Annotated in this window: 37 protein-coding genes and 1 pseudogene (1 of these 38 running past the window's edge); 29 read left to right on the top strand and 9 right to left on the bottom strand. The window is 55.2% G+C overall.

The genetic code is table 11. The features are described from left to right. On the top strand, positions 1 to 350 hold a 350-nt coding region (locus PV433_RS16020), incomplete at its 5' end, for an LCP family protein (RefSeq protein WP_442951531.1). Between the two features lie 107 nt (positions 351 to 457). Then, complete coding sequence (locus PV433_RS16015) at positions 458 to 910, top strand: pyridoxamine 5'-phosphate oxidase family protein (protein WP_190926104.1); 453 nt, start codon at positions 458 to 460, stop codon at positions 908 to 910. 57 nt (positions 911 to 967) lie between these two features. On the opposite strand, the gene PV433_RS16010 is transcribed toward PV433_RS16015, so the two are convergent. After that, positions 968 to 1513, bottom strand: coding sequence for a YhcN/YlaJ family sporulation lipoprotein (locus tag PV433_RS16010; RefSeq protein ID WP_332073073.1), 546 nt, complete (start codon positions 1511 to 1513; stop codon positions 968 to 970). A gap of 105 nt (positions 1514 to 1618) precedes the next feature. On the opposite strand from PV433_RS16010, the gene PV433_RS16005 reads away from it, so the two are divergent. The 10 genes and pseudogenes from PV433_RS16005 (at position 1619) to PV433_RS15960 (ending at position 15033) form a co-directional block, all read left to right on the top strand. Further along, the gene (locus PV433_RS16005; protein ID WP_190926108.1) at positions 1619 to 2950 is read left to right on the top strand and encodes a PhoH family protein; all 1332 of its coding nucleotides are present in this window, start codon (positions 1619 to 1621) and stop codon (positions 2948 to 2950) included. Positions 2951 to 3215: 265 nt separating this feature from the next. Beyond that, entirely contained in the window at positions 3216 to 4484 is a 1269-nt protein-coding gene (locus PV433_RS16000; protein WP_332073071.1) for an S-layer homology domain-containing protein, read from the top strand. 412 nt (positions 4485 to 4896) lie between these two features. After that, positions 4897 to 6915 (top strand): hypothetical protein, encoded by a 2019-nt coding sequence (locus tag PV433_RS15995; protein ID WP_332073070.1) that lies wholly within the window; start codon positions 4897 to 4899, stop codon positions 6913 to 6915. Further along, on the top strand, positions 6912 to 7142 hold the full coding sequence (locus tag PV433_RS15990; RefSeq protein ID WP_332073069.1) for a helix-turn-helix domain-containing protein: 231 nt from the start codon (positions 6912 to 6914) through the stop codon (positions 7140 to 7142). Before PV433_RS15995 ends, PV433_RS15990 begins: the two co-directional genes overlap by 4 nt. Positions 7143 to 7412: 270 nt before the next feature. Further along, a complete protein-coding gene (locus PV433_RS15985; protein ID WP_332073068.1) occupies positions 7413 to 8867 on the top strand; it encodes an ABC transporter substrate-binding protein in 1455 nt (484 codons plus the stop codon). A 44-nt stretch (positions 8868 to 8911) separates the two neighbouring features. Then, positions 8912 to 9805, top strand: a complete 894-nt coding sequence (locus PV433_RS15980) for a carbohydrate ABC transporter permease (protein WP_332073067.1) — start codon at positions 8912 to 8914, stop codon at positions 9803 to 9805. Between the two features lie 19 nt (positions 9806 to 9824). Further along, entirely contained in the window at positions 9825 to 10661 is an 837-nt protein-coding gene (locus PV433_RS15975; RefSeq protein WP_332073066.1) for a carbohydrate ABC transporter permease, read from the top strand. A 167-nt stretch (positions 10662 to 10828) separates the two neighbouring features. Next, positions 10829 to 11653, top strand: coding sequence for a hypothetical protein (locus PV433_RS15970; RefSeq protein WP_332073065.1), 825 nt, complete (start codon positions 10829 to 10831; stop codon positions 11651 to 11653). Positions 11654 to 11665: 12 nt separating this feature from the next. Beyond that, positions 11666 to 12928 (top strand): annotated as a pseudogene (locus tag PV433_RS15965) (DUF4838 domain-containing protein); the annotation flags it as partial. Positions 12929 to 12942: 14 nt separating this feature from the next. Next, positions 12943 to 15033 carry an alpha-L-rhamnosidase-related protein gene (locus PV433_RS15960; RefSeq protein WP_332073064.1) on the top strand — a complete coding sequence of 697 codons (2091 nt, stop codon included), beginning with the start codon at positions 12943 to 12945 and terminating at the stop codon, positions 15031 to 15033. A 57-nt stretch (positions 15034 to 15090) separates the two neighbouring features. Here PV433_RS15960 and PV433_RS15955 read toward each other — a convergent pair whose 3' ends face one another. Together PV433_RS15955 and PV433_RS15950 are read right to left on the bottom strand one after the other, a co-directional pair. Beyond that, entirely contained in the window at positions 15091 to 16665 is a 1575-nt protein-coding gene (locus PV433_RS15955; RefSeq protein WP_332073063.1) for an extracellular solute-binding protein, read from the bottom strand. Positions 16666 to 16873: 208 nt separating this feature from the next. Then, positions 16874 to 18172: an alpha-glucosidase/alpha-galactosidase gene (locus PV433_RS15950; protein ID WP_332073062.1), complete on the bottom strand. Its 1299-nt coding sequence runs from the start codon at positions 18170 to 18172 to the stop codon at positions 16874 to 16876. Between the two features lie 382 nt (positions 18173 to 18554). Here PV433_RS15950 and PV433_RS15945 point away from each other — a divergent pair, with 382 nt between their 5' ends. Then, the gene (locus PV433_RS15945; RefSeq protein ID WP_332073061.1) at positions 18555 to 19424 is read left to right on the top strand and encodes an AraC family transcriptional regulator; all 870 of its coding nucleotides are present in this window, start codon (positions 18555 to 18557) and stop codon (positions 19422 to 19424) included. Positions 19425 to 19507: 83 nt separating this feature from the next. On the opposite strand, the gene PV433_RS15940 is transcribed toward PV433_RS15945, so the two are convergent. Beyond that, entirely contained in the window at positions 19508 to 19996 is a 489-nt protein-coding gene (locus tag PV433_RS15940) for a hypothetical protein (protein ID WP_332073060.1), read from the bottom strand. A gap of 208 nt (positions 19997 to 20204) precedes the next feature. Here PV433_RS15940 and PV433_RS15935 point away from each other — a divergent pair, with 208 nt between their 5' ends. After that, positions 20205 to 21536 carry an extracellular solute-binding protein gene (locus tag PV433_RS15935; protein WP_332073059.1) on the top strand — a complete coding sequence of 444 codons (1332 nt, stop codon included), beginning with the start codon at positions 20205 to 20207 and terminating at the stop codon, positions 21534 to 21536. Between the two features lie 9 nt (positions 21537 to 21545). Here PV433_RS15935 and PV433_RS15930 read toward each other — a convergent pair whose 3' ends face one another. Both PV433_RS15930 and PV433_RS15925 read right to left on the bottom strand, forming a co-directional pair. Further along, positions 21546 to 22625 (bottom strand): coiled-coil domain-containing protein, encoded by a 1080-nt coding sequence (locus PV433_RS15930; RefSeq protein ID WP_332073058.1) that lies wholly within the window; start codon positions 22623 to 22625, stop codon positions 21546 to 21548. Positions 22626 to 23026: 401 nt separating this feature from the next. After that, positions 23027 to 23755 (bottom strand): hypothetical protein, encoded by a 729-nt coding sequence (locus PV433_RS15925; RefSeq protein WP_332073057.1) that lies wholly within the window; start codon positions 23753 to 23755, stop codon positions 23027 to 23029. Positions 23756 to 23874: 119 nt separating this feature from the next. Between PV433_RS15925 and PV433_RS15920 the strand changes: the two genes are divergently transcribed. Continuing rightward, on the top strand, positions 23875 to 24996 hold the full coding sequence (locus PV433_RS15920; protein ID WP_332073056.1) for a class I SAM-dependent methyltransferase: 1122 nt from the start codon (positions 23875 to 23877) through the stop codon (positions 24994 to 24996). Positions 24997 to 25065: 69 nt separating this feature from the next. Here the strand turns inward: PV433_RS15920 and PV433_RS15915 are convergent, their stop codons facing one another. Next, positions 25066 to 25296, bottom strand: coding sequence for a DUF2626 domain-containing protein (locus PV433_RS15915; protein WP_190926498.1), 231 nt, complete (start codon positions 25294 to 25296; stop codon positions 25066 to 25068). Between the two features lie 272 nt (positions 25297 to 25568). Between PV433_RS15915 and PV433_RS15910 the strand changes: the two genes are divergently transcribed. From PV433_RS15910 to PV433_RS15865, 10 genes are all read left to right on the top strand, one after another. Beyond that, complete coding sequence (locus PV433_RS15910) at positions 25569 to 26219, top strand: RsfA family transcriptional regulator (protein ID WP_332073055.1); 651 nt, start codon at positions 25569 to 25571, stop codon at positions 26217 to 26219. 232 nt (positions 26220 to 26451) lie between these two features. Further along, positions 26452 to 27396: a ketopantoate reductase family protein gene (locus PV433_RS15905; protein WP_332073054.1), complete on the top strand. Its 945-nt coding sequence runs from the start codon at positions 26452 to 26454 to the stop codon at positions 27394 to 27396. A 102-nt stretch (positions 27397 to 27498) separates the two neighbouring features. Next, positions 27499 to 27894, top strand: a complete 396-nt coding sequence (locus PV433_RS15900; RefSeq protein ID WP_332073053.1) for a DUF3397 domain-containing protein — start codon at positions 27499 to 27501, stop codon at positions 27892 to 27894. Positions 27895 to 28226: 332 nt separating this feature from the next. Continuing rightward, positions 28227 to 29888 carry a peptide ABC transporter substrate-binding protein gene (locus PV433_RS15895; protein ID WP_332073052.1) on the top strand — a complete coding sequence of 554 codons (1662 nt, stop codon included), beginning with the start codon at positions 28227 to 28229 and terminating at the stop codon, positions 29886 to 29888. 204 nt (positions 29889 to 30092) lie between these two features. Further along, the gene (locus tag PV433_RS15890) at positions 30093 to 31028 is read left to right on the top strand and encodes an ABC transporter permease (RefSeq protein WP_190926128.1); all 936 of its coding nucleotides are present in this window, start codon (positions 30093 to 30095) and stop codon (positions 31026 to 31028) included. A gap of 23 nt (positions 31029 to 31051) precedes the next feature. Beyond that, complete coding sequence (locus PV433_RS15885) at positions 31052 to 31972, top strand: ABC transporter permease (protein ID WP_442951533.1); 921 nt, start codon at positions 31052 to 31054, stop codon at positions 31970 to 31972. A 43-nt stretch (positions 31973 to 32015) separates the two neighbouring features. Continuing rightward, positions 32016 to 33008 carry an ABC transporter ATP-binding protein gene (locus PV433_RS15880; RefSeq protein WP_332073050.1) on the top strand — a complete coding sequence of 331 codons (993 nt, stop codon included), beginning with the start codon at positions 32016 to 32018 and terminating at the stop codon, positions 33006 to 33008. Then, positions 33005 to 33961: an ABC transporter ATP-binding protein gene (locus PV433_RS15875; protein WP_332073049.1), complete on the top strand. Its 957-nt coding sequence runs from the start codon at positions 33005 to 33007 to the stop codon at positions 33959 to 33961. Before PV433_RS15880 ends, PV433_RS15875 begins: the two co-directional genes overlap by 4 nt. A 235-nt stretch (positions 33962 to 34196) precedes the next feature. Continuing rightward, positions 34197 to 35831, top strand: a complete 1635-nt coding sequence (bshC, locus tag PV433_RS15870) for a bacillithiol biosynthesis cysteine-adding enzyme BshC (RefSeq protein WP_332073048.1) — start codon at positions 34197 to 34199, stop codon at positions 35829 to 35831. Positions 35832 to 35880: 49 nt separating this feature from the next. Then, a complete protein-coding gene (locus tag PV433_RS15865) occupies positions 35881 to 37149 on the top strand; it encodes an adenosylhomocysteinase (protein WP_332073047.1) in 1269 nt (422 codons plus the stop codon). Positions 37150 to 37430: 281 nt separating this feature from the next. Here PV433_RS15865 and PV433_RS15860 read toward each other — a convergent pair whose 3' ends face one another. Beyond that, the gene (locus tag PV433_RS15860; protein WP_332073046.1) at positions 37431 to 37760 is read right to left on the bottom strand and encodes a hypothetical protein; all 330 of its coding nucleotides are present in this window, start codon (positions 37758 to 37760) and stop codon (positions 37431 to 37433) included. A 19-nt stretch (positions 37761 to 37779) separates the two neighbouring features. After that, a complete protein-coding gene (locus tag PV433_RS15855; RefSeq protein WP_332073045.1) occupies positions 37780 to 37998 on the bottom strand; it encodes a hypothetical protein in 219 nt (72 codons plus the stop codon). Between the two features lie 359 nt (positions 37999 to 38357). Here PV433_RS15855 and PV433_RS15850 point away from each other — a divergent pair, with 359 nt between their 5' ends. The 4 genes from PV433_RS15850 to PV433_RS15835 all read left to right on the top strand — a co-directional run. After that, the gene (locus PV433_RS15850; protein ID WP_332073044.1) at positions 38358 to 39491 is read left to right on the top strand and encodes a DUF4349 domain-containing protein; all 1134 of its coding nucleotides are present in this window, start codon (positions 38358 to 38360) and stop codon (positions 39489 to 39491) included. 147 nt (positions 39492 to 39638) lie between these two features. Next, complete coding sequence (gene mraZ, locus PV433_RS15845) at positions 39639 to 40076, top strand: division/cell wall cluster transcriptional repressor MraZ (RefSeq protein ID WP_332073043.1); 438 nt, start codon at positions 39639 to 39641, stop codon at positions 40074 to 40076. A gap of 80 nt (positions 40077 to 40156) precedes the next feature. Next, entirely contained in the window at positions 40157 to 41116 is a 960-nt protein-coding gene (rsmH, locus tag PV433_RS15840) for a 16S rRNA (cytosine(1402)-N(4))-methyltransferase RsmH (RefSeq protein WP_332073042.1), read from the top strand. A gap of 48 nt (positions 41117 to 41164) precedes the next feature. Then, on the top strand, positions 41165 to 41232 hold the beginning of the coding sequence (locus PV433_RS15835; RefSeq protein ID WP_332073041.1) for a septum formation initiator family protein. 322 nt of this gene lie beyond the right edge of the window; the window shows 68 of its 390 coding nt (coding positions 1-68); the start codon lies at positions 41165 to 41167; the stop codon falls past the right edge of the window.

The following is a 41232-nucleotide window of genomic DNA, read 5'->3' as shown; positions in this document are numbered from 1 at the left end:
AAACGCTCGATTTCGTCCGCTACCGGAAAGGCAACTGCCAAAATGCCGCCGATTCGAACGATATCGAGCGCAACGAACGCCAGCAGCAGGTGATCGGGGAAATGGTCGGCAAGCTGAAATCGCTGGAAGGACTGCTGAAGCTCGGTCCGGTCATCGAAGCGGGAGGGAAAAACGTCGATACGGACATCCCTTCCTCGCAAATCAAAAGCTTTATCCGGACATATATGGGAATCGACCGCGATAAAATAAACTATGTTCATCTGGAAGGCGAATGGCATAGTCCGTATATTACAATCGGGCAAACCGAGCTGAAATCCGCTCAGACCGCCTTGCAGGAACAGCTCAAATAAGTTTGCTTTGCAGGATCTATACAGACGGGCGGACCCAATCGGCTATGGCTGACTGTCCGCTCGTTATGGTATACTGGAAGCAAGCTGCACATCAGGAGGATGAATGAATGGCGGAAACGATTACGGCTTTGACGGAGCAACAACTATCGGAGCTGCAGCAAGAAAGGCTCGTTATGCTTTCCACCATCGATGCGGAAACGGGTGCGCCAAGCCTTAGCGCCATTTCCTGGGTTAGACCGATGAGTCCGACGGTGGTCCGCTTCGCAATCGATCAGCGCTCTCGACTTGTGGCGAATATGAAAGCGAATCCGCTCGTAACGCTGACTTTTTTCGGCGGCGGAACGCTGAATGCGCTGTATGGGAAAGCGGCGTTCGTAACGGATGCGCTCGAAGGCGTGCCGTTCAAGCTGACTTGTATCGACGTGCAATTGGAGGCGGTCCGGGATGCGATGTTTTACGGCTCCCGTATTACTGTCGAGCCCGAATACGAGAAAACGTATGACAAACGTGCGGCAGAGAAGCTGGACGGACAAGTTTTTGCTGCCATCCAAAAAGCCTAGTTCCAAGGGAACCAGGCTTTTTGCGTCTTCATCGAAGCTTGTCCTTTAAGATGGCGCCTACAGCTGCTTATCCATCTGCTGACCGTCGTCTGTACGGGCCGGAGGATTCCCTTGTGGCGTTATATCTTTCGGAATTTGCGGCACGATCCGGCCGATCATATCGGCCAGTTCTTCGGCGAAGCCGGCTATCGGGCGCCCTTGCCGGATATCCTCGCGGATTTCCGCGATGCGTCCCGCCATATCGAGATCGGCCGTAACGAAGGCGTGTACGCCGTAAGGATCTTTGCGGAGCGCTTCGGCGACCGAATATTTGATCACATCGACGCGGCTCCGGTCGAGCTGGGGATCAACGTTGATGCCGACAATAGCCGTATTGCCGAGAATGACGCAGCGTGCGCTGTGGACTTGCGGAATATCCGAAGCCAGCTTCTCGAGCCTTTGCGTCACTTCCTGCTTATTATGGATTTCCGGTTTCGCCGGAACCGATTGCTGAACTTTAACTCCATTTTGCCCATCCGGCGCAGGCGAAGCCTGATTTTGCGGATGGCGGGCACAGCCGGAGAGCACAGCTATCGCCAAAACGAGGACAACGACATATCTCATATAAATCGCTCCTATTCTAATCCTGAATTGCCATGGTTAGTTTGTCCGATTCGACTGTGATTATGTACAGGCGACAGCCATACGCCAAGCGGGAGGGGACGTACGATGAAAAAAGTATATGTGTTGGATACGAATGTCCTGTTGCAGGATCCGAATGCCGTCTTCGCCTTCGAGGACAACGAAGTGATCATTCCTGCGGTCGTTCTGGAGGAAATCGATTCCAAAAAACGAAACGCGGACGAATTGGGTCGCAACGCGAGAACGGTATCGAGACTGCTTGACGCCTTGCGTACGAAAGGGCGTTTGCACGACGGCGTAGAACTGGAGAACGGCGGCAGCCTCAAGGTGGAGCTGAATCATAAAAGCTTTCAAAAACTACAGGATGTGTTCGGGGAAATTACGAACGACAACCGGATTCTCGCGGTCGCTCTGAACTATTATTTGGAGGAGCAGCAGCTGGAGCAGCCGAGACCCGTCATTCTGGTCAGTAAAGATACGCTCGTAAGGATCAAGGCGGACGTGCTGGGGCTCTCCGCCGAAGATTATTTGACCGACCGGGTCGTCACTTCAAATGAATTGTATCCCGGCTATTTAACGATGCACGTGCATCCGGGAGTTATAGACAACTTCTACAATGCGCGCTACTTGCCCGTTACCGACCTGAATACCAATTATACGTTTCAGCCGCATGAGTTCGTCATTTTGAAAGATGAGCTGGGCACTTCCAAGTCGGCGCTGCTGAAGGCGAGCGCAGACGGCAAACGGCTTGATCCACTGTATTTGAGCAACGAGCCGATCTGGGGCATCGGGGCGCGGAACGTCCAGCAGCGGATGGCGCTCGAGCTGCTTCTAAACGACGAGATTCCGCTCGTTACGCTGACCGGCAAGGCGGGGACGGGCAAGACGCTGCTGGCGCTGGCGGCCGGACTGATGAAGATCGAGGACGAACGCAAGTACAAGAAGCTGCTGATTGCGCGACCGGTCGTGCCAATGGGGAAGGATATCGGGTATTTGCCCGGCGAGAAGGACGAGAAGCTGCGCCCGTGGATGCAGCCTGTATACGACAACCTGGAGTTTCTGTTTAATACAAAAAAGCCGGGAGATATCGAGAAAATATTGGCCGGGATGGGCAGCATTCAGGTCGAGGCGCTTACGTACATTCGCGGTCGATCGATCCCGGGACAATTCATCATTATCGACGAAGCGCAGAACTTATCCAAGCATGAAGTGAAAACGATCGTATCCCGCGTCGGGGAAGGAAGCAAAATCGTGCTGATGGGCGATCCGGGACAGATCGACCACCCGTATCTGGATGCTTACAGCAACGGGCTGACGTATGTGGTCGAGCGATTCAAAAACCAGTCGATCAGCGGCCATATCAATCTCGAGCGGGGCGAGAGGTCTCAACTGGCTCAATTGGCGGCGGATTTGCTTTAGCCCGCCTTACAACCGAAAGCGGCGGGGTTCCGGTAACGGCGCCTCGCTGCTTTTCATAAGAGGATTAGGCTCTACCAGTTGTAATTTGTTGGAAAATGTCGAAAATAGTCGAAATGATTCAAGAGAAGGAGGTGAGTCGTTCGGGCTAGTCCGGTTCGTTCTTCCCTCCCTTGTCGATTTAGGTCGTTTGCCTGTTTTCAACTCCTTCGGTTTCCCGATATGATTGTTTATTGGAGCGTACATAACAACCGGGGGAGTATTGTACATGAGACGAACGAGAACGTTACTGCTAGCGCTTGCCCTAACGACCGGCTTGTGCCAACTGGCCGAAGGAGTCCGGGTCGTGGCGGCATCTTCGATCGAGACGCCGGGCCGATTTACGGATACGGCCGGACATTGGGCGGAACCGACGATCAACCGGCTTGTAGCCGAGGGGATTCTGGACGGATATCCGGATGGTACGTTTCGGCCGAACGAGCCGGTCTCGGCAGATCAATTTTTGAAAATCTTGCTGTTATCGTTTACAGACCGTCATCAAAACGGGGAGCGCAGCTGGAAAGAATCGTTTATTCAGTCGCTAAGTGCGGCTAATCGGAACATCCTGCGCCAGGATTACCGCGACTTTTCGTTTGCGCCAAGCACTGTCGGATATTGGGCCAAGCCTTACATCGATCTGGCGGGAGATCTTCATCTGATGAACCTGAGCGTATTTCCCGACTTCAAGCAGAAGCTGAACCGGGAGCAAGTGGCGGAACTGCTCTATTATACGCTGAAAGAGACCGAGTATTTGGAGGACGCGGACTACAGCCGCAAGCTGTCCAACGGCATCGGCGATCTCCGAAGCGCCAACGAGCGGCAGCAGAAGTTCATCGCCGAATCGTTCGCCAAAGGCATTATGGAAGGGTACCCGAATGGGTATTTCGGCGTAGGCGTAACGGTAACGCGGGCGGAGTCGCTCACGATCGTCGAGCGGCTGATCGACAAGAGCAAGCGGATCGAGCCGTCCGCGTCCCACACCGGCTTGCATACGCTCGTCGTGCCGACGAAGGACGGAAGCTATAAGCGGATCGTGTTCCCGAATGAAGCGATGAAGCGGGCGTATGGCGTGATGGAGGAAGCCGGCAAGCTTCGGGGAACGAACTACGACCTCGAAGAAACGACGCTCCGGCTGTTCAAGGACGCGGAAGCGAAGTCAAAGGCGTTGTCGCCGAACAAAAATCCGGGCGATGTCTGGGACGAGGCGTCCTTATGGGTAGAGCCCAAGTACGATACATACGGCATTACGATTCGTCTGCAGGAAGGGGTGCTGGCCCGCAACCTCGAGCCGATTAAACGGTTCGTCAACGAAGTTTTCGGCTACGACGCCGCCAAGTTCGACAGCTGGTTCGACGCCATGTACGCTCAGAAAGAAAGCGGCGGCGCCTTCGAGACACAAAGCGTCGCGATCGGTGCTTATACGATCGAAGCTTCTTCCCCGGACAACGTGTCGCTCGTCTTCTCGATTGTGCCGCAAGCTACGAAAGTCCAGAAGTAAGATTTGCCGCACATACGCAGGAATCATCTCGCGGGCGGGCAATACCGGTGTCGGCTGCAAAGATTAGGCCGGCCAAACAAGCAAACGGCGGTTCCCTGAAGCAGGGGGGCCGCCGTTTCTTTTTTCTCAACAACCGTCCTTTATTCTCGAAATCAAACGTTGGGACAACCTTTCTTCCGATGACGGATGGCAGGCTCTGTTGTACAATGGGCCTATGGCTAGCGAAGACCTATAAAGCCGGACAATCCGCCGTGTTTCGCGATCTGCGCAGCAACCGGGGGAGTTGGCGGAAGCTATTGTATATCCGGTGCTAAAATTGATTATTTACGGATGAGCTCCGATCCTGTACATGTTAAAGCAGGATGTTCCGCTTAGCGGCTAACTCAACAATTGAATGACTCCGGAGGGTCTTATGCGGAAAAACTGGTTTAACCGGCTGCTGCTGTCCTATTTGCCCGTCTTGTTCGTCGTCAGCCTGAGCCTGCTGCTTATGACTTATCTAACGCTGAACGAAATGGCCAAACGATCGGCCGTCCGCGCGAACGAACTGCTCTCGCAAAGCATCAAGCAAAAAATCGACGATGTGCTGACGAATATAGACGAGGCGATGTTCAAGGAAATTTTAGGGAATGACAAGTTGAAAGCGTTTTTTCAGGGCGATCGCACGGGGGATAACCGGTATGACGATTACCAGACGGTATCGGCGTTAAGAAGCATGATGGAAAACAACCGGTTCATCGATTCGGTCTATTTGTACCGGGTAACGGGCCGATCGGTGCTCACTCCGACCACGTATACCGGAATCGATCAGTTCGGCGACAAGGAGTTCGTGGGGAGGCAGCTGACCAGCTTGAAGCCTTACCGGTGGGTCGGGACGCGAATGTACCGGGAACAGCCGAATAGCAAGCCGGTTTCGGTCGTCAGCCTCGTGAAAATTACGAACCTTGGCGATAAAAGCATGATGATCGTCAACGTCAGGACGGACCGCCTAAGCGAGCTGATTCGTCAAATGTCGGATTCGAATTTGAGTTTCGTCGAGCTGGTCAACGAGCAAGGGGCTCTGATCGCTTCGAAGGAGACGCAGGGAGACGTTCCCGATTCGAACGGCCGGCTGCGGAGCGGCGGCAAGCCGCTGTCTTCCGTTCAGTCGTCCTATACGGGATGGACGGTACGCAGCGGGATGTACCGGGCCAGCATCGTAGATTGGGTATCTTCCCTCTTCTACGTCTGGATGGCGTTCGGCTTCCTTGTCATCGTTCTCGGCATCGTCTGGCTGGTCTATGTGACTAGACGCAACTACAAGCCGATTCGCAGCATTGCCGCACGGATCGAGGAATACGCCAAGCTGAAGCAGCAAAGTTTGAACCGGGAAGAGAAGGCGGACGAGTTCAAATATATCGAGACGGCCATCGAAGACTTGCTCGACCGGTCGAGCCTGCTGCAGGAGGAAAACAAGGAAAATATGGCCTACCGCAAGCGGCATGTCTTTCTGACGATGCTCGAAGGCGGGGCATCCGCTTCCGCTCAAGGGGAGCCGTGGAAGAGCGAATTGGACAAGCTCGGACAAAACAGCCCGCTTCGCGGACTCGTTGTCGTGCTGATCGAAATGGACCGGTACGCCGAGTTTGCCGGCCGATACGGCAGGCGGGATCAATTTCTGCTTAAGCATGTGCTGAGCACCGGGCATCAAGAGCTTGCAGAAGGCGAGCCTGTCGAGGTCTGGTCGGAGTGGGTCGCCCGGCATCGTCTGGCGGTCATGTACATGCTGGACGACGGCGCGGCCGACTGGGAGCCGGTACAGGTTTGCGAGCGGCTGCGCGCCTGGGTCGAGCAGCATTTGCCCTTTACGGTGACGATCGGGATCGGCTCCTTCCAGACGGAGAGCGAGCTTGCGGCGGAATCGTACCGGCACGCGATGGATACGCTGAACTACAAGTCGTCGCTCGGAACGAACCGCCTGATTGGTCCGGCGGATCTGAATTCGATGCCGCAAGGGGAAATGTTCAAGCAGTTCCACCCGATCAGAGCGGTCTGCCAGCTGTTCCGTTCCGGCGATCCGGAATGGGAGAAGCTCTTTGACGATCTGCACGTCTTGGTACGAGGCCAGCTGTTTGCGCACGACGAGCTGGTCAGTCTGGTTACTTATTTGATCCACCATCTCCATAAAGAGGTAATGGAGCTGCCCGCCGAGCTGCAGGTGTTGTGGAACGGCTTCCACGACCGGCTGCTGAAGATCGCGGAACAGAAAGAAAACGTAGACGAAATGTTTGCCGAATTGCGCCGGGTATTGTCCGAAGCTTCGGAGCAAATGCGGGATGTGCGGGAGCACCGCCATCACCACCAATTGATGCATGAAGTGAAGCGGTACATCGGCGAACATACGCCAATCCCGACTTGTCGCTGGCTCATCTCAGCGAAGCATTCGGCGTGAACGCCAGTTATTTGAGCCGGTTGTTCAAGGAGCAATTCGGGGAGAAGTTTAACGACTTCGTCACGCAGGTGCGCGTGGAGAAGGCGGTCGAGCTGCTGAAGGGGACGGAGGAGACGGTCAACGAGATTGCGGCCGCTGTCGGCTACACGCATACGCTGACCTTTATCCGGGTGTTCAAAAAGGTGATGGGCAATACGCCGGGCAATTACCGCAAGGATATGGCCTAGGGAGCGACGCCCAGGCTCCGCCGCGGGTAACGCAGCGCCAAACGAATATCGGATATCGCGTAAAAAATCGTCTACAGACGACAGAGGCCTTGAACCGGCCGTTCCGTGCCTGCGGGCATAAACGGTCGGTTCAGGCTTTTTGCCATGCATCGCCAAAAAAAGAATTGTATATGCCGTGATAAAATCGTCGATATTCAGAAGGCTGCCGCCCATGGTACTTTACTTAGCGAGACGGCAGCTTGCCGCAGACATAACGAGGAGGGTTTAAAGTTGACATTCAGATTGAAATCGATTGCAGCAGTATCCGCCTGCCTGATCCTTTCCTTAACGGCTCTCGGATGCTCGAAGGAAGGCGGGAAAAGCCCCGCGCCGTCCGCAAATCCCGCAGGCAGCTCGGCCGCAGACGTGTATCCGGAGAACGGGCTGCCGAAGGACGAAAAGGTGAATTTAAAGATCGGGTTCCACGAAGCGGGCATGGGCCGGGAATGGTTCGACTTTGCGATGGACAGCTTCAAGAAGAAGTTTCCCAACGTAAGCTTCGAGGTCGTATATTCGCCAAAAATCGCGGACATCATCGGAACGAAAATATCCGCGAACAACGATAACGACATGTTCGATCTGTTCTCGCCCGTGCTCCCCGGAGGGAATGCAGCGCAAATCCCGCTGGTCGAGAGCGGAAAGGTAGAGTCGCAGGAGGATCTCTGGGACTACAAAGTGTACGACGGAAAAGGCAAAACGGTCAAGGAACTGGCCATTGCGGGCGAGTTTGAAGGAACGGCGAGAATACTCGGCAAAACGTATTTGCTGCCCACGGCGGGAACGACGACGGGTCTGTTCTTCAATAAAAAGCTGTTCGAGAAAAACGGCTGGAACCAAAACCCGAAAACATGGGACGAGTTTTTGAAGCTGGGAGAGACGATCAAAGCGGCCGGCATCATCCCGATCACGAGCCCGGGGATGTATCCGGATTATCTCCAATACGCATTCGGCCCGTGGAAGCTGTTCGAGCTGGCGGATATGAAAGGGAAGCTGAAAACGTTTGAGGATGATTTCCGTAATTTCCGTAACGAGTACACGAGTCCGGAAAGCTTGGAGCGCTGGAACCGGGTCTATGAGCTCGGTAAAAAAGGATTTTTCCCGGAGGGCATGGCCGCATTAAACCATACGCAATCCCAAATGCAGGTGCTGCAAGGCAAAGCGGCGATGGTTTCCACTGGCGCCTGGGTTCAGAACGAGATGAAGGATTCCACGCCAACGGATTTCAAATGGGGCTTTATGGCGGTGCCGATGGGCGACAAGCCGGACAGTGTGAAATATATCCGCGGCTCCTTCAGTAACGGCATGTTCATCTGGTCGGCCAAGCCGGAGCTGAACAAGAAGTGGGCGAAACAATTTATCGTATGGATGTGGAATCTGGACGTGCAGACGGTAATCGCGGATAAAGGCGGACAGTTGTCGGTGCGCAGCGATTTCGCCGACGACCCGGCCCGGGCCGACAAAATTCAGGATTCTTCGAAGGCAGTGGCCGAGTACATCAAAAACAACAAGGTGGTTATGGAGAGCGCCTTCCGCGACGTTACGCTGACCGATCCGGCTTACGCCCAGTCCGTCAAAGTAATCTCCGAAGCGGCGAGCCAGATCGCGACCGGCAAGCAAGATCCGCTTCCGAAGCTGCAAGAGGCGCAGCAATTAATCGATAAAGCGATAGCTGCGCAGAAAAAATGACGAACCCTTCGACGAACCAAGCCCTCCCGGCGCAGAAGGGGTGGATGCAGAAGTCTCGAAACCAGAAGCGGATTTTCCTGGCTCTTGCGATTACACCGGCATTCGGCGGTTATCTGCTGTTTACGTTATACCCGAATCTGATGTCCGTGTACTACTCCTTTCTGAACTGGAACGGCATTAACGAGCCTCAATTCGTCGGGCTGCAAAATTACATCACCCTGTTCCAGGACAAATACGTCTGGCGGGCGCTTGGTCATAACCTGATCTATATGATTTTCGTTCCGACGCTTGTCATTTTGATTTCTTTGCTGCTGGCCTATTTGCTGACGAACAAAAGCTACAAGGGAACCCCGGTTTATAAGGTGATCTTCTTTTTCCCGAACGTGCTGTCGAGCGTCGTAGTCGCGCTGTTGTGGGCGTTCGTCTACGACGGCAGCTTCGGCCTGCTCAACTCGTTGCTGCGCCTGGCCGGGATCGACATCGGGGAGTTTTACTGGCTCGGCGATACCAAAACGGCGCTGTGGGCGATTATTCCCCCGTACGTATGGGCGGGAGTGGGCTTTTATGTCGTCATTTTCATGAATGCGATGATCACGATACCGAAATCGTTGTACGAGTCGGCGATTCTGGACGGAGCCAAGCCGATGACCCGGCTGTTTCAAATTACGATTCCGCTCATCATGCCGATTATCCGGGTAGGCGCGCTGTTCCTCGTCCTCGGTTCCCTGAAAGGCTTCGAGCATGTGCTGATTTTGACCAACGGGGGGCCGGCGGGCTCCACGGACGTAATCGGTCTGTATATGTTCAATCTGGCGTTCGGCTCCGAGTACCATAACTACGGGTACGCCTCCGCGGTGGGCATGTTCCTGTTCGTCGTGCTCGTCCTTGCCAAGCTGCTGACGGACAAATATATGGCGAATCGGTCGGTGGAGTATTGATGGAAAGGATGAAACGCTTGTGACGGAAAAACGTTCGATCGTTGATGTTTTTTGGTGGCTGGTGCTGGCGCTTTTCGCTTTGGCGGTTCTTTTCCCGCTCGTGTGGATCGTGTATCAGTCGTTCAAGACGAACCGGGAGTTTTTCCAAGACGTCTGGATGCTGCCGGAGCAGTTGAAGTGGATCAATTACAAAAACGCCTGGGTGAAATACAATATCGGCTCCGCGCTGCTGAACACCTTGTATTACGTCGGAGCCAGTCTGATCATCGGCACGTTCCTGACTACCGTGAATGCGTATGCGCTCACGCGGCTGGAATTTAAGGGCCGGAAGCTGATATGGGGCACGATCATGCTTTCCTTGTTCCTGCCGGGGATCAATGCCCTGATTCCGCAGTATGTGCTGATGCGGGATCTGCATTTAACGAACAGCATAACGGGACTGATTATCCTGGACAGCTTCGGGGAGAGCGTCTTCTTCCTGCTGCTGCTCGGCGGGTTCATGCAGTCGCTGCCGAAGGAGCTGGAGGAGAGCGCCTTTATGGACGGGGCTTCCCTGTTCCAGGTGTTTATGCGGATTATCGTGCCGCTCTCGGCGCCGGGTATTGTCACTGTGGCGATCTTTAAGTTTCTTAGCTTGTACAACAATTTTCTGGGACCGTTCATCTATCTCAGCGATCAGACCAAGTACACGATCGGCGTCAATATGTATCAGGCCAATCAGATGATGCAGTATACCTCGGATTGGGTTACGATGTTCGCCGGCGTCATGATCGCGATGGTGCCGTCCGTGTTTATGTTCATGTTTTTCCAGAGATGGATTATGGAAGGCGCCACGCTCGGTGCGGTCAAAGGCTAAGAGCGGCCGATTTACGGCCTCGGATCGACTGGAAGCGGCTCGGGTCCGAGAGGCAGTTAGGACGATCACGATCATGCTGTAATAGGCAATCGTCTGCATAGACGATGCCTGCGGGGAGCAAAGCTGCTAACGCTCCCCGCATCCTTATATTCAAGGAGGAACCGGTCATGAGGCTTGCAGGCAAAGGGAAGTTAACAAAGTTCTGTGCCGTACTGCTGATGGTCAGTTTACTGATTTCCGTTGGACTCCCTACAATTGAAACCGCTTACGGACAAGCGGTGTCTCCGGGTAGCGGGCCGCCGGGCGGCAAAAGCGAGAATAAGAAGCCGTCGAAACCGCCGAAACCGCCAAAGCCGCCACAGCCGCCACAGCCACTGGGCATGGAGACGAACCCTCCGCTGGACATTGTCCTGAACGGTCAGGCGCAGGCCGCGATTATCCTGCCTGCGGATGCGGACTCTCGTCTCCGCGCCTCCGCCGATACGCTGAGGACTTACATATTGAAATCGACCGGGGCGGTTTTACCTGTATGGGATGAAGATGAAGTTCCGGCCGGTAACGGCCAGCTTCAGGACCCCGTATGGATTCATGTCGGCGCGAGCGGCTTGTATCCGGACCCTCATCTGGACGGCCTGCTGGAGGGTGTGGATGGGGACGGGTTCGTTATTCATGTTCATGGCAACCGAATCGTCATCGCGGGAGCGACATCCTGGGGGACGCAATTCGGCGTTTACGATTTTTTGGAACGGTATATCGGCGTGCGCTGGCTGATGCCGGGACCGGACGGCGAAGACGTGCCGCAGCATCTTAATATCTCGATTCTGCAGCAAGATGTGATCGAGGAACCCGTCTTTATGTCGCGGGCGATCAGTCCGCTGATGGGAGCGGCGTTGCCCGTGCAGGCCGAATGGGCGAAGCGGAACCGGCTGCATGGCCGGATCGAGTTTCATCACAATGTGCATTCGCTCTTCCCGCCGCAGAAATACGGCTAGAGCCATCCCGAGTTTTATCCGGTACGAAACGGAACGCCCTATATTCCGCCCGTTGGGACTACCACGTATTGGCAACCTTGTTATTCCGAACCGGCTACCGTCCAAGCCGCGGTTTACGGAATTATCGAGTATTTTACGAACCATCCGGATGCGGACTCGTTCTCGCTGGGGGTTAACGACGGCCGCAGCTATTGCGAGACGGAACCGGATCATCCGAATTACCCGGGACAGCTCAATTCGGCCGGTCTTCCGGATATGTCCGATATTTACTACGGGTGGGTCAATGCCGTTGTGGAAGACGTCCTGGCCGTATTTCCGGACAAATGGTTCGGTCTGCTCGCGTACGATAATGTCATGGACCCGCCGTCCTTTCCGTTGAATCCTCGCGTGATTCCGTTTATTACGCAGGACCGCATGAGCTGGATCGATCCCGCCGTCGAAAGTGTAGCGAAGCAAAAGCTGGAGGAGTGGGGCGAGACGGCGGGCAGCGTCGGGTGGTACGACTACATCTATGGCAACCCGTACCTGGTTCCGCGCATGTACACGAATCAGATGGCCGACAACTACGTTTATGCTGCGAATGAGGGCGTTCAGGCGCATTACGCCGAGTTGTACCCGAACTGGGGAGAAGGCCCGAAGCCGTGGATCGCGGCCAAGCTGCAATGGAATCCGAACCAGAATGTCGAGGCCCTGCTGGATGAATGGTACGTCCGTGCCGTTGGGGAAGACGATGTTGAGTCTACGACCCAGCTTTACTTGGACGATGTGACCTTTTTCCAAAGCAACGAAAATTTCATTAACGCGCTGTCGTTTTGGAAGGTTTACGATTATATAACAGCCAATCAGACGGGCAGCGGTACGATGCGGACCAAGCTGGAGATTGTGGCTCAAAAGGACGAAGCGTCGGACAGCCGCGAGCTGGCGCGACTTCTCCTGAACATGCTGGACGGCTCGCAGCCGGTGAATCCCGATCCGTCGTTCGCGCTGGGGGCTGGATCGGGACCTGGATCGACGGTGACGTATTGGTCGCAGTTCGGTTCCATGCAGCGTGTTACGGATAATACGTATATTCGTTCGGGCAGCGCCAGCATTGTTCTGGCTGGACCGGCCGCACAGAGAATCACGGCCCAATATTTTACGTTCCAACCCGGTCCTGCGGCTGTAAGAGCCTACTATAAGCTCCCGGCAGGAACGACTTCGGCGGGCACGATTCAGCTTTGGAGAGCACGACCCCAATCTATCTGGACGATGCGGCAATTTATCAGTAACGGATGAGGGAGATTTTCATTATGACATACGAACAAAGTCAAGCAACCTGGATCTGGTATCCCGGCGATTTCGAAATATGGCTTCACCGCGAGGTGTCCATCCGTCGGGAAGAGAGGGGAAGTGTCTATCCTCCGTTTTATCGGCTCGATTCGCCCTACGGCTCGGTCAAGTTTCGCTGTCTTTATACGATATCGCAGGAAGAGGAAGTGACGATCACGGCGCAGGGCCGGTACAATGTCATGATCGACGGACGGATGGTTCCGTCCGATACCGGCAAGCTGCTCCTGCCCGCGGGGATGCATACGTTCATCGTGTCTGTTGTTCACGAGGCCGGTCTCCCGGCCTTGTTCGTGGAAGGAGCCACGATCGCGAGCAACCGCAGCTGGAGCGTCACGCACGGCAACTGGAACTGGACGACGCCCGGAGCGTGGAATTTCCGCACGGCGGAGGAGCGGCCTTCGTTATACCGGCTGCCAACGACGCGGGAAGAGCCTGCCGAAGTGAAGCGGAATGCGGACGGCTCGCTGCTGGTCGATTTCGGGAAGGAAACGTTCGGCTACATGCAGCTTCATGGACTGGTGGGAGAAGGGACCGTCTCGCTATACTACGGGGAATCGCTGGAGGAAGCGTGCTCCGAGACGTTATGCGAAACATTCGACCGGATTGCGGTCGAAGCCGGAGATTTGCCCGACTATACGCACGACAAATCCAAAGCGTTCCGTTATGTGAACGTCGTTCCCGGGCCTGGCGTTAAGGTTGGCGATGTCTCGATGCTGTATGAATACTTGCCCGTCGAATACCGCGGCCAATTCCGCTGCTCGAACGAACGGATCAACCGGATCTATGAGGTGGCCGCCTACACGATGCATCTGACGACGCGGGAGTTATTTCTGGACGGCATCAAGCGGGACCGCTGGGTATGGTCGGGGGATGCCTCGCAAAGCTATCTGATCAATTATTACCTGTTCTTCGACGAGGCCGTCAATCGCCGGACGATGATTGCGCTGCGCGGCAAAGATCCGGTCGAGGCGCATCTCAATACGATCCTCGATTATTCGTTCTACTGGATCATCAGCCTGCATGACCATTACTGGTACACCGGGGACGTGGAGTTCGTCCGGTTTCTCTACCCGAAAATGCTGAGCCTGCTCGATTTTTGCCGCGACCGGACGAACCGCAGCGGTATGGTGGAAGGTTTGCCGGGAGATTGGGTGTTCGTCGACTGGGCGGAGATTAGCAAGGAGGGCGAGCTGAGCTTCCAGCAGGTGCTGTTTTGCCGCAGTCTGGAAGTGGCGGCCGGTTTTGCCCGACTGTTCGGAGACGAGGAGCTCGCCGAGCGGCTGGGTGCAGAGGCTGCGGTCCTGCGGGGCCAGCTGTTCGATGTATTCTGGGATGAAGAGCGGGGAGGACTGCTGCACCATCGGGTCGACGGGCAGGTTCGGCCGGTTATGACCCGGTATGCCAACATGTTCGCGCTGCTGCTCGGCATGCTGGACGAAGGGCAGCAGCGGACAGTGGCACAGCAGGTGCTGAAAAACGACCGCGTCCCCCCGATCACTACGCCCTACATGCGCTTTTACGAGCTGGCCGCACTTTGCGAGATCGGCGAGCAGACGCATGTGTTGACCGAAATGGAGCGTTATTGGGGCGGCATGCTGGATTTGGGCGCAACCAGCTTCTGGGAAGTATACGATCCGCAGGTGAAAGGGATCGCGCAGTATGCGATGTCCGGGCGGCCGTTTGCCAAAAGCTTGTGTCATGCCTGGGGAGCGGGGCCGGTTTTCCTGCTCGGGAAATATTACATGGGCGTCCAGCCGCTGGAAGCCGGGTATGCGCGGTTTGTCATCGAGCCGCGTCTGGGCGGGCTGGACTGGTTCGAAGGGGTGGTGCCGGCTCACCGGGACAACATCCGCGTCTATATGGATGCAATGACTCTTACCATCCGAACCGGCGGCAGTCCGGGCCTCCTCCGGTTGACGAGCCGAAGCGAGCCTTCCTGTCCGGACGCACTGTTCCGGCACCTCGGCGAGAACCGCTACGAGCTGCCGCTGGAGAAGCCCGATACGAAATATGTCATCGCGTACGTTAATGCGGAGAGTCTTACCCGTTAATAAACAACCCGACTCCGGTATAAAAGCCGGAGTCGGGTCTTTTGGCGCGCCGGCGGCTTAGCGATTTTTGCGGGCGGCGCGAATTTTCTCTTCATACTGCTGGAAGATGCTTTCTCCCTCATAGGAGCTCATCAATTCCCCGCGATATTCGGGCCAGCGCTTCCCGGATTTGTCCTGGAACAGCATTTTCAATTGGAGCTCGTTTTGGCGCGCGCGCATTTTTTCCACATTAATGCCCAGCGGAGGGGTTAAGGTCGTCCCCAGCCCTTCATATACCGGGATAGTAGTGATCGTCCGGATCACGGTCCGGTCCCGAGCGGTGATGCGCGGGTCCTCGATCGCAAGTCCGAGGATTTCCGGCGTATTCGGCGTAAAGAAGCTCCAGATGTTCAGGAGATCCTGAATGGCATTATCTTCATTGCGCAGCATGCCGGGTAACAGCGTAATGGTGTTTCCATCCCGTTTGTAATGCTGATCCCGAATCCCGTAGTGCGTAAGCAGGAAGCCTTCCTCGCCGGCCAGCCAGTCCAGGATTTGGGCGGTAACTTTGAGCTTCTCCTGATTCAGGCCTGCGGCGTTATTGGAGAAGACGAACGGATAACCCGGAGCCGCCGCCGTGCGGAGCGGCTGACTGCCGAACGGATTAAACGGCACCCAATCGGCGTTCGGGTCAATCGCGCGGCTCCGCGTCTGCAGGCTCTCCGGATTGGAATCGAGGGCGAATTCCAGCCTATCGCCGAGGACGATTCCCGCCTTGCCTTGCACGGCTTTGTCCACATGCTGATTGTCCTTGTACAGAAACCAGTCGGGGTCGACCAGGCCTGCGTCCTGGATCTTCAGAATATCTTCGACGACTTGCCCGACCCGCAAATCCGTCTGCATGTCGATCAGCTTGTCGTTCTCGAAATATGCCGGAAAGAGGAGCCCGTTCTTGACGTATTCCGGCCAATCCAAGGAAATGCCCGTTCCGGCGCCGGCCGTCGTGAACCCGTACGTATCGTTGACCCCGTTCCCGTCCGGATCTTTATAGGTAAACGCGTGAAGAACGTTGACATATTGATCATAGGTTTGCGGAACGTCCAAGCCGAGGCGCGACAACCAGTCGCGGCGGATGTAATAGGCGCGGTACGTTTTTTTGTCATACGGAATCGGGGCCCTCGCAAATTTGTTATGCACCTGATATTCGCGAAGTTCCTGCTCGTTCATCCAGTATTTGAAATAGTTCGGCATCGTCGCCGGCGTCACGAAATAAGTCATGTCCGCCAGCACATTGTCCAGCGTATATTTGGCTCCGCCGTCCGGACTGATATTCAGCCACATATCGGGAGGATTGTTGGCGGCCAGCAGAGAAGCCAAGGTCGCATTGTATTCGTCGCCCGGGGGCATGGCCGTTACGGTAAGATCGATGTTGAATTTGGCTTCGATCGCTTGCCGGATAAAATCGTCTTCGGGCGGAGGCAGGTGTGAACCTGGAGCGCCGCTTATAAAAAAGTGCAGAGACAGCTTCTCCTCCGGGTTGTCCGCGCCCGATACCGGGCGGCCGGTATCGGCCATTCCCGGCTTTAGCCAGACCAGGATTCCGAGCAGGACGAGAAGCGCCAATCCCGCGATCCCCCATTTGGCAGCTTTCACTTGGTTTTCTCCCCTTCTTGCATCACGTTTCTTCCTCTAATACTACTTGTTCAAGCCAAGTAAATAAAGAGTTTCTTCAGAGGAGAGCCGCTTCGGGGAAGGGGGAGCGGCCGGGCTGAATCCGGGCGTGGAGGCTGGTCGGCGGGATGCCCCAAAAAAAGGCCGCCCACCGGGAAGGAACCCGGGAGACAGCCTAATCTGTCAACGCTTATTTAAATTTCGGCAGCCAGTCGCCGTGAGCTTCAATCATCGCGTCACACATCGCGACGATATCGTCGATCGACAATTCCGCGGAAGTGTGCGGGTCCAGCAGCGCCGCATGGTAAATATGCTCTTTTTTCAGCGTACGGGCCGCTTCGATCGTCAGCAGCTGGGTGTTGATGTTGGTCCGGTTGAGCGCCGCCAGCTGCGGAGGCAGATCGCCCACATACGTAGGCGTGATGCCGTTGCGGTCGACGAGACAGGTAACCTCGACGCAAGCTTCCTTCGGCAGGTTGGTGATCAGACCGGTGTTCATTACGTTGCCGCCGATGCGGAACGGGTTGTTCGTCTCCATCGCTTCCATCATATACGAAGCGTATTCGTGGGAACGCGTATGCTCGATGTTTTTGTTATTGACGAGTTCTTCGCGCATCGTCTTCCAGCGTTCGATCTGACGGACGCAGCGGCGCGGATATTCGTCGAGCGGGATGTTGAATCGTTCGATCAGCTCCGGATAGTTGCGCTTGATGAAGTACGGATGATATTCCGCGTTATGCTCGGAAGATTCGGTGACATAATAGCCGAACCGGAACATCAGTTCGTAGCGAACCATATCGCCGTGTTTTTCCTTTTGTTTCTCGGCGGCGCGACGTTTGATCTCCGGATACAGATCGACGCCGTCCTTCGTTACTTCCAGCAGCCATGCCATATGGTTGATGCCGGCGATTTTCGCCTGCACGCCTTCCATATCGATTCCGAGCGGCTTGAACAGATGAGGAATGCATGCTTGGACGCTGTGGCACAAACCTACCGTTTTGACGCCGCCGTCCGTATTCATCACGTTCGTCAGAACGGCCATCGGGTTCGTATAGTTGAAGAACCAGGCGTCGGGGCATACTTCGCGAATATCTTTAGCGAAATCCAGCATCACCGGGATCGTGCGCAGATTGCGGAAAATACCGCCTATTCCGAGCGTGTCGGCGATCGTTTGCCGGAGACCGAACTTCTTCGGAATTTCGAAGTCGGTAATCGTGCAAGGGTCGTAACCTCCGACCTGAATCGCATTAACGACATAGGTGGCGCCGCGCAAAGCTTCCCGGCGGTCGGCGTACGAGATGATGCGGCACGTGCTGCCGGACGTCGTCTTCAAGTTGTTCAGCATGTTCTCCGAATCTTTCAACCGCACCGGGTCGATATCGTGAAGCGCGATCTCAAAATCTTGCAGAGCGGGAGTCTTCATGACGTCGCCCAGTACGTTTTTGGCGAATACGCTGCTGCCTGCTCCGATGAAAGTAATTTTCGGCATTTTGCAATTCCTCCTTGTTTGTTCTATAAGTGCGAGTTCAAAAAGTCCGGTTTTCAGCACCGAGAAGATGGGATGAAGCTAGGAAATGAGGAGCGGAGCGTAGTGAAGCTACGTGAGCACCGGAAGTTCCGGCTGAATGCCATATTCGATGCCGAGCAGGCTTCCTGATCTGCTTCGTGATCAAAAGCGGACTTTTTGAACAACCTCTATAAGCAACTATAAAGTCAGGAGGTCAAAAAAAATATGGAGAAAAGCGTGTTGCTTATGGAACAATGCGGCTTCCTTCGAACGTGCCCCGGCAGCCTCTTGATTTGTGGCGGCGCTTCGTTTTCAATAGAAGAGAGGTTCACCGATTCAGAAAACGAACAAGGAGCGCACGGCCATGAACATGGAGGAACGTCATTCGACGTCAGTGAATCCCCTGCCGGGCAAAGGCGAATTGACCGTCCTTTTCGGCGGAAGAGAGCGGACGGCGCCTGCCCATAATGTCGGTCCGCAGGTGCGCGATTATTTCCTCGTCCACCATGTGATGTCGGGAAAAGGCACGTTTCAATGCATGGGGCGCACATACGAGCTCGGGGAAGGAGACAGCTTCTTCATTTTCCCCGGCGAGCTCATCCGGTACACGGCCGACGACGCCGATCCGTGGACGTACCGGTGGGTCGGCTTTCGCGGCAATATCGCCGAGGAGCTGCTGAATGCGGCGGATATCTCCCAGCATCGTCCGGTAGCACGACCTTCGCGCCATCGGCGGGTTGCGGTGCTGTTTCATCAGATCGAGCGGTCGCTGGAGCTGGCGGACCCCGGCGTCGACCTGCGAAGCGGCGGTCTGCTGCGGATGCTGCTGGCCGAGTACAGGAAGGACGAGGCGTACCGGTCCGAAGGTGCGGACGGGAAGAGGACGCCGATCGAGCAGCAGGTCGAGCGCACGATCCGCTGGCTGACCGTGCAATATGCCGAGCCGATCTCGATCGAGAAAATGTCGCAGTCGCTCGGATACAACCGGACGCATTTGTCCAAAATGTTCAAGCAGTACACCGGGATGACCCCGATGCATTTTCTGCTGAAAATTCGCATGGAGCGTGCGAAGCTGCTGCTTCGCGAGAAGCTGACGGTGGAGCAGGTGGCGGCATCGGTCGGCTTTACCGACCCGCTTTATTTCTCCAAGCAGTTCAAGAAATGGTTCGACCGGTCTCCGACGGAATACCGGCAGGAAGCGGACGGAAAGTCTTTTTACGATTGCAAGGACTGATCGGGCCGAAGACGCGCCAAAAAAAGCGGGGGAACGTAGTGCTCCTCCGCTTTCCGGCTGCAAGGGCCGAATCGCCGTGCCGGTTACTCCCGGACGAATTGCAAGCGGCAGCCGTACGCCTTGGCGATGCCGTGCATCAGTTCGTTAAGCGATCGGTCGACTGCATAATGCGCGCTTCCTTCATAAGGAAAACGGGCGATCAGATGCTCCTCCATCTGCGCCACCGCCTGAGCGGTCTCGGCAAGTCCGTCCGATTCGGCAAAACGGTATACGGCGCACAGATGCCCGTACAAATAGCAGCCCCCGGACAGCGATACGAAGCCGTAATCCTCAAAGAGCGGAGTCACCTCGGCCTTCTCCGGCAGCTTCAGCAGCTCGAAGGGCTCGTACTCGAATTCGTATTCCTCAATCAGCTCCGTCAATAACGCGCACTCCCGCTGCTCATCCACAATCAGCAGTTCCTTATCCCGGTCCGACAATCGTACGTGATTCGCCAATGCTTGGACGAACCCGGCGTATTCGTCCGGCTTTGTGTCTTTGGGAAGCTGGACTTCCACACCGTATTTCCGCATCGTATCCCCCCTCCGTCTGAATCTGGCTTTTTCCCATTGTAGCAATCCGCCATTTCCGTGTCGAATGCGAGGAAGAAATTGTATCGTTTTTTTGAAACGCATGAAAAAGAGTTCACGAAAGCGCTTTTTTGATATAGTATAGATAAAAATAAGGCTTTTGAACTAGCAACCTTTTCGCTGTCTGCATATCCGAAGGAGGGATGTCCTCTTGTTCCGCCATAAAAAGTGGCTGCTGCTCGGCTCCGCGGTATGTTTCGCCGTCGTACTCGTCTCCGTGCTGTTCGGCGGATCGGTCGACCGGTCCAAACCGAGCGCAGGGGAAGGCAATCCGGTCGATCATACGCCCCCGTCGGCGAGCGATGCGGAGAAACAGCTGAAAGTCGCCGTCTCCATGCCGCCTAAAGAGTTCCAGCTGCTGCAGCAGCTGAAGGAGCAGTATCAAAAAGCGCATCCCGGCATCGTGATCCAGTTGGAGAACGTGCCGGACGATACGGTTTACGCCAAACTGAAAAAAGCGGCACAGCTCGGGGAAGCGCCCGACGTTATGCTGCTTGATAATAGCTGGGTGAGCGAATTCGCCGCTCTCGGTTATTTGCTGCCCGTCGATTCGATGCTTGCCCAGGATTTGCAGTCCCAGCAAATGGAACAGGCGCTGGCGCAAGTGAAATGGAACGGATACGTATGGGGGGTTCCCAAAGATTTGGATGCCCCCGTATTGGTTTATCATACGAAAAGACTGGCTGATGCGGGAACGGAGAAGCCTCCGGCAACGTCCGAGGAGCTCGTGTCGCTCCACAAGCAGCTGCATAAACCGGAGGAAGGCAAGTACGGAATCTACATTCCCGCGTCCGACGGACATCTGTTTGCGACGATGGTGCGCATTCTGGGCGGCGGCAAAACCGCTTCCAAGCAATACCCGGTGAAGCTGAACGACCCGGCTGTGCTGAAATCGCTGGAAGCTTTTCTGCTGACGGCGCCGGACGGGGCTAAAGAAGACGCGAAAGCGCTATTAAAATCGTTTCCTTACGAAAGCGCGACGTGGAAACCGTGGGAGCTGCTCGCGCAGGGCAAGATCGCCGGTTATTTGACCACCTTCTCCGACTGGAAGCAAAACGGTTCTCCGGCCGTTCAGACGATGGCGAAAATCCCGCTTCCCAAAGGGGAGGAGACGTGGCTGACGCCTTGGCTATCCGGCAGAAGCTTCGCGATTTCCGCCCGGTCTGAGGCTGCCAAGGAGTCGTTCGAGCTGATCCGTGACTGGATCTCCCAGCCGTCCGCGCTTCATTTCTGGCGAACCGCCGGTGTGCTGCCGGCGCAGCGTAACGCCTATATGACGGGAATCCGGGATGACGTGGGCTTTTCGAACATCGCCGCCCTTATCGACAATAATGAACCGACGCCGGCTTTCCCGCAGCGGGTGAAGCAGTTGACGGCGCTTGAAACCCAGCTGGAGCTGCTATGGAGGGGCGAGCAGCCGCTCCGGACGTTCGCGGAGCGGACCGAAGCCGAATGGGAGACGATCCGTCCCGCTTCCAAGTAAAGCTTACGTTCAGAGGCTGAGCTTCAAAGAAATCGTCATTTCGCCGGTTTTGATCGTTACGTCGGTCGCTTGAATAAACGGGGCGATCTTGCCCGGATAAAAAGCGAGATCGAATTGCCGCTCCAGCGACTTTGCGGTAGATTCGGGCATCGCGTACCCGTTGAACGATAAGCTGTCAATGAAAAAACGAATGGCGTTTACAGGTTTATTTTCGGCTACATACCGTCCTTTGAGCGAGATCTTGATGTCGTCGGCCGTACCTCCGGCTGCGATCGCCTCGTCTTCGAACAGAAACGAAAAACCGTGCAGCGCCTTGCTCTTCGCCTGCATAAACCGGTTTAACTCGCCGTCGCCGATGACGATAGTTGGGTTCAGTCCTTTCATCGAGACCATTTTGCCGTTTTGTCCGATCAGCTCCGGCAGCTTCGTCATCACTTCGGCCAAGGCGGCGAAATACGAGCGGAACAAAGGAAGCCCGCGTTGTTCCCACTGCAAGCGGATATCGGCCAGTTCGGTTTCGAGCCGCGATTTGTCGGGGTGGCCTGCCAGCAGACGGTCAACTTCCTGTTGCGCTTCCGTCCGCTTCGCCTTTTCCGCTTCGTAGGCGTTCCTCGTATCGGCAAGCAATCGGCGGCCCTCTTCCAGCTCGGCTGCGGCTTGTCTGTAAGCGGTGTACTGCTCCTGGTAGTCGGAGATGAACTTGCGGTCGCGGGAGAGGATGAACTGCAGCTGCTCCCAGACGTACAATGCGTCCCGGAGCGAACTTGCGCGGAGCACGGTCAGCCAGATCGAATGCCGCTCTCCTGTATAATAAGACCGGATGACCGATCCGGTCTGATTTTTTTTCTCTTCCAGCCTCCGGCTTGTCTGTTCGGCCAGCCGGCCGGTCACTTCAAGCGTTTCGATCAGCTTGTGTTCCTCGTCCGTCAGCCTTTCGATCTCACGGTCCAGCTCGTACACGGTTAATCCTTTCCCGAGCAGCAGGCTGTCGGCACTGACGCTTGGCTCGGCCAGCGCGAAGCCGTTCCCGCAGAAAAGCAGCGAGCAGGCCAGTCCGATCGCCGCCATCCGGCGAACTATATTCGGCATCGGTTGTCCCCCCTGTCCTATCCGTACTAAATGTATCGGAGGGAGCGGCGTTTTATGCTTCCCGATTTGATGAACATGGAAGTTGTTCCGCTTCGCGTGACAGCGGGCGTAAGGAAACGGCAAATCCCCATACCGGAAGGGTACAGGGACTTGGGCTGGGGTGCGCTGCGCTGCGCATAATCGGAAGCTCACTTCCTGGGAAGCAGCTTCAATAGATCTTCAAACGGCTTTACGGCTGCCGGGACGTCTTGTTCAAAAGGAATAGGCTTGTTTATGTCCGACAAGCTGTAATCGAGCTTGAACCGGTACGTTCCCGGGGCAGGCGCCGAGGCCGCCGGCAAGCCGTTCAGATCAAGGGATATACGTTCGAGAAACGATTCCGGATTGACCCGAAGCCGGATCTAGCCCGGCGCTTGAAGCTGCAATCCGGCAAGCTGTTGCGGATTGCCCCAACTGCCTCCCGTGATCGCTTGCAGCTGTCCGGTCCATCCGGCTAGGCCAGCCCCCATCTGTTTCGACAATTCGGCAGCATTGGCTTCCGTGATCCCGATCGAATACTGCTTGCCCGCCCCCGGGTCATCGAGCTTATCTTCCTTAAACCACTTCGGCTCGACTCCGGACAGAAGCGAATCCAGCATACGGGTCATCGCGTCCCGGGTGCGGACCAGAGCATCAGGCTGCAACGCGCCGGGAGAGGAATTGCCTGCGGGCTTTGTCAGATCAAACGAGTAATACTCGTCCTTCTTGTTCAAAAGTGGAATCTGGGCGTACATTTTGTTATCCTTGATAAGAAACGGAATTTGAAATGAATTCCCCGACCGGGTTGTCATCTGTACATTCGTCTCCAGGCGCACCGGGCTGTAGCTGGCGATGCCGGACCATTCCAATTGCGCGCCGTTGACGGCACCGGCCAGCGCTGCGGTAAGCGGATTGGAAGCGCTGCTGGAAGCGGCTCCCGGGGTGTCCCAGCCGAACGACCCGCTGCCGCTGAATCGGAATTGCTGAATCTCGCTTTGCTTGCGGATCGCTTGCTGCACCGCTTCTTTTTCCTTGACTCCGTCCGAGCAGCCGGAGAACAGCAGGGCGGCAGCCGCCAATACGACCGGGAGGAACGGCAGCTTTTTGTTCATCGATGTCTCCTCCTTTGCGGGTTTTCCCTAGTTTATCGCTCTCATTATACTTGGATATCGGGCGATTGTCTGTACGCAACAAGTGCCATTTACAGAAGCAGGAAGGAGGAAAGCATACTGTGACGGACTTAACCGGACCGTATCCGTTGATCCCGATCATCCGTTCGAGAATCGGCGAAAGTCCCCGTTCGGCCCTATCGTTTCGCGATTATATGGAGCTGTGCTTGTACCACGATCCTCTCGGCTATTACAGCAGCGATACGGTCAAAGTGGGCAAGGATGGAGATTTCTACACCAGCTCCTCGATCGGAACGATTATGGGCGAAGTGCTGGGCATGTTTATCATCAAGCAAGCGCAGCGGTACGATGCGGATACGCCACTGACGATCGTCGAATGGGGAGGCGGTACCGGCCGGCTGGCCGGACATATCCTCGATACGGTCGCACAGCGCAGTACATCTTTGTATGACCGGCTGACGTATGCGATGGTAGAGAGCAGCCCTTTCCATAGGCGGCTGCAGACCGAGCAATTGAGTCATCACGTGGCGGTGCAACACGTAACGCCAGGACAATCGTACGAGATGCTGGAGAACGGTCCGGCGATCGTGTTGTCGAACGAGCTGCTCGACGCGTTCCCGGTACACCGGATCGAGCGCAAGGACGGGAGCCTGTACGAATGGTTCGTCGGCTGGAGCGAAGAGTCCGGCAAGTTCGAGACGCGGCTGTTTCCGCTGGCTGCCGGCAGCCGCGCGGCTTCCTATATCGAGCGGGAATCGGTGCCGGTCCGCGAGCGTCAGATCGTCGACGTGAATCCGGAGGCGGCCGATTGGGTGAAACGCATCGTATCGGAACTGCGGGAAGGCATGCTGGTTACGATCGATTACGGCGATGTCGCCGCGGAGCTGTACAGCGCTCACCGCATGCAGGGAACGTTTCTATGCTACAGGAAACATCAGGCGTTCGATGATCCGTATGCGTATCCGGGCGAGCAGGATATGACTTCTCATGTAGACTTTACGGCTTGTATCCGGGCGGGTATTGAAGCAGGGGCGGGCGAATGGTCGCTAAGGACGCAAAAGCAGTTTCTGATCGACGAAGGGGTGCTGGAGCTGCTTGTAGCTCATAACGGTCAAGACCCGTTCGGGCCTGAGGCGAGACGGAATCGTGCGGTTCGCCAGCTGCTCGTCAGCGATTCGATGAGCGAGTTATTTAAAGTTTTGGTGCAAACGAAAAAAAGGTGATCCCCCGGTTATGTACGTAAGACGCCGGAAGCTCACCTTTTTTTGTTGGCTTAATCGCGAAGCGGGGGATTAAAGCTCCATCTCGAAAAACGACCAGTACGTGAACCCTAAGAAGGAGAGAACCATGTATCCCCAGAAAATCATAATGTACGTACGTTCGGACAAATTCATATACCCCAAAACGACAAAAGCGGCGGTTTGGAAAAAGAACAGCAGCGCCATCTCCTTCATGTCGCCGGCCAGTGCCATCAGACCGATCGCGAGCGTCCAAAAGCCGAGCACTCTGAACATGCGAGCCACCATTACTCCCCCTCTCTGTTGAACGATCGATAAACGCAAAATCCTATTGTCCATTATACCTGCAACCTTTTCGACTTGTAAACCGGAGAACGTGACGAATTAGCAAACTTTTTATCGCGTTGGTCCTAGCATAACCGGTTGTCCGAAAAAACATGTATGAGCGCCACAAAAAATGGTAATACCAAATAGTATCAAATAGATTCTATGAACTCTAGTTTGGGCATAGAAATAAGTTAGTGGCGATATTAGTTTGTGTTGGGAGGTTTTCGTTGATGACTGTAGTCAGACAAGACGCATGGAGCGAGGAAGACGATCTAATATTGGCCGAGGTGACGCTTCGCCATATCCGCGAAGGCAGTACGCAGCTTGCGGCCTTTGAAGAAGTAGGGGAAAAGATAGGTAGAACGGCGGCTGCCTGCGGGTTTCGGTGGAACAGCTGCGTACGCAAAAAATACGATGCGGCGATCTCGATCGCAAAGGCTCAACGGCAGAAGCGGAACCAGTTCCGGAAGCAAGCCGGAATAGGCTCGGCCGTAACATCCGTAGCTACGCTGGATACGGCGGATATCGGTTCGTCCAGACACGAGCCGGTGACGGAGGAGTCCATCTCGATCGATGCGGTCATTCGTTTCCTGCGCCAGTGGAAAGGAACGTATCAGGAGATGAGCAGACAGATCCGCAATCTGGAAAAAGAACTGAAGGAAAAAGACGAAGAGCTGGACGATCTGCGCCGCGACAAGGAACAGCTAGGGAAAGAAATCAGCAATGTGCAGACCGATTATCGCGTCGTGAATGACGATTACAAGGCGCTCATTCAAATTATGGACCGTGCCCGCAAGCTCGCTTTTCTCGTAGAAGAGGAAGAGGAGCAGAAGACGCGGTTTAAGATGGATGCGAACGGAAACCTGGAACGGATCGATTGACGTTTGCAGCCGCGATGCCGGGAAACGAAGCGCATGCGGACCATATAAGGAAGATCGAGCTATAAGCCTGCAGCGGTTTAACCCGCCGCGGGCTTTTTCGATTTAGGAGACAGTATATCGTGGAAGTGGCTCCAACCCCGGTAAACGCCAGCGTCAAAGACGCCGGTAGGCGTTTATCCTTGTTTCCTTCCGAAAATATGGTATAGTAGCGGAAAAAGGCCGGGGGACGGATATGAGAATTGCATGCGTAGGCGCGGGATCGATAGGAATGCTGGTAGCTTCCGGACTGGCTGCCGCGGGGACGGATACGACGCTAATCACCCGTACCGGAGAACAGGCGGAGCTGCTGAACGAAACGGGTATTCAATTGCTGGACGGCGGAGGGGAGAGGGGTGTCGCTATTCGCGCACATTCCTATGAAAATAAGACCGCACCGCTGCTGGACGGCGCAGAGAAACCTTACGATTGGGTGTTCCTGACGGTGAAGCAGAAGCATATTACGGAGCCGCTGCTGGACACTTTGCATCATTTGCTGGGGGAGCAAGGGAAGCTGGTATGTTTTCAGAACGGAATCGGTCATGTCGAGAAACTGGAAGAGCGGTTTCCGCTGGCGCGCATTTATTTGGCGGTGACGACGGAAGGCGCGAAGAAGCTGTCTCCTAACCGGGTCGCGCACACCGGACAAGGATGGACGACGATCGGACATGCAGGTACGGATATTGGGGGAAAAGAGCAAAATTTGCTTGAAAAAACGATGAATGAGGCAGGATTTCGTACGTTCCTGTCGAACCAAATGATAGAGATTGTATGGAATAAGCTGCTTATTAACGCGGTCATCAACCCGCTGACTGCGCTGCTTCGTCTTCGCAACGGAGAGCTTCCGGCGTCCGGGGAGAGGCGCCGACTTATGCGCGATCTACTGGATGAGGGGCTGGCAGCCGCCAACGCTTCAGGCATCCGCACGCGCGACGACGTATGGGAGCAGCTGCTTGACGTATGCGCCAAGACGGCCGGCAACCATTCCTCCATGCTGCAGGACGTCTCCGAGGGGCGAATCACCGAGATCGATTGGATTAACGGAGCCATGCTGGAAGCAGGCGCGCGGCACGGGGTGCCGATGCCTCATCATGAAACCGTATACCGTCTCATAAAAGCTGCGGAACCGGCAAATACATAATGCCGGCTTGCTGCCGACAGCTTGAACAACGATGCTTCTATAGCGCCGATAACACGTTACACGTACGTTTCGGAAAAAGATCATGATTCCGGGTGGTGCAGGTTGGACGGATTATTGAACGTACTCATACATATTTACGCATTTACCGCCGCAGTGCCGTTTTTATGGTTTTTCATCCTGTGGATCGGAGTATATCTTTGGCGCAGGGACACCAAAAAAGCGACGAAGCTGGCGATGGACGTTACAACTTTGCTGCTCATCGGTTCGGTTCACGCGATGTTTTTGCAAATTTTTCATTCCGGCTTCGGCTTTTTTCTAATTTTACTTTTCTTTTTAATCGGCTACGGGCTTGTCGGCAATTTCCAGTATCGGATGAAAGGCAAGCTGGACCATGTGAAAATCGTCCGGCTGTTATGGAGGCTCGGCTTCCTTTGCCTTAGTGTCGTTTATTTGTTGTTTTTGGTCGTCGGTCTTATCAAATCGATCGTATCCGTTTAACCCGTGCCGCAGCGTCAGCCGCAGTTAGCCGCTTCTTGCAATCCGCGTGATTGCAGAAGCGGCTTTTTTGCGCTTCCTTACATATTTTAGCCGTTGCGGGGGAACTTAAAAAAGAGTAAAGATGTCCCGCTTTAACGCTGAAAAGCTTGCTCTGTTTAACGCTTCAACGATTTTCGCCATTTGTGCAGTAAAGAAAGAAGCGGTGTCAAGATCAATATATTGCACGTTTTCGTTCAATATAATGCGTGGTTTTTTGACTCCGAGGGAAGTATATTATTTCGTGTATGACAAAAGGTGGAGAAAAAAAGTTTCATGAACAGGGAGGAACATTTGTGAAGATTAAGGGGTTCAACAAATCTGTAATCGTTTTCACGAGTATCGTTCTGCTTGCGGGAACAGCGCTGGTCGGCTGCACGAAAAAGTCCGAAACGGGCGCAGACGGTGCGGCTGCCGAGCAGAAGTTTCGGATGCTGATCGCTTCCGAGCCGCCTTCACTCGATCCGGGGCTGGCCCAGGACAACAACTCCTCGACGGTGCTTCGTCCGATCTACGACGCCTTGACCCGTATGGACGAAAAAGGCGAAGTAAAACCGGCCGCGGCGGAGAAATGGGATGTCTCGGAAGACGGATTGAAATACACGTTCCACCTTCGCAAAGACGCCAAATGGTCCAACGGGGACCCGGTTAAGGCGAGCGATTTCGAGTTCGCCTGGAAGCGCGTGCTTGATCCGGGGATGACGCCTCCGGCTCCATATGCGTACCAGCTGTACTACATCAAAAATGCGGAAGAATACAACACAAAGAAAATTACGGACGCCTCCCAAATCGGAGTGAAGGCGAAGGACGACTTTACGCTTGAAGTCGAACTGAAATCGCCGACGCCGTATTTCCTCAGCCTGGTTGCCTTCTACACTTACATTCCGCTTAACGAAAAAGCGGTGAAAGCGAATCCGAAATTCGCGGCCGAGGCGGCAACGATGGTCACGAACGGACCGTTCCTGCTGAAGGAATGGAAGCATAACGATTCGTTGACACTTGTCAAAAACGACCAGTATCATTCGGCCAAAGACGTTAAGCTGACCGAAGTAAACATGAAAATTATGAACGACCCGGGCACGATGCTGAACATGTACAACACGAACCAGATCGACTGGGCCGGCCGTCCAACCAACGAATTCCCGGTTGATCAGCTTCCGATGCTGAAGAAGGACCCGAAGATCAACCTGCAAATTAAAGGGATCGCATCGACGTATTATTACGAGTTCAACACGAAAGCGGAGCCGTTCGACAATGCAAACATCCGGAAAGCGTTCGCCATGTCGATCGACCGCAAGGCGATTGTAGAGAAAATTACGCAGGGCGACCAGCAGCCGGCCTACGGTCTTGTACCGCAAGGCATTCGCGGCGAAAGTAAGACGTTCCGCGAAGAAGTGAAGGACGATTACTTCAAGGAAGATATTGCCGAAGCGAAGAAGCTGCTTGAGCAAGGGATGAAAGAAAAAGGCTATTCGAAGCTTCCGGCAGTTACGCTGATCTATAACAAAAGCGAAGCGCACAAAAAGATTGCGGAAGCAGTCGTCGATATGTGGCGTCAAAACCTTGGCATCGACGTCAAGCTGGAAGTGCAGGAGTTCGGCGTCTATATCAAAAACCGTCAAAACGGCAACTTCCAAATTGCGCGTGCAGGCTGGGGAGCGGACTACAACGATCCGATGACCTACATCGATCTGATGATGACCGGCGGCGGCAACAACAATTCGAAATATTCGAACGCGGATTACGACAAGCTGATCAAAGATGCTTACGGCACGTCCGATCAAGCGAAACGTATGAAGGCGATGGCGCAAGCCGAGAAAATAATGATCAACGACATGCCGATTATGCCGATTTATTACTACACCGGAATTTGGGCTCAAAAAGATTACGTGAAAAACGTGTTCGTCGATTACAAAGGCGACGTCAACTTCATCTACGGCTCTATCGAGAAGAAATAATCGGGTCACCATACGGGTTGAAGTTCCATTCGGGGTATATAGGGCGTCTTATATATCCCGATTTTTTTGTGCAGGCATGGAAAATGCTGCAGTTGGACAGAATGAGACGTTATTGTTTACAATAATCAAAGAGTTATGTTAACTATTTCGCTATTCACCGAAGCTGGCTGACATGCTTCGTATTTTGTTCGGGAGGTGCGCGATTTGGTTCGCTACTTGCTGCGAAAGCTGGTTTTTGTAGTCATCTCCTTGTTCGTACTGGCTTCGGTCACGTTTTTTTTGATGAAGGCGATACCGGGTGATCCCTTTACGTCGGAGAAAGCAGTACCGCCTGAAATCAAGGCGAACTTGATGGCCCATTACGGCTTGGACAAGCCCTTATATGTCCAATATGCCGCATACATTAAAAATGTCGCTTCGTTCGATCTGGGCATGTCGATGAAATGGCAGGGCCGTTCGGTCAACCAAATTATCGAAGGCGCGTTCGGATATTCGCTTCGCCTTGGCCTGCTGGCTGTCGTAACCTCGGTTACGATCGGCGTCCTTCTGGGGACCGTCGCGGCGCTTAGACACCGCAAGCTGCTCGATAACGTCGCCATGATCGTTGCGGTTCTCGGGGTGGCCGTACCGAGCTTCGTTATGGCTACGCTGCTTCAATACTTATTTGGGGTGAAGCTCCCGCTGTTTAATGTCGCCGGATTAAACGAGCCGCTGGATTATGTGCTGCCCACGCTCGCTTTATCGTTTATGCCGATCGCCTTTATCGCCAGGTTGACGCGTTCCAGCATGCTGGAGGTGCTGCAGTCCGATTTCATCAAAACAGCTAAGGCCAAAGGTCTTTCAGGATCGGTTATTACCGTCCGGCACGCTTTGCGCAACGCCATTCTGCCTGTTGTCACCTATTTGGGACCGCTTGCAACGAGCGTTATTACCGGATCGGTCGTCATCGAGAAAATTTTCGGGATTCCCGGCTTAGGCAAATATTTCGTCGAAAGCGTGGAAAACCGCGACTATACGCTTATCATGGGCCTGACTTTGTTTTACGGAACGCTGCTGATGAGCGCCCGCTTCTTTACGGACGTGGCCTACGGTCTCGTAGACCCGCGCATTAAATTGACCGGTGGAAAGGAGAAGGCATGATGAAGGAACATTCGGTCCCAGGCATGCCGGAGACGGTGACGCCGGATCAATTCGAGAAACTGGATCACGAGAGCAGGCAAGGGGAAAAGATCGTCCGTGAAAGCTTGTCCTCCTGGAGAGACGCATGGCTGAGACTGCGGGCGAACAAGCTCGCGATGACGGGGCTCGTCATCTTGATCGTTCTTGCGTTTATGGCCGCTTTCGGCCAGATGATGACGCCTTACGACTATTATACGAACGATCTGAACAATACGAATCAGCCTCCGTCGGCCGAGCATTGGTTCGGTACGGACGATCTCGGACGCGACATGTTCGCGCGGACGTGGATGGGCGCTTCGATCTCGCTGCGCGTCGGGTTGTTCGCCGCTGTGATCGACTTGCTGATCGGTGTTATTTACGGTGGAATTATGGGCTACTTCGGCGGCCGTATCGACGAAGCGATGAACCGTTTCTCGGAAGTGATGGATTCGATTCCTTACCTGCTTATTGTCATTATGTTCGTCGTCGTGTTTGAACCGAGCATGTACACCATTATACTCGCACTGGTCATTACCGGATGGATCAAGATGGCCTGGATCGTCAGGGGGCAGGTCATGCTGCTGAAAAACCACGAGTATGCGCTCGCCTCGCGTTCGCTCGGAGCCGGCTTCTCGCGGATTTTGTTCCGTCATCTGATCCCGAACGCTTCCGGTCCGATTATCGTGACGCTGACGCTGACCGTGCCTCAGGCGATTTTCGCCGAAGCGTTTCTGAGCTTCCTCGGCCTTGGCGTTAACTCCCCGGCGGCTTCCTGGGGGACGATGATTTCCGACGCGCTTTCGTCCTGGATGTATATGCCTTGGAGATTGTTCTTCCCGGCCGTGCTGATCAGCTTGACGATGTTTGCCTTTAACGTATTCGGAGACGGCTTGCGCGACGCATTCGATCCGAAGATGAAAAAATAACCGGCTTATCGATTTTTGAACCAATGGAAGGGAGGAATGCCTGATGGAACCGATCTTGGACGTACAAGATTTGCGAGTGTCGTTCCGCGTTCGCGGCGGAGAAGTTCAAGCGGTGCGCGGCGTCAGCTTTCAGGTCGGCAAAGGGGAAGCGGTGGCGATCGTAGGCGAGTCCGGCTGCGGCAAAAGCGTTACCGCTCAAACGATCATGCGGCTCATCCCGTCGCCCCCCAGCATCATCAAAGGCGGCGAGGTCCGTTTCCTGGGCCAGGATCTGCTGAAAAAGTCGGAGAAAGAGATGCAGCGCATTCGCGGCAAAGATATCGGCATGATCTTCCAGGACCCGATGACCTCGCTCAACCCGACGATGACGATCGGCAGGCAAATCGCCGAAGGGCTTATCAAGCACCAGAATATGAGTGCGAAGGCGGCGGACAGCCGTGCGGTGGAGATGCTGAAGCTCGTCGGCATCCCGAATCCGGAATCGCGCATCAAGCAATATCCGCACGAATTCTCCGGCGGGATGCGTCAACGGGCGATGATCGCGATCGCGCTCGCCTGCAATCCGGCGCTACTGATCGCCGACGAACCGACTACTGCCCTTGATGTTACGATCCAGGCGCAAATCTTGCGGCTGATGAAAGATTTGCAGAAAAACTTGGGGACGTCCATCATCCTGATTACTCACGATCTGGGTGTGGTCGCCGATATGTGCGATAAAGTGATTGTCATGTACGCAGGTAAAGTGGTGGAAGCCGGCACGAAGTGGGAAATATTCAAAAACCCGCAGCACCCCTATACGAAAGGACTGCTTCGTTCGGTGCCCCGGCTGGATCAGCGGAAAGACGAGCCGCTCATTCCGATATTCGGCACGCCTCCCGATCTGATCAAACCTCCGGCCGGCTGCGGCTTCTGCGCCCGCTGCGACGACGCGATGCGCATTTGCGCCGAGCGCGATCCGGGGACGACTACGATCAGCGACAGCCATCAGGTCCGATGCTGGCTGACGCATCCGCTTGCCAAGGAGGTGGCGCAATGAGCCAGCCCTTAGTGGAAATCCGCAATTTGAAAAAATATTTCAATATCGGTAAAGGCCAGACGCTGAAGGCGGTCAACGACATCAGCTTTAACATTAAGCAGGGCGAGACGCTGGGCGTCGTAGGCGAGTCGGGCTGCGGCAAGTCTACGGCGGGACGTACGATCTTAAGATTGTACGAGCCGACCGAGGGCTCCGTACAGTTTAACGGGACGGATATCTACTCCTTGTCCGGCTCCAAGATGAAGGCGCTGCGCCGGGAGATGCAGATGATTTTCCAGGACCCGTACGCCTCGCTTAACCCGAGGATGACGATTACCGATATTATCGGGGAAGCGCTGGACATTCACAAGCTGAGCGGCAGCAAGGCGGAGCGTAAAAAACGCGTAGAGGACCTGCTCGACCTGGTCGGGCTGAATCCGGACCATGCGACGCGGTATCCGCACGAGTTTTCCGGCGGACAACGCCAGCGGATCGGGATTGCCCGGGCGCTTGCCGTTGATCCGAAGTTTATTATATGCGACGAGCCGATATCCGCTCTGGACGTGTCGATTCAGGCGCAGGTCGTGAATTTGCTGCAGGAGCTTCAGCGCAAGATGGGGCTGACTTACCTGTTCATCGCGCATGACTTGTCGATGGTCAAGCATATTAGCGACCGGGTGGCAGTCATGTACCTGGGCAAAGTCGTAGAGATCGCGCCAAGCGAAGAGCTGTACGCCCATCCGACTCATCCGTATACGAAGGCGCTGCTGTCCGCGATCCCGATTCCCGATCCGGAAATCGAAGCGACGCGGGAGCGGATCGTGCTTACCGGCGACTTGCCGAGCCCGGTGAATCCGCCGAGCGGCTGCAAGTTCCGGACCCGCTGTCCGCTCGCTACCGAGAAGTGCGCAAGCGTGGAGCCGGAGCTGGTGGAAGCCCGTCCGGGCCATTTTACGGCTTGCCATTATGCTTGAGTATTAACCGTCGTGTATTAAGCCGAATCGATTGCGAGCATCCGGTAACGGCCTTTAGGCGCGCTGCCGGGTGCTTTTCGGCGTGAGCGCGCTTTTGCTTCGTTTGTCTGCGAACGGCGTTACCGAAACGGTTTCGGGGACGTATCTTTTTTTGACGAATCGGGTTCGGACGTGTACAATCGAAGTAGTTTTGCCGCGAAAAATGCATGACATCTTACGATGAGGGGTTGCCGCTATGAAAATGGAACGTTACCGATGGGCGCCCGGACAACCGATTACGCGGGATTACATACATGATTTCGCATCTGTAGCTTCTCTGTACGAGTTTAACCCTTGGGAGGAATCCGGAGAACGGGAACGGGTTGCCTGGCTGGACAGGGAAGACAGACCGGAGGCGGATCGGGAGGAGCTCGTTCGGACGCTGCTCGCTTATAATAAGAAGATCGGGAACGCGGCTGCGGCGCTCGATCGGATCGAATCGCTGCGGGACCGCGCGACGCTCGTCGTGGCTGGCGGCCAGCAGGCGGGGCTGTTCACGGGGCCGCTGCTCGTGCTCTATAAAGCGATCACGATTTTGACGGAAGCCCGCAGAGCGTCCGCGAGACTCGGAAGGGAAGTCGTGCCGGTCTTCTGGATCGCCGGAGAGGATCACGACGTAGACGAGGTTAACCATACCTACGTGCTCTCCGATACGCTCGCCGTACATAAGATCAAGCTGAATGCGGAAGCGGGCGTCAAAACTTCGGTCAGCAGGTGGAACGTGCCGAAGGAAGCCTGGGACGATGCCCTTGCGCAGCTCGAACAAACGCTGATGAATACCGAGTTCAAGCCGGTGCTGATGGATAAGCTCCGGGCGATCCTCGCGGATTCGGACAGCTTGACCGACCAATTCGCCCGGACGCTCGCCTGGCTGTTCGGGGAGCACGGTCTTGTCTTCGTCGATTCCGACGACCCTTCGCTCAGACGGTTGGAATCCGGATTGTTCCGTTCGATCGCCGCAAGGCAAGCCGAACTGAGCGAGGCCGTGATGCAAGCGAAGCACCGTCTTGAATCGGCAGGGTACAAAGCTCAAGTCGAGCTTCACCCCGATCAGGCGCACTTGTTCGTTTACGACGAATCGGGAGAGCGGATCTTGCTGTACCGCCGGGACGGATTGTTCGTGGACCGGAAGGGGACGCTTTCGTTCACCCCGCAGGAGCTGGAGCGGCTGGCCGAGATGGAGCCTCACAGGCTCAGCAACAACGTCGTGACGAGACCGCTGATGCAGGACTATTTGTTTCCCGTCTTGTCTACGGTGCTCGGCCCTTCCGAGATCGCGTACTGGGGCTTGCTCCGCGAAGCGTTCCGGCTGTTCGGCTTAAGGATGCCGGCGCTCGTCCCGAGACTGGAGTTTACGCTGCTCGAAGGGACGATCCAGAAGCAGATGGGCAAGTTCGGACTCGAATTCGACGATGTCGTACGACGTCTGGACGACAAGATGAACGGCTGGCTGGCGGCCCAGGGCTCGCTTGAGGTGGAGAAGCTGTTCGCGGATGCGAAGGCGAAGTTCGGCGATCTGTACGGCCCGGTTGTGGATACGGTGGCCGGACTGAATCCGGGGCTGAAGAAGCTTGCGGAGACGAATCGGAGCAAGATCGTCGAGCAGATCGAATTTCTCGAAGCGAAGGCGGCGGACGCGTTCCGCTCCCAGCACGAGACGTCCTTGCGTCACTGGGAACGGATTCGCCAATCGGTACTGCCGCTGGGCAAGCCGCAGGAGAGAGTGTATAATGTGTTTCAGTACTGGGTGAAATACGGCGGCGGCTGGCTGCAGCAGTTGGCAGAACAACCGCTATCCAGCGACGGCGATCACCGGATTGTATACTTTTAAGCGGATAGAGCCAAAGAATCAACCTACATTCAAGGAGGCCATTATTAGAATGAGCACAAAGGCGCAACAAAACTCGATTATTACCGATCTGTCCCTGGCTAAGGACGGTCACCTGAAAATTGACTGGGTACAAGCTCATATGCCGGTATTGAACCGGATCCGCGAACGTTTTGAGCAAGAACAGCCGTTCAAAGGCTTGAAAGTGGCAATCTCGCTCCACCTGGAAGCGAAAACCGCTTATCTCGCCAAAGTGGTGCAAGCCGGCGGCGCTGAAGTAACGATCACGGGAAGCAATCCGCTGTCCACCCAGGACGACGTGTGCGCGGCTCTCGTCGAAGACGGCATTACGGTATTCGCTAAGTACAATCCTTCCCCGGAAGAGTACAAGCAGCTGCTCATTCATACCCTGGAAACGAAACCGGACCTGATCATCGACGACGGCGGCGATCTCGTAACGATTCTGCACTCGGAGCGTCAAGATCTGCTCGCGCAAGTTCGCGGCGGCGCGGAAGAAACGACGACCGGGATTCTCCGACTGAAAGCGATGGAGAAAGAAGGCCAATTGAAATTCCCGATGGTGGCGGTTAACGACGCCTTCTGTAAATATTTGTTCGACAACCGTTACGGTACGGGCCAATCGGTTTGGGACGGCATCAACCGGACGACAAACCTGGTGGTAGCGGGCAAAACGGTCGTAGTCGTCGGATACGGCTGGTGCGGCAAAGGCGTAGCGATGCGCGCCAAAGGTCTCGGAGCCAACGTTATCGTTACCGAAATCGACGCGATCAAAGCGGTGGAAGCGTACATGGACGGCTTCGCCGTTATGCCGATGGTTGAAGCGGCCAAGGTTGGCGACTTCTTCGTAACGGTTACGGGCAACCGCGACGTCATCCGCGGCGAGCATTACGAAGTGATGAAGGACGGCGCGATCCTGTCCAACGCAGGCCACTTCGACGTAGAGGTGAACAAGCCGGAGCTGGAAGCTTTGTCGTCTTCCAAACGTACGGTTCGCCGCAATATCGAAGAGTATGCGCTGAAAGACGGCCGCAAAATCTACATTTTGGCGGAAGGCCGTCTGGTCAACCTCGCGGCTGGCGATGGACATCCGGCCGAGATTATGGACATGACGTTCGCGCTGCAAGCGATGTCGCTCAAATACGTAAACGACATGTACAACGAAATCGGCAGCAAAGTCGTGAACGTACCTTACGAGCTGGACGAGCAGGTTGCCCGCTTCAAGCTGGAATCGCTCGGCTTCGGCATCGACAGCCTGACCGAAGAGCAAAAATCGTACCTCGACAGCTGGGTGGAGCATTAATCATCGGCTGAGATCTGAGCCTGAAAAAGCCCTTCCTGATCCCAGGAGGGGCTTTTTGTCACAAGATCAGGAAGTTTAAGTTATTCACCGTGGTAAAGCGGAACAGGGGTTCCTTGCTTTATGTCGTCGGTCAGCGATGTCGTAAAAGCTGCTTATCGTTTGTTATCGTGGCCGTTCGGCTCTTTGTCCTGCTTGTGCCGTCCGGGAGACTTGAAGTTACCGGACGGTTTCTTATTTCGATTCGCATCTCACAGCGGATCACCGCCGGGAGGAGCGGGCCGTCAAGGGACTGGACGATCCTGCTCCCCGATCGCCCGCATGCCGGCGATCGTATGCTTCGTCTCCTCCGTACCGAGCTCATACAGCTTCTGGTACACTTCGGTCAGCACATAATCATAGCCGTCGTGTTCGGCATCCTGATGATACGGCACGCCCGGCAGATGGGCGCGAAAGGCCGAAGCGTTGTCCTGATCGCTCAGCATTCCGAACCGTTCGATCAAATCGTCCACTTCCGGTTCCGTTGCGAAGATCTCGAACTCGTAGGCGGCGTCGCCCTGATTCTCTAGCACAGATCCGGCCTGAACCGAGACATAGTATTTTTTCTTATCCACCGGGTAACACTCCCCTTCATTATACATAAAACCAAAGCATGAGGGCGGCGACCACCGCCAGGACAGGAAACACTACATAAGCGATTACGATCGGATTCGCCAGAAACGGATGCTTGGCGGTTGTCGCATTCGTATTTTGGTCGAACCTGCCTTCTCGCTGCTTCCGGCCCGCGATAACGGTAAGTACGAAGCCGACAGCCGATACAAGCACAATAAGCCAGGCGAGGTACGTGATCACGCGCAAAACTCCTTTAAGTCGATATCGTTCCCATTATTGTTATCCCATAACAGAGGGGGCTTTATTCGCCGGGAGAGAAATCCGCACCGATTGCTCAGCACTTGCTTAGCAAACCTCTTTAATTCCTGCTGCCCCCCGTCCATAATATGGTCTCAACCCCAACCCCAACCCCAACCCCAACCCCAACCCCAACCCCAACCCCAACCCCAACCCCAACCCCTCAGCAAACCACATAACTTGCCGTCTCTTTTTTTTCCAAATCTTTGCAACCTTAAGCGGATTTGACTCGTTTAGGGAGTGGCGGCGCTTTCATCTGCAATTCACGCTGTCAAAATAGGGAAGACCTAGGGGGAATATACTTGAGCGGATTCAGAAGGGGACGTAAGTCGGGAGCCGTTTTGCTGGTGGGTTGTCTGCTGGCCGTCGGCTTGCTGGCCGGGTGCGGGTCGGCGAAGGAGGCAACTGACCAGGCGATGAATTCGGAGTCGGCGCCGGCACCTGCAATGGCAGCCAAACAGGAATCGGCCCAGCTTTTCAATGCCAACGATTCCGGTACGGCAGCGGGAGGAGCGGCGGAGCGAGCAGACGGCGCCCAAGCAACATCCGGTATGACGAACGTTCAATCCGGGGCGGGAGCGCCAGCTTCGGTTCCGGGCGCCTCTCCAGCCGGGCAGCAACCCGCCGCCATCGACCGGCAAATCATCTACAAAGCGAATGTGACGATGGAGGTAGCGGAGTACGGCAGCGCCCATACGGAGATTAACAACCTGGTTCATTTGTCCGGCGGTTACCTGCTCCAGTTTTCCGAAAACCGGACCGACTACGAGCAAAGCGGCATCCTCGTCGTGAAGGTGCCGTCCAAAGGGTTCTCCGGATTTTTGGCAGATCTGGAGAAGATGAAGCCAAAGTCGATCCAGCGCAGCGTACAAGGCCAGGACGTTACGGAAGAATATGTGGACCTGACCTCGCGGCTGAAGGCAAGAGAAGCGGAGCTGGCACGGCTGTTCTCCTTTATGGATAAAGCGACCAAAAGCGAAGATCTGGTGGCGTTCTCGAAGCAGATCGAGACGGTTCAGACCGAAGTCGAGCGATTAAAAGGCCGGATGCGTTATTTGGAGCAGAACGTCGCTTATTCAACCGTGGAAATCCGGCTGTACCAGAAAATCGAGAAAGCGAAGGTTGAAGGCGAGAATGCGCAGGAGAGCGGCTTTACAAGCAAGCTGGCCAAAGCGCTGAAAGGCAGCGCTAAGGTTGTGCTTGGTTTCCTGCAAGGGGTTGTAATCGTGCTCGCCGGGGCGCTTCCGGTACTTGCGGTGCTTGCCGTAGTCGGCATACCGGCAGCTGTCATCTACCGGAGACGGAGAGCCCGTATGAAAGATCTGGAAGAACGTTCCAGATCGATCCGCAGGCAAAACCTGTCCCAGATCGAGTCCGATGCAGAAGCGGATCGGGATGCGGATAACGACCGCAAGCCGCCGGCCTCCGATGCGTAAGCGCAGCCGACTTGTACAAATTGAAAACAATTGATAAATTATTTCAAAAATCCTGCTGCTTGCGGCAGGATTTTATTTGTCTATGGAGAATAACAAGTCAGAGTGGTGAAAAGTGGGTGAAAGTGGCGGGAAGGGGGAGACTAGCGGATGTTCATGGGGGAATACCAGCACTCGGTCGATGACAAAGGTCGAATGATCGTTCCCGCCAAGTTCCGCGAAGCTCTCGGAGCCGCGTTCATCGTCACCCGCGGGCTCGATAACTGCTTGTTCGTATATCCCAAGGAAGAGTGGGCCGTACTCGAGCAGAAGCTCAAAAGCTTGCCGCTAATGAAGGCGGACGCCCGCGCGTTCACCAGGTTTTTCTTCTCCGGCGCAACCGAATGCGAGCTGGATAAGCAAGGCCGCATTAATATCCCGAGAAACTTGTGCGAATACGCCAAGCTGGACAAGGACTGCGTCGTATTGGGAGTCTCCAACCGGGTGGAGATTTGGAGCAAGCAAGTTTGGGAAAGCTATTATGAGCAGTCGGAGGAGTCGTTTAATGAGATTGCGGAGAAGCTCGTCGACTTCAATTTTGATCTGTAACCTTGTCGATTTTACACATTTCGTACGATAGAATCGTCCGGCTGGGCAATCGCTGCGCCGGACTTACGGGAGGGCGCAGCTTGTTCGAGCATGTGACGGTATTAAAGGAAGAATCGGTAGAAGCGCTGGCGATCCGGCCTGACGGCATCTATGTAGACTGCACGATGGGCGGGGCGGGCCATAGCTCGCTGATCGCTTCCAGGCTGGGAGAGCAAGGCCGGCTGATCGCCTTCGACCAGGACGATATCGCCCTGGAGAATGGCCGAATCGCGCTGGCTCCGTTCGGTGAACGGGTACATATGGTCAAGAGCAATTTCAGATATTTGCGGAGTGTACTGGGCCGCCTTGATTTCGTTCCGAAGAAGGACGGAGTGCCGCAGGTGGACGGGATCTTGTTCGATCTGGGCGTATCGTCGCCGCAGCTGGATGAAGCGGACCGCGGATTCAGCTACAACCATGACGCCGAGCTCGACATGAGGATGGACCGGGATTCCGATCTGACCGCACGCGAGATCGTTAACGAATGGAGCGCGGAGGACATTGCCCGCATCCTGTTCGAGTACGGGGAAGAGAAGTTTTCGCGCAAGATCGCAAGAACGATTGAAGAAGCGCGGAAGGCGGGTCCCATCGAGACGACGGGCCAACTGGTGGAGCTGATTAAAGAAGCGATCCCCGCAGCCGCGAGAAGAACGGGCCCTCATCCGGCTAAGCGCAGCTTTCAGGCGCTGCGGATCGCCGTGAACGATGAGCTGGGCGCGTTCGAGGATGCGCTGGAGCAATCGATCCAGTGTCTCGCTCCGCACGGCCGTGTAGCGGTGATAACGTTTCATTCGCTCGAGGACCGGATCTGTAAGCACGCCTTTGCCAAATATGTAGAAAAATGCACGTGTCCGCCCGATTTCCCGATGTGCGTCTGCGGCACCAAGGGGATCGTCCGGCTTGTGCACCGCAAGCCGCTGCTGCCTTCGGACGAGGAGCTGCAGCGCAATTCGAGAGCGAGATCGGCGAAGCTGAGAGTAGCAGAGAAGCTGGACGTCTAATCTGCATGAATATAACCAGGGGAACGCCCGAAGGAGGATGACACCCGCGTGTCGGCATATATCAACGGAAACTTGGCGATTGAACGGAAACCCGTCAAAAAGCCGAAAGGACAAGA

Origin of the sequence: Paenibacillus sp. GYB004 (assembly GCF_036577605.1) — a bacterium.
Lineage (GTDB): Bacteria > Bacillota > Bacilli > Paenibacillales > NBRC-103111 > Paenibacillus_AB > Paenibacillus_AB oceani.
The sequence above is the reverse complement of the archived record's forward strand: the minus strand, read 5'-3'. Positions and strand labels throughout refer to the sequence as shown.

Bases quoted from the DNA above. Each gene is read 5' to 3' on its own strand.
- PV433_RS16015 (WP_190926104.1), top strand. From the start codon at position 458: ATGGCGGAAACGATTACGGCTTTGACGGAGCAACAACTATCGGAGCTG.
- PV433_RS16010 (WP_332073073.1), bottom strand. From the start codon at position 1,513: ATGAGATATGTCGTTGTCCTCGTTTTGGCGATAGCTGTGCTCTCCGGC.
- PV433_RS16005 (WP_190926108.1), top strand. From the start codon at position 1,619: ATGAAAAAAGTATATGTGTTGGATACGAATGTCCTGTTGCAGGATCCG.
- PV433_RS16000 (WP_332073071.1), top strand. From the start codon at position 3,216: ATGAGACGAACGAGAACGTTACTGCTAGCGCTTGCCCTAACGACCGGC.
- PV433_RS15995 (WP_332073070.1), top strand. From the start codon at position 4,897: ATGCGGAAAAACTGGTTTAACCGGCTGCTGCTGTCCTATTTGCCCGTC.
- PV433_RS15980 (WP_332073067.1), top strand. From the start codon at position 8,912: ATGCAGAAGTCTCGAAACCAGAAGCGGATTTTCCTGGCTCTTGCGATT.
- PV433_RS15970 (WP_332073065.1), top strand. From the start codon at position 10,829: ATGAGGCTTGCAGGCAAAGGGAAGTTAACAAAGTTCTGTGCCGTACTG.
- PV433_RS15960 (WP_332073064.1), top strand. From the start codon at position 12,943: ATGACATACGAACAAAGTCAAGCAACCTGGATCTGGTATCCCGGCGAT.
- PV433_RS15950 (WP_332073062.1), bottom strand. From the start codon at position 18,172: ATGCCGAAAATTACTTTCATCGGAGCAGGCAGCAGCGTATTCGCCAAA.
- PV433_RS15945 (WP_332073061.1), top strand. From the start codon at position 18,555: ATGAACATGGAGGAACGTCATTCGACGTCAGTGAATCCCCTGCCGGGC.
- PV433_RS15940 (WP_332073060.1), bottom strand. From the start codon at position 19,996: ATGCGGAAATACGGTGTGGAAGTCCAGCTTCCCAAAGACACAAAGCCG.
- PV433_RS15930 (WP_332073058.1), bottom strand. From the start codon at position 22,625: ATGCCGAATATAGTTCGCCGGATGGCGGCGATCGGACTGGCCTGCTCG.
- PV433_RS15925 (WP_332073057.1), bottom strand. From the start codon at position 23,755: ATGAACAAAAAGCTGCCGTTCCTCCCGGTCGTATTGGCGGCTGCCGCC.
- PV433_RS15910 (WP_332073055.1), top strand. From the start codon at position 25,569: ATGACTGTAGTCAGACAAGACGCATGGAGCGAGGAAGACGATCTAATA.
- PV433_RS15905 (WP_332073054.1), top strand. From the start codon at position 26,452: ATGAGAATTGCATGCGTAGGCGCGGGATCGATAGGAATGCTGGTAGCT.
- PV433_RS15885 (WP_442951533.1), top strand. From the start codon at position 31,052: ATGCCGGAGACGGTGACGCCGGATCAATTCGAGAAACTGGATCACGAG.
- PV433_RS15880 (WP_332073050.1), top strand. From the start codon at position 32,016: ATGGAACCGATCTTGGACGTACAAGATTTGCGAGTGTCGTTCCGCGTT.
- PV433_RS15875 (WP_332073049.1), top strand. From the start codon at position 33,005: ATGAGCCAGCCCTTAGTGGAAATCCGCAATTTGAAAAAATATTTCAAT.
- bshC (WP_332073048.1), top strand. From the start codon at position 34,197: ATGAAAATGGAACGTTACCGATGGGCGCCCGGACAACCGATTACGCGG.
- PV433_RS15865 (WP_332073047.1), top strand. From the start codon at position 35,881: ATGAGCACAAAGGCGCAACAAAACTCGATTATTACCGATCTGTCCCTG.
- mraZ (WP_332073043.1), top strand. From the start codon at position 39,639: ATGTTCATGGGGGAATACCAGCACTCGGTCGATGACAAAGGTCGAATG.